Source organism: Allobosea sp. P2_A10, assembly GCF_056405115.1.
Window position 1 is genome coordinate 108,865 of the sequence record NZ_JBFUCS010000010.1, and the last position, 56,720, is coordinate 165,584.

The window sequence follows — 56,720 nt, forward strand, 5'->3', positions numbered from 1 at the left end:
GCATCGATGTCGAGGCCGGAATCGGTCTCGTCGAGGATGCACATCGAGGGCGAAAGCAGCGCCATCTGCAGGATCTCCATGCGCTTCTTCTCGCCACCGGAGAAGCCGACATTGAGCGGCCGGCGCAGCATGGCCTTGTCGATGCTGAGTGAATCCGCCGCCGCATTGACCTGCTTGATGAAGTCTGGCGTCAGCAGCTCCGCCTCGCCGCGCGCGCGGCGCTGGGCGTTCATCGCCGCCTTCAGGAAGGTCATGGTGGCGACGCCGGGGATCTCCAGCGGATACTGGAAGGCGAGGAAGATGCCGGCGGCGGCGCGCGCATCGGCCTCCATCTCCAGCACGTTCTCGCCGTTGAGCAGGATCTCGCCGTCAAGGACCTCGTAGTCCTGCTTGCCGGCGATGACATAGCTCAGCGTCGATTTGCCGGAGCCGTTGGGCCCCATGATGGCCGCCACTTCGCCGTCGTTCACGGTGAGATTGAGGCCGTTGAGGATCTGCTTGTCCTCGTCGGCGATCTTGACGACGAGATTACGAATTTCGAGCATTGGTCAGAGTTCCATTCTGCAGGAGATGGTCGGATCAAGTCCGACCATGACGCGCTTGATCCTGGCGTCATGCCCGGGCTTGACCCGGGCATCTCGGAAACGATCGGGCGTCAGCCCACGGAGCCTTCAAGGGAAATCGAAATCAGCTTCTGCGCCTCGACCGCGAACTCCATGGGCAGCTGCTGCAGCACCTCCTTGACGAAGCCGTTGACGATCAACGCCACGGCCTCCTCGGCCGAGAGCCCGCGCTGCTGGCAGTAGAACAGCTGGTCCTCGCCGATCTTGGACGTCGTCGCCTCGTGCTCGAAGATCGCAGTCGCGGTCTTGGCTTCGATATAGGGGATGGTGTGAGCGCCGCACTGGTCGCCGATCAGCAGCGAGTCGCAATTGGTGAAATTGCGCGCACCCGTCGCCTTGCGGTGGGCCGAGACCATGCCGCGATAGGTCGAGTCGGATTTGCCCGCAGCGATGCCCTTGGCGATGATTTTCGAGGTCGTGTTCTTGCCGAGATGGATCATCTTGGTGCCGGAATCGACCTGCTGCGCGCCGTTCGAGACCGCGATCGAGTAGAATTCGCCGCGCGAGCCGTCGCCGCGCAGAATGCAGGACGGGTATTTCCAGGTGATCGCCGAGCCGGTCTCGACCTGCGTCCACGAGATCTTGGAGTTCTTGCCGCGGCAATCGCCGCGCTTGGTGACGAAGTTGTAGATGCCGCCCCGGCCCTCGGCATCGCCGGGATACCAGTTCTGCACGGTCGAGTATTTGATCTCGGCGTCGTCGAGCGCGATCAGCTCGACCACCGCCGCATGGAGCTGGTTCTCGTCGCGCTTGGGCGCGGTGCAGCCTTCGAGATAGCTCACATAGGAGCCTTCTTCCGCGATGATCAGCGTCCGCTCGAACTGGCCGGTGTTCTGCTCGTTGATGCGGAAATAGGTCGACAGCTCCATCGGGCAGCGCGCGCCCTTGGGGATGTAGACAAACGAGCCGTCGGTAAAGACGGCGCAGTTCAGCGTCGCGAAGTAGTTGTCGGTCACTGGCACGACGGTGGCGAGGTATTTGCGCACCAGCTCGGGATGCTCGTGGATCGCATCCGAGATCGAGCAGAAGATCACGCCGGCCTGCGCCAGCTCCTTCTTGAAGGTCGTGACGACCGAGACCGAGTCGAACACCGCGTCGACCGCAACCCGGCGTTCGGGCGCGACGCCCGCCAGGATTTCCTGCTCCCGCAGCGGGATGCCGAGCTTCTTGTAGGTCTCCAGGATCGCCGGATCGACCTCGTCGAGCGACTGCGGCGAGGCCCCTTTGGGAGCAGCGTAATAATAGATGTCCTGATAGTCGATCGGCGGGTAGTTCACCCGCGACCACGCCGGCTCGGTCATGGTCTTCCAGCGCTTGAAGGCGTCGAGCCGCCATTCCAGCATCCAGGCCGGCTCGTTCTTGCGCGCCGAGATATAGCGCACCGTGTCCTCGGTCAGGCCCTTGGCGGGCTTCTCCATCTCGATCTCGGTGACGAAGCCATATTTATATTCCGTCACGTCGATCGACTTGACCTGATCGATGGTCTCCTGGACCGCTGCCATTGCCTGCTCTCCTGTCGCGGGTTCAAGGCCCGCCGGTTTGGTCTTCGTCTTGTCCGGGATCTCAGGCTGCCGCCTGAACCTCGCCGGGTCTGGTCGCGGCCAGTGCTTTCGCATAGGCCGCCAGGAACTGGTCGATCTCCGCCCCGGAAGTGGTCCAGCCGAGGCTCGCCCGCAAGGCCCCCGCGCTCATGGCAGGGTCGACGCCCATGGCTGTCAGCACATGCGAGCGCCTGACCTTGCCCGACGAACAGGCCGAGCCGGACGACAAGGCGATTCCGGCGAGATCGATCTTGATCAGCATCGTCTCCGCCTTTACGCCCGGCGTAGCGAAAGCGCTGGTGTTGGGCAGTCGCGCCGCGCCGGCCCCGAAGATCACGCTGTCGCGCGCAATTTCGCAAAGCCCCACTTCGAGCCGGTCGCGCAACCCGGCAAGCCGCACGGCCTCGCCGGCGAGCGCCGGCGCGGCCAGTGCCGCTGCGACGCCAAAACCGACGATGCCCGGCACGTTCTCGGTGCCAGCCCGCCAGCCGCGCTCCTGCCCGCCGCCACGCATCGGCTTGTCCGAAAGTTCCAGCGCGCCGGTGCGGAAGATGATCGCGCCGACGCCCTTTGGCCCGCCAAGCTTGTGAGCGGAAATGGTCAGAACATCGACACCCAACGCATTGATGTCGATTGCGATCTTGCCGGCCGCCTGAACCGCGTCGCTGTGGACGAGAGCTCCAAAGCGCTTCGCCAGCGCCGCGACCTCCGCAACCGGCTGGATCACGCCGGTCTCATTGTTGGCGAGATGCAGCGACACCAGCGCGCGCGCGCCGGGCCGTTCGACGCAGAGCCGCTCCAGCCGCGCTTCGAGCCAGCCGAGATCGGCAACCCCGAGCGCATCGACCGGAATAGCCTCGGCCGCACCGGCCGGGAAACGATGGCCGTCGATTACGCAAGGATGTTCGGTCGCGCCGTGCAGCAGCAGCGACGCAGGTGTCCTGATGCAATCCCGCCCGCCGCTGCAATCCATCAGCCCGGGCGACAGCACGGTCGCATTGGCTTCGGTGCCGCCGCTGGTGAAGACGACATTGGCGGCCGTCGCACCGACCAGCGCGGAGACATGCTCCCTCGCGCGCTCGATCGCCGCACGCGCCGCCCTGCCCTCGCCATGCACCGAAGACGGGTTGCCCGGCAGCGCCAGCGCACGCACCATCGCCTCGACAACCTCCGGACGCACCGGCGTGGTCGCATTGTGGTCGAGATAGGCGCGGGAGAACCCGGTCACGCTACTTCAGGCTCCATTGCTGCGGTCGACATCTGAGCGTCCGGCACGAAAGGCTTGAAATCGCACCCCTGCGCCGTGCTATAGCCGCCCGTCCAAGCCGCCATGGGCGGGGAAATTGCCGTCGCTCATTAGCGAGAGACGATCTCGTTCCCGGTCCGTTCACGGCTGTTAGAACTGTTCTAAGCGCTTGATGTAGGGCGCGAGCGGCGGGGCCGTCAAGGGCGACGGGGCGATTTGGCGGCGCTTGGGCGTCGCTTTCGCCCGGCGCGCGCGGCCGTAGCCCAACAAAAGGCGAAAAGACGATGCCCGAGGTGATTTTCAACGGACCGGCCGGCCGGATCGAGGGCCGCTATCAGCCCGCCAAGAAGCGCGGCGCACCGCTCGCCATCATCCTGCATCCGCACCCGCAATTCGGCGGGACGATGAACAACCAGATCGTCTACAACCTGTTCTACACCTTCGTGAACCGGGGTTTCTCGGCGCTGCGCTTCAATTTCCGTGGCGTCGGCCGCAGCCAGGGCCATTTCGACCACGGCGCGGGCGAGCTCTCGGACGCGGCGGCAGCCCTCGACTGGATGCAGGCGCTCAACCCCGAGGCCAAGAGCTGCTGGATCACCGGCGTCTCCTTCGGCGCCTGGATCGGCATGCAGCTTCTGATGCGCCGCCCCGAGATCGAGGGCTTCATGTCGATCGCGGCGATGGCCAATCGCTACGATTTCTCGTTCCTCGCGCCCTGCCCGTCTTCGGGTCTGTTCGTGCACGGTTCTGAAGACCGCGTCGCGCCGGTCAAGGAGGTCATGGCGGTGATCGAGAAGGTGAAGACCCAGAAGGGCATCCAGATCGAGCATACCGTCGTCGAGGGCGCCAACCACTTCTTCGACGGCAAAGTCGATGTGCTGATGGCGCAGGTCGGCGCCTATCTCGACCGCAATGTCGGCCCCGAGCTCACCAAGGTCGAGCAGGAGCAGGAATAGCCGCTCCTCCGCAGCCGACACCGTCATGCTCGCCCTCGTGGCGAGCATCCACGTCTTGAAGACTGCGCTCGCCGGACGAAGACGTGGATGGTCGGGACAGGCCCGACCATGGCGATAGGGCCACCAGACAACCCGATTCGATTGTTGAACCCATGACGACCTTCAAATCCGATCTTCTGCGCGTCCTGTCGGAGCGCGGCTATGTCCACCAGATCTCCGATCCCGAGGGGCTGGACGCGGCTGCCCTGAAGGGACCGATCAGCGCCTATATCGGCTTCGACGCCACCGCGACCTCGCTCCATGCCGGCTCGCTGATCCAGATCATGATGCTGCACTGGATGCAGGCGACCGGTCACAAGCCGATCGCGCTGATGGGCGGCGGCACCTCGATGGTCGGCGATCCCTCCTTCAAGGAGGAATCGCGCAAGCTGCTGACGATCGAGGATATCGACCACAATCTGCAGGGCATCAAACGCGTCTTCGCCAATTACCTCGACTTCGGCGGCGCAGCGTCGATGATGAACAATGCCGACTGGCTGCTCGGCCTGAACTACCTCGAATTCCTGCGCGATGTCGGCCGGCACTTCTCGGTCAACCGCATGCTGTCCTTCGACAGCGTCAAGACGCGGCTGGAGCGCGAGCAGTCGCTGTCCTTCCTCGAATTCAACTACATGATCCTGCAGGCCTACGACTTCGTCGAACTCAACAAGCGCACCGGCTGCATCCTGCAGATGGGCGGCTCCGACCAGTGGGGCAACATCGTCAACGGCATCGATCTCGGCCACCGTATGAGCAATGTGCAACTCTACGCGCTGACCTCGCCACTGCTGACGACGTCGTCAGGCGGCAAGATGGGCAAGACGGCGTCTGGCGCGGTCTGGCTCAACGCCGATCTGATGAGCGCGTACGAATTCTGGCAGTTCTGGCGCAACACCGAGGACGCCGATGTCGAGCGCTTCCTGAAGCTCTACACGACGATGCACCTGTCCGAGATCGCCAAGCTCTCCGCGCTGGGCGGGGCCGAGGTCAACGAGGCCAAAAAGCTGCTGGCGACCGAGGTCACCGCCCTGCTGCATGGCCGCGCTGCAGCGGAAGCCGCAGCCGAGACGGCGCGGAAAACCTTCGAGGATGGCGGGCTGGCGACGGACCTGCCGAGCATCGCCATCGACAAGGCGGAACTCGATGCCGGCCTTGGCGTGCTCACGGCATTCGTCAAGGCAGGACTCGTGCCCTCGACCGGCGAGGCCCGCCGGCAGGTCAAGGCTGGCGGCCTGCGCGTCAACGACATCGCCGTAACCGACGAGCGCGCGATGCTGTCGGCGGCCACCCTGACCTCCGATGGCGTGATCAAGCTGTCGTTCGGGAAGAAGAAGCACGTCCTGCTGCGGCCGGAATAGGCCCGCCGGCGCTCAGCGGCCGGGTGGCGGCGCAGGTTGCGCTGGCGATTGCCCCGGCTGGATTGGCTGCCGCTCCGGCGCGCCGCCGAGCGGATCGACGAACCTGCGCAGGATGCCCGGCGCCAGCGCCGAGAGCGGGTTGATCGACATGGTCGGGGCGCTGGCTGCGCCCGAAATCCGGAAATTCACGGCAAACAACCCGCCATACTGGCTGCCGCCGCCGAGCAGCGCGCCGACCACCGGCACCTGTGCAAACGCATTGTTGAAGGCGTAGCCCGGCACGAAGGTGCCGCCGATATCGACCCGGTCGCGCCCGTAATCGACATTGCCCTGCAAGGTAAAGCCGACCTGCTGGCCCCAGATCACCATGTCGGAGACGTCGAGCCTGCTGGCGGAGCGGGTGAACTCGGCCCGGAGCTTGGTGAAGCCGACTTCGCTGGCGTCGATTCGCGACGGCGTCGGGCCCGATCCGACTGTGCGATCACCCGAAGGGACCGAGGCCGATTGCTCGCCGATAACGCGCCGCAGCGCCGGCTCGTCGCGGACAAGGAAGTTGCGGAACAGAAGTTCGCCGCTTTGCCTGACGTCGCCTGGCCCCATGCTCAGGATCAGGTCGCCGCCATAGGCGCGACGGTAGAGGTCGACGAAACGCAGCAGCGCCCCGCCATTCTCGGACTGGACCACGATCGCGCCCGGCGCGTCGCCCTGCCGGCTCTGTTTTGCCGTTACGTCGGCCCGGCCGATGCGGCCCTGAAAGGACAGCGAACGCGTCTCGCCATTGCGCTTGGAAAGCTTCAGCACGCCGTTGCTGATCGCCTCGTTGTTGAAGCCGGTCAGGATCGGCACATCGAGATCGACATCGAGATCGCCGCCCTTGGCCGCCTTGTCACCGCGCTGGGCTGGCCCAGACGCATTCTGCAGATCGCGGATGAAGGGTCGGACATCGGCGACCGCGCCGCGGATCACGAGCTTGGTCAGGTTGCCGTCGCGCCTGGCTTCGACCTTCAAATTGTCGCCGGGCGAGAGCCTGAACTGCGATAGCGTCGCGGCCTCGAAGGCGTTCTGCCTGTTGAGCTCGACCTTCCCTCTCATCAGCGCCGGCGGTGCATCGAGCACGAAGTCTTCGAGGTCGGGGCCGTCGGGGTCGATGACGTAGGTAAAGCTCGCTTTGCCGGGCCGGCCGGCCAGCTTGCTCAGTCCGGGAATGGCGCCATCGAGCGCGGCCTTGCTGAGGTCCACTTCGACGCGCGGCGGCGTATCGACGCCCTTGCCCAGCGCCTTCACTACCTTGACCTGAACCGTGCCGTTGATGCCCGCTTCGGGGCCGAGCCCGCGCTTCTGGCGCGCGGCGTTGTCGAGCGCCATCGACACCGTCGCCTCGCCCTGCCCCTTGTTGTTCTGCCTGACTTCGATCTGGCCACGGTCGCCGCCAATCCGGCCTTCGCCCTTGGCGACCATGCCAGCGCGGTCGATATTCAATGTCAGATTGGCGCCGTCGAGCTTCTCGGTGCCCAGCAGCGTATCCGACGAGACGCCGGTCAGGTTTCCCGAACTCTGGACCACGACCTCGCCCGGCCGTGGATCGTCGACCAGCGCCAGGGTCACCACTGTTCGCAGGTCGCTCGCACCCCGGAGCGAAGCGGGGTCGATCGTACCAGCCGTGAAATCCTTCAATGCGGGAAAGGCCGTCAGCGCCGCCAGCGCCTCCATCGACCCGGTCGAGCGGAAGGCGGCGCGAGCCTGGGCGCGCGCCATCCAGGTCTCGGGAATCGTGAAGCTGCCTTCGCTCAAGGCCAGCTGGCGGCCATTGCCGAGGTCCGCTGCGGCCTTCGAGACTGTCAGCTGCACCGTCCGCCCGGTCGCCTTGCCGGAGATGCTGCCGTCGACCAGCGGCGGCAGGCCCGGCCCGGGCAGGAAACGCACCTGCGTGGCGTCGACGATGACGGACAGGGCACGATCGGGAATTCCGGCGCCCTGCAGCAGGCGGGCATGGTCCTCGGCCGGCAGATCGAGCTCGACCTCGAGATTTGCGATGCGGCCCGACGCGATCTGCCGCGACAACGTCGAATGCACCTCGGGCGAGGTCCAGGCCGGCCACAGCGCCAGCACGGCGCGAGCGTCGGAATCAGTCGCCTTGACGCTGATGCGCTGCGTCGGCGAGCTGCCGGTCTTCTGCACCACGCCCTTGATGATGGCGGCCACGGTCGGGCCGCGTACCGAGACGGCGTCAAAGCGCGCCTCGTTAGAGCGTGGATCGAGCAGCAGGTCGGCCTTCATGCTGTCGACCTTGATCGCGGGATCGGTATCGATGCCGGCCAATTGCCCGGCCGCGTCGAGCGTGAGCCGCCAGGCGCCCTGCTCCTCGCGCAACGTGCCCGAGCCTTTCAGCTGCGTCGCGCCGGCGCGCAATTCGCCCATGCGCATCTCCAATACGCTCAGATCGTCGGCACTGGCGATTTCGAGATGGGCGGCGTCGACATGAACCGGCGCAAGCGGGCTGTCGGGGAAGCGGATCGTGCCGGGCAGCACGTCGAACTGGGCCGAGACCGTCCTCTTGCCGTTGGTCGTCTGCACGAGCGAGGCCCTGCCCTTCATCGGCAGGCCCTCGACCGTGATCGCGCCAGTGCCGAGCGCGAGCGCCACGACCTCGGCAGGTTCAAAGCGCAGGATCTCGATATCGGCGCGCTGCGTCCCGTCGGCATCGTTCGACAGGTCGATCGCAAGCTCCTTCCAGCGCGAGCCCGTGCGGCCCTTCATGGTCAGCCGGGTCGTGCGCTCGCCGGCGCGCGTGAGCCTGATCTCGACATCCTCGAAGCCAGCCTTCTGCCGCCCGTCGGGGTCGACCAGCGACAGCCTCGCGCCGTTCATGCCGGCGGTTTCGAGCGCACCCAGCAGCCCGTCGCCCTGCCCAAGCGTCGTGATCGCGCCCATGATCCCGGTCAGGGCGTTCCACTGGGCAGCGTCGGGCAAGGTCGAGGCCGGCTGCGGTTCCGCCGGAGCCGAATCGGCGTTGACGATCAGCGCGCCATCCTTGTCGACGCCGAGGCGGACATTGACGCCGCGCAGATCAACCGAGACCAGCCTGATCTCGCCGCGCAGCAAGGCGAGCGGCTCATAGCCCAGAATGGCTTCCGGGGCCCGGATCGTCGCGCCGCTGCTATGGCGGAACGAGACCTGCCTGACGCGCAACTGCGAATGGCCATCGATGCGCCCAAGCTCCGCCGACGCCGCCTCTACGGTCCAGCCCTTGCCGAGCCGCTCCTCGATCGCAGCCGAAATCCGGTCCTCGAGCCCCGACAGCGGCACAAGCCCCGTCACCAGCAAGGTCACGGCCGCACCCGCAAGCGTCAGCACCGCCACCGTGATCGCGACGGCGATCGTGACAAGCCCGGCCTTGGCGCGCTTCTTCACGGCCGCGACGTCGCAGGCCTCCTGCGCACTCGCCGCCGCGACCGGCATCGGGCCAGACATCCGCGCGGCCTGGCTGTGGGCGTCCTGTTCCTGCAATGCCTGCGCGGTCCTGCGTTCTGGAAGCGTGTCTGATGGTCGGTCGGCAAGCTCGTCGAGACTTCTCGAACGCCCGACTTCGGACGAAGTTCGATATCCCGCCCGAATCGTCGCGCGCGGGCATCGACACACTAGCCGCTGCGCCCGCCCGCGCCATATTGGGGATGGCTGCTCATGGCGAGCGAAGGCGACGAAAGGAAGGCGAGATATGGCGCTAGAACAAGGCGACAAAGCCCCCGAATTCACGCTGGCGCGCGATGGCGGCGGCACAGTGTCGCTCAGCAGCCTGAAAGGCCGCAAGGTCGTTCTGTATGCCTACCCCAAGGACGACACGCCCGGCTGCACACAGGAGGCGATAGCCTTCAACGGCCTGCGCACGGAATTTGCCGCCGCCGGAGCTGAAATCGTCGGCATTTCGCCCGATCCGGTGAAAAGCCATGACAAGTTCAAGAAGAAGCACGGCCTCGATTTCGCGCTCGCCGCCGACGAAACCCTGACCGCGCTGCAGGCCTACGGCATCTGGGTCGAGAAGAGCATGTATGGCCGCACCTATATGGGCGTCGAGCGCACGACCTTCCTGATCGACAAGGACGGCGTCATCGCGAGAATCTGGCCGAAGGTGAAGGTCGCCGGTCATGCGCAGGAGGTTCTGGCGGCGGCGCAGGCGCTCTAGCTTCACCGCGTCGGCGGAAAGAAGAGGCGCGGTTTGCGAAAGATTAACCTTAACCAGCTCTAATCATGGGATCGGCAGCGTTCACATCCGGTCCCGCGTATGACTCACTCAGCCTCGCCCGCCCCCGTGCTTCCCGTCGCCGGCCTCGCCACGCACAGGACCTACACCGTCGGGCGCGCCACTGCCTTCGCCGGCCTTGCGTGGCTGACGCTGACGACGGCGTGCTGCGGAGCGGCCGGATGGTACATCTTCAGCAAGGACGATCTCGCAGCCAAGCTGATCGCTCGCGAAACGACGCGCCAATACGCCTATGAGGACCGGATCGCGGCCCTGCGGGCCGATATAGACCGCCTCGCCAGCCGCGCCCTGCTAGACCAGGACGGCGTCGAGGCCCGCGTCGACGAGCTTGCTACCCGGCAGGCCGAACTCGAGTCGCGGCAGGCGCTTGTGACCGCGCTTGCCGACACACTCCAGACCGGCGGCCTCGCCAGGGACGCGAAGGCGCAGCTGCGGCCGCGTCTGATCAAGCCAGACGAGCCGATCCGCGCCTCGGGCGTCACCAGCTTCGCCCCGATCATGCCGACCAAGCCAATGCCGGCGCCAGACGCGCCCGCCTTGCGCGGCGCGGAGCAGAACAAGGTCCAGCCATGGCAGTCGGGCGAGACTGAAGCACAGCCCAAGCCACCCGCCGAGCGCGTCTCGACGGCGTTGAACCGGCTGGACAAGGCGATGACCTCGACATCGGGTGCACAGCTCGCCGCCCTGCAGGACATGGACGAGAGCCTGGCCGAGACCCAGAAGCGCATTCGCGGCGCGCTCGCCGAAACCGGCCTCGACAGCGACAAACTGACCGTCGCCGGCCCGGCGCCTGCCGGCGTCGGCGGCCCCTTCGTGCCGTTCAAGATCGATCCGACGACGGGCCCGTTCGAGGCGAAGCTTCACGCCCTGCAGCCCAGGATTGCCGCGGTCTTCCGCCTGCGCGGCCTGGTCGAGCAATTGCCGCTGGCGCGCCCGATGGCGGGCGAGGCTGATTTCACCTCGAACTACGGCTACCGCGTCGACCCCTTCACGCGCAGCCCGGCCATGCACACCGGCGTCGATTTCCGGGCTGAATCGGGCTCGCAGATTCGCGCCACCGCGCCTGGAAAAGTCATCAGCGCCGAATATTCAGGCGGCTACGGCAACATGGTCGAGATCGAGCACAGCAACGGCATCACCACGCGCTACGCCCATATGTCGGCGATCCTGGCGACCGTCGGCCAGATCGTTACGACCGGCACCGTCGTCGGGCGTGTCGGCACCACCGGCCGCTCCACCGGCCCGCATCTGCATTATGAAACCCGCGTCAACGAAGAGCCGATGGACCCGACGCGGTTCCTCAAGGCCGGCATGAAGCTGGCGGCCAAGAGCTGAGACTTCAGCCGGACTTGGCTTTCCAAACTCGCTCTGGTCAGCCGGCTGGCGCGGCGTTCGAGAACCGGAGCGGAGCGGACTTAAGTCCGTGAGCACCGGAAGCGCGGAACGTCGCGTCAGACGGCCGCCGGAGCGGGTTTGGCCGTCAGTCGATGTCCTCGACCTCGACTTCCGTGCCATAGACCCGCTGCGCCAGCGACGCCTCCATGAACGGATCGAGCGCGCCATCCAGCACCTCCGAGGGCGCCGTCGAGCTCACCCCGGTGCGCAGGTCCTTCACCAGCTGATAGGGCTGCAGCACATAGGAGCGGATCTGGTGGCCCCAGCCGATATCGGTCTTGGAGGCCTGCTCGGCGTTGGCCTTGTCCTCGCGCTTCTTCAGCTCGACCTCGTAGAGCCTCGCACGCAGCATGTCCCAGGCCTTGGCCTTGTTCTTGTGCTGCGAGCGCTCCTGCTGGCACGACACCGCGATCCCTGACGGGATATGGGTGATGCGGACCGCCGAATCGGTCGTGTTGATGTGCTGGCCGCCGGCACCCTGCGCGCGATAGGTGTCGATCCGGCAATCGGATTCGTTGATGTCGATGACGATGCGGTCGTCGACCACGGGATAGACCCAGACCGAGGCGAACGAGGTCTGCCGCCGGGCATTCGAGTCAAACGGCGAGATGCGCACCAGCCGGTGCACTCCGCTTTCGGTCTTCAGCCAGCCATAGGCGTTGTGGCCCTTGAACTGCAGCGTCGCCGACTTGATCCCGGCGGTGTCGCCATCCTGGTATTCCAGCGTCTCGACCTTGAGCTTGCGGCGCTCGCCCCAGCGCCGGTACATGCGCAAGAGCATCTCGGCCCAGTCCTGGCTCTCGGTGCCGCCGGCGCCGGGATGGATTTCGAGATAGGTGTCGAGCATGTCGGCTTCACCCGACAAAAGCGTCTCGACCTGTCGGCGCGCTGCTTCGACCTCGACGGCCTTGATGCCGGCTTCGCCCTCGGCGATCGAGGATGCATCGTCCTCCATCTCGCCGAGCTCGATGAAAGTCAGAGCATCGTCGAGATCGCGCTCGAGCTTGCCGATGCCCTCGATCTGCTCCTCGAGCCCGGTGCGCTCGCGCATCAGCTTCTGCGCGGCCTCGGCATCGTTCCAGAAATCGGGACCTTCGGAGAGTGCGTTCAGTTCGGCGAGACGGCGCTGTGCGACATCCCAGTCAAAGATGCCTCCTCAGCAGTCCGATCGACTGCTTGGCGTTGTCGAGCTGGGTCTGGATTTCTGGACGCATGCGAAAGGCCTCGGACGTGTGATCGTGTGCGGAGATAGGAGGATTGCAGTGCGCTGTAAATGAGGCGCTGGAAGACCCCCCTCTCCTGTCAGGAGAGGGGCAGGGTTAGGTGATGGACGTAGGACCAGTCAAATGCAGGGAGCGTCTGCCAGGGCGCACTCAATGCGGAGAAGGGCCGCCCCCTCACCCTGCCCTCTCCCTCCGGGAGAGGGTTCCCCGTCCGCGCTTCCCGCCTATTGCGGAAGTCGTCAATACAGCCCGCCGGTCCCCGATCCCACAGACCGGCCCGCGCCGCCGCCGGGCGCGACGCTGAGCGGTGTGATGCCGTCGCCGGCGGCGCCGATCACGGAGTAGCTGTCGGGCGGGGCCGTCCCGGGCTTGAAGGCTTCGAGAATGCCGCCTTCGCCACCCGAGCGCATGCCGCTCTTGGGGTCGACGCGGATCAGCTTGATGCCGGCCGGCACACGGAACGGCGTCGCCGGCTTGTCCTTCAGCGCCGCCATCATGAAGTCGCGGAAGATCGGCGCGGCGTACTGGCCGGCGGTCGCCGAGGTGCCCAGCGACTTCGGCTTGTCGAAGCCCATATAGACGCCCACCGCGAGGTCGGGCGAGAAGCCGACGAACCAGACGTCCTTGGCATCGTTGGTCGTGCCGGTCTTGCCGCCGAGCGGCTTGCCCACGGCTTTGACCACGGTCGCCGTGCCGGCGTTGACGACGCCTTCAAGGATCGAGACCATCTGATAGGCGGTCAGCGGGTCGAGCACCTGGTCGCGGTTGTCGACGAGGCGCGGCTCGCGCTGGTTGGCCCATTTGTCGGCGTCGCAGCCTTCGCAGACGCGCTGGTCGTGCCGGAAGATCGTCGCGCCGAAGCGATCCTGGATGCGGTCGATCAGCGTCGGACGAATCTTCTTGCCGCCATTGACCAGCATGGCGTAGCCGGCCGTCATGCGCATCACCGTGGTCTCGCCGGCGCCCAGCGCCATCGAGAGCACCGGCAGCAGATCGTCATAGACGCCAAAGCGCCGGGCATATTCCGCGATCAGCGGCATGCCGACATCCTTGGCGAGCCGAACCGTCATCAGGTTCTTCGAGAACTGGATTCCGTAGCGCAGGGTGCGCGGCCCGGTCGACTTGCCGTCGTAGTTTTCCGGCCGCCACATCCCGAGCCCACCGCCCTGGTCGATCTCGATGGGAGCGTCGAGCACGATCGAGGACGGTGTGTAGCCGTTGTCGAGCGCGGTCGCGTAGACGAAAGGCTTGAACGACGAACCCGGCTGCCGCTGCGCCTGCGTCGCCCGGTTGAACTCCGACTGATCATGCGAGAAGCCGCCGACCATGGCCAGCACGCGGCCCGAGAACGGGTCCATCACGGTGATCGCACCATTGACCTCGGGCAGCTGGCGCAGACGGACCTGGCCGGGCTTGCCGTCGATCGGCTCGACATAGACCACATCGCCGGTCGAAACGGCCTGCGAGACGCGCGAACGCCGCGTCCATTTGATGCCCTCGCCGCCCAGCGTCACGGTCTCGCGGTCGCTCTTGAGCGCGCCGGACGTCTCCAGCAGCGGATGCAGGCCAAGCCTGGCGCTGTCGCCGACGACGTCGAGCACCACGGCCAGCCGCCACGGCGCGACATCGCCCAGAACCTTCAGTTCGCCGATCGCCAGTCCCCAGTCGCGCGCGCCGAGATCGACCTTCTGGATCGCGCCACGCCAGCCGCGCGCCTCGTCGAAGCGCACCAGGCCATCGACCAGGGCCTTGCGGGCCATCAGCTGCATCTTCGGATCGACGGTGGAGCGAACCGAAAGGCCGCCCTCGAGCAGCTTCTTCTCGCCGTAGCGATCCTGCAGTTCGCGGCGGATTTCCTCGGCGAAATAGCCGGCTGCGATATTGTTGGGCGAAACGGTGCGCGGATTGACGCCGAGCGGCTGTTTCTTGGCGGCGTCGCCCGCCTCGCGCTTGGCAAAGCCGTTTTCGACCATGCGGTCGATGACGTAGTTGCGGCGTTCGATGGCGCGCTCGCGGTTGCGGAAGGGATGCAGGTCGGTCGGCGCCTTCGGCAGCGCGGCGAGATAGGCCGCTTCCTGCAGGTTGAGCTCATGCACCGACTTCCCGAAATAATTCAGCGCGGCGGCGGCGACGCCATAGCTGCCCTGCCCTGGCGCCGGCGCGCCGAGATAGATCTCGTTCAGATAGAGTTCGAGAATCTTGTCCTTCGAATAGGTCGCCTCGATCCGCAGCGCGACCAGCGCCTCGCGAATCTTGCGCTCGATGTTCTGCTCGGATCCGACGAGGAAGTTCTTGGCGACCTGCTGCGTAATGGTCGAGGCGCCCTGCGGGCGGCGGCCGGCGGCGCGGTTGCGGAAGTTCGAGATCGCGGCGCGCACCAGACCCTCGGGATCGACGCCGACATGCTTGTAGAAATTCTTGTCCTCGGCCGAGAGATAGGCGTCGATGACAAGTTTGGGAACGGCCTGGATCGGCAGGTAGAGCCGGCGCTCGCGCGCGAATTCGGCGATCAGCGAGCCATCGCCGGCGTGGACGCGCGTCATCACCGGAGGCTCGTAGTTCCGCAGCTGCGCGGAATCGGGCAGGTCCTTCGAGAAATGCCAGACGAAGCCGGCGGCGGCGACGGCGCCGATCACGAAGACGATCGCGCCGGCCGCAAACAGCCACCCGAAGATTCGCAGAACAAACCGCATCGCAGGCCCTGGCCCTCGTTGTCACAAGCCGGCGCGCCCGCAACGCAGGCGCTCGCAAATCAGTCCTATAGCACGACGGAGATGGCGGAAGCGTGGCCTTGGGACCACATTTCGCATCAACCGCCGTTCCGTTTCAGCGCCGGTTCTCGGCGGCTTTGCCGGCAGGAGCGCGCCCCTGCTCGAAATAGCCGTCGACGGCGGCGTGGACGGCGCCGACCGCCTGCATCCGCCAATCCGTGGAATTGAGCAGTTCGGCGTCCTTTGGGCTCGACATGTAGCCGAGCTCGATCAGCACCGAGGGCACATCAGGCGCACTCAGCACGCGAAATCCCGCCGAGCGCAGCGGCACCTTGTGCATTTTTACCGAACCGCCGAGCTTCTCGACGAGATTGCGCGCAAATACCGACGAAAAGGTCCGCGTCTCGCGCTTGGCGAGATCCATCAGGATGCCCGCGACATCCTGCGTATCCTCGCTGGAATCGAGGCCCGCAACCGCGTCGGCCTGGTTTTCCTTGGCGGCGAGCCTGGCCGATTCGGCATCGGTCGCACGTTCCGAGCCGGTATAGATCGTCGCCCCGCGAACTTCCTGCGCCTGCTTCAGCGAATCGGCGTGGATCGAGACGAACAGATCGGCGCCCGCTGCGCGCGCGATCTTGACCCTCTCTCCGAGCGCCACGAATCGGTCGTCGTCGCGCGTCATCACGATGCGATAGCGCCCGGAAGCCTCGAGACTGTCCTTGAGCGCGACGCCAAAGGCCAGCACGACGGCCTTCTCCTCGATCGAGGCCACGACCGCGCCGGGGTCGATGCCGCCATGGCCGGGGTCGATGACGACGAGCTGGCGTTGATCGCCGGCGGGCTTGGCCGGTTCGACGAGTTGCGGCGCGGTATCCCGTCGCCTGGCAGCTGATTCGCTCGCGGCTGCCTGGAAGTCGGCGCGCGAGGCGCGTTTCAGTTCGATCACCAGTTCGCCGAAGCCGCCACGCCGCTCGCGCACTTCCGCCCGGGCAACCGTCGCAGGCTGCGACAATTCGATGATGATGCGCGAGCGGTCCGGCGTGAACAGGCCGTAGCGGAAGGCGCTGACAAAGCCCGCTCCGGCGCGACCGGCGCCAGGCTGGACCTGGAAATTGACCGAAGGCAGATCGACGATGATCCGGTCCGGCGCGGCAGTCACCGAGGTTTCGACAGCGACGGGCCGCGACAGCGTCATGGTCAGGCGGACGGTCTCTCCGGACTGCTCAAGCTTGGCGTCGGTCGCGACCGGGAAATCATTGGTCGAGCGGGGATTGGCGCGCGCGGGCAAAAAGCCGCCGAGCGAAAGCCAGGCGCAGACGAGCCCGCAGACGAGCGCTCTGGCCTTCGGCGCCGTCACGCCGGACATTCGAGTGCGGAAGCGGTGCAACGGGCAATCGTCCCTGTCTGCGTCACCAACGCTTAACCATAAGGGCGCGACGCCTTAACAGGGCGTTACCACGGCCGCCCTGATGCGTGAACCGCCCTCGCCCATCGCGGCTGCGAGATAACGTGATCATGTGACTTGCAAATCACGCTCACCTGTCTGTAATGGGGTTGGTTGCTTTGCGAAGCCGCCCATGGTGCGCATCCGGGTCCGAGGACCCGTCGGCGTCCGGGGTCAGGCGAAGCGGCCGACCCTCCCGGGTTCGGCCGCAAGCATGGCAACCGCCAACGGATCGTCCGCAGACGGCCGGCGTCAGGTACGCAAGTTCGACGCATGGCCAGTCCCGCGAGCGTGCAAACGCGGCGTGCTTCCTTTCTTCGGGCGGGCGCGTCGCAGGTCAGGACAGATGTCGGGGCATACGACACCGCAGACATTATCGGTGACTCGTCCATACCTGCGGGACCGCGCCGGGGCTTTTGCCCGGCCGGATTTCCCGAGCCGCAATCCTGTCTCGATCGCCCCCCTCCCGTCAGACGCCGGCTCGCGCCGGCTTTTGCTCCTCCCAGACACCGGCTCGCGCCGGCTTTTACTCCTGCAACATGCCGGCTCGCGCCGGCTTTCGCGCGGCGCCCCTGCCCGCGGCAGCGGACATCCGTCCGCAGCCCGGCGGGTGACGGCCGTCGCGCCTATGGAAAATCCCTATGGCCAACAAGATGCTCATCGACGCCACCCACCCGGAAGAAACCCGGGTCGTGGTGGTCCGCGGATCCCGCGTCGAGGAATTTGATTTCGAATCCGCCAGCAGGAAGCCCCTGCGCGGCAACATCTATCTCGCAAAGGTGACGCGCGTGGAGCCCTCGCTCCAGGCCGCCTTCGTCGAATATGGCGGCAACCGCCACGGATTTCTGGCCTTCTCCGAAATCCACCCCGATTATTACCAGATTCCCGTCGCCGACCGGCAGGCGCTGATCGCCGAGGAGGCGCGCGCCGACCGCGAGGACGAGCACGCCGAGGAAAAGCGCGAGAAGCGCGGCGACCGTGATCGTGGCCGGCGCGACCGGGGCCGGCGCGGCGACCGCGCCAAGAAGGCCTCCAACGACGAGACCATCAGCGCCGAGGTCGATACGGACGGCCAGGTCGATACGGACGGCCAAGTCGATACCGACGGCCAAGTCGATACCGACGGCAAGGAAGCCGCCATGGTCAGCGAGGGCGGACCCGCCTTCGGCCAGGAATTCGCGCCCGATATCGCCGAATCGACAACGCAGGATGCGGTCGAGAACGCAGCGCCCCTGACCTTCGAGACCACGCCCGTCGAGGCGGCCGGATCGGACGCCGAGGCGTCGGAGGCGCGCAAGCCGTCCGAGGACGACGAGGACGGCGCCCACGACGATGGCGAGCACGAGGAAGCACCCGAGCAGCTCGGCGGCGGCGACGCCCTCGACGACATCGTCGAGCGTCCGCAGCGCCATTCGCGCCGCCAGTACAAGATCCAGGAGGTGATCAAGCGCCGCCAGATCATCCTGGTGCAGGTCGTCAAGGAAGAGCGCGGCAACAAGGGCGCGGCGCTCACCACCTATCTCTCGCTCGCCGGCCGCTATTCGGTGCTGATGCCCAACACCGGCAAGGGCGGCGGCATCTCGCGCAAGATCACCAACACCGAGGACCGCAAGCGCCTCAAGGAAGTCGCCTCCGAGCTGGAGGTGCCCGATGGCATGGGCATCATCCTGCGCACGGCCGGCGCCTCGCGCACCAAGGTCGAGATCAAGCGCGACTACGAATATCTGATGCGGATGTGGGAGAGCGTGCGCGAGTTGACGCTGGCCTCGGTCGCGCCCGCGCTGGTCTATGAGGAGGGCAACCTCGTCAAGCGCTCGATCCGCGACCTCTACAACAAGGACATCGACGAGGTTCACGTCGCCGGCGACGAGGCCTATCGCGAGGCCAAGGACTTCATGCGCATGCTCATGCCGAGCCATGCCAAGAGCGTGAAGGTCTATCGCGAGCAGACCCCGCTCTTTGCCGCCTTCGGCGTCGAGAGCCAGCTCGACGCGATGTTCTCCAACACCGTCACGCTGAAGTCGGGCGGCTACATCGTCATCAACCAGACCGAGGCGCTGGTCGCCATCGACATCAACTCGGGGCGTTCGACCCGCGAGCACAACATTGAGGACACCGCCCTCAAGACCAATCTCGAAGCGGCGGAGGAAATCTCCCGCCAGTTGCGCCTGCGCGACCTTGCCGGCCTCATCGTGATCGATTTCATCGACATGGAGGAGAACCGCAACAACCGCGCCGTCGAGAAGAAGCTGAAGGATTGCCTCAAGGACGACCGCGCCCGCATCCAGGTCGGCCGCATCTCCGCTTTCGGCCTGCTCGAGATGTCGCGCCAGCGCATCCGCACCGGCGTGCTCGAAAGCTCCTCCATCCCCTGCCCGCATTGCGCCGGCGCCGGCATGATGCGCTCGGCTGCATCCGTATCGCTGCAGATCCTGCGCGCGCTCGAAGAGAACCTGATCAAGGGCGCCAGCCATAACCTCAACGTCCGGACCCGTCCGGAGGTCGCGCTCTATGTGCTGAACCAGAAGCGCGCCCATCTCAGCGAGCTGGAAACCCGCTTCGCGATCGCGATCAGCATCTCGGTCGACGCCACCTTGCTCGGCACCCGCTACTTCGAGGTCGAGCGCGGCGAGTTTGTCGGCAATGAGGGCCGCGTCATCCCGACCGCCTTCAAGGCCGAGACCATCCCCGCCGATCTCGACGACGAGGCGCTCGACGCCGCGGCCGAGGCCGAGGCGCTCGACGCCGAGGGTGGCACGACGGAAACCGACGCTGCGGCCGCCAATGACGACAAGCCCGAGCAGGGCGAAGGCGGCGAGGCGCGCGGTGAAGGTGGCCGCAAGCGTCGCCGGCGCAGGCGGCGTCGGCGTGGCGGCGAGCGTGACGCCAATGGCGTGCGTCTCGACGGCGGCACGGATGCCGAGGGCGACGAGGATGGCGAGGGCGACGAGGACGGCGACGACAACGCCAGCGAGGTCAACGAGACGGCCACTGCTGCTCCTGTTGCAGAAGCGCCGGTCGTGACGGAAGCCGCCGAGACGGACGGCAAACCCCGTCGCGGACGTCGTGGCGGACGTGGGCGATCGAAGATCGACGCAGCCGAGGCCGACGCAGCGGCGGAAGCGACCCCGGCGGCCGAGACCGTCGAGGCCGCAGCCGAGCCTGCCGCGGAGGACGCTCCGGCCGAGGCCGAAAAGCCCAAGCGCCGCTCGCGCGCCAAGAAGGTGGCCATCACCGAGGATGGCGCGGCCGAGGCTATCGCCGAGCCGGCAGCGGCTGCGCCCGAGACCAAGTCCGCAGCGAAGACCAAGTCTACCCCGGCAACGAAGGCCGCCCCGGCGGCAAAGTCGATGCCGGAGCCGGCTCCCGAGCCGGAGCCTGCTCCCGCCCCGCGCGCGGTCGAGGAGCCGGTCGCGGTCGTGCTGACCCCGCCCGACCCGGACCGCCCCAAGCGCGGCGGCTGGTGGAACAAGCTGGCCGGACGAGGCTGATAATCAGGCCGCTGCGAGAGATCGCAGCGGCCTTTTTCTTGATCCAGGGGACTTGCGATGCCGCCGCCCCGCAACCGCGAAAGGCAGGTTCTGATCGCGCTCGCTGTTGCCGGGCTGCTCGGTCTTGCCTGGCTCGGCTGGCTGGCGCTGGGCGGTCTCGGCGTCGCACTTCTTGGTCTGTCGGTCCTGTTCGTCGCGCTCAGGGTGGAGCTGCAACGCGACAGCCCTGTCAGCACGCAGTCGAGACCCGAATCCTACGCCAACCATTTTCGCAGCGAAGCCGAACAGCCGCAGGCCGACCGCGCCGACCGCCGCGCCAAAATCGCGTCAGTGGCCTCGACAGCGCGGCTCTTCGTGATCGCTGGGGCGCTGCTCACGACGGCCGGGTTCGCACTGCTCTTCTCTGGCGTCGCGCAGCAACGTTTTCCGACGGTGTTCTGGGCTCTGAGCGATGCGTCGATCAATCTCTTCCAGAAAGGCAAGCCTTGGTAGAGACAAGTCGCCGCCGGAATCGCATTGATTTCCGTATTGGAAATGATACGGTATATAATACGATTATCCGGTGGAGACGATGATAATGACGGGGCTCCAACGTGTCGAAGCCGACTATGCGGTCAGTGTCTCGGAGTTGAAGAAGAGTCCTTCGGCCGTGATCGAAGGCTCCAAGGGCGGCGCCGTCGCCGTCCTGAACCATAACCGCGTCATGGCCTATATGGTGCCTGCCGACACCTATGAGGCGATGCTCGAACGGCTCGACGACATGGCGCTGATCGAGACCATCAAGGCGCGCGCTGGCGAGGTCGGCGTGCCGGTCACGCTAGATGAGCTATAGCCTCGCCTACCTGCCCTCCGCGCGGAAGGAATGGGACAAGCTCGGCGAGACGGTCCGCAGGCAGTTCAAGAAGAAACTGGCGGAGCGGTTGGCTCATCCATGCGTAGCGGGCGACGCGCTGCATGGCATGCCGAACCATTTCAAGATCAAGCTGAGGCAGGCAGGCTACCGGCTGGTCTATCGCGTCGAGGATGAGGTCCTGACCGTGCTTGTCGTCGCCGTCGGCAAGCGTGAGCATTCCGACGTTTACGAAGCAGCAAAACGCCGTTAGGCCCTCTCACCCCGCCGCCGGCGCAAGCGGGCTCGGCGGCGGCACGGACGAGATCGCGGCGGCGGCTTGGGTCGGGTTGCCGTCGCCGCCACGCACCGTGACGGCATTGGACGCGAACGGCACGCCCGCCTGGTTGAGCGCGCGATAGACCCGCTTCAGCGCCTCGCGTTGCAGCGCCGAAGCGTGGTTGGGCTTGGCGGTGAATTTCAGCCGGATCACCACGGCGCTGTCGAGGATGTCGGCGACGCCCTGCATCTTGAGCTGCGTGATGAAATGCGGCCCGAATTCCGGGTCTTCCAGCATGGCGAGGCCGGTCTTCTTGATGGTCTTGCGCGCGATCTCGATATCGGCCGAATGGTCGAGCCTGACATTGAATTTCAGCGTCGCCCAGTCGCGGCTGGCGTTGGTCAGCGACGGGATCTGGCCGAACGGAACCGTGTGGATCTGGCCGCTCTGGTGGCGCAGCTGCATCGAACGCAGCGAGATCTTCTCGACGGTGCCCTTCAGCCGCCCGGTATCGACGTATTCGCCCACGCGGAACGCATCCTCGACCATGAAGAAAAAGCCCGACACGATGTCGCGGACCAGCGCCTGCGAGCCAAACGAGATCGCAAGGCCAAGAATGCCGAAACCCGCCAGCAGCGGCCCGATGTCGACGCCAAGCTTGGACAGCACCACGAGCCCGGTCAGGCCAACGACCGTAGCCAGGACGACGCCCCGGATCACAGGCAGCACGGTCGCCAGCCGGGAGGGCGCATGCTCCTCCTCGACGACGTCCTCATCCGCCGGCAGGGTCGAGCGCGGACGTGGCGAATAGGCGTCGAAGAAGCCGCGGAGGAAGACGAGCGTGACCCAGCCGCCGAAGACCAGCACCGCCACCGCCTGCAACTGTCGCCGGAAGGCGACGTAGTCGACCGACGCCGTGTCGATGAAGAAACCGGCCCAAAGCTGCGTCAGCCAGTAGACCGACGCGATCCAGATCACCCCGCCGGACGCCGCCTGCACCGCCTTGCCGATCGCTCCCGCCAACGGCGACGGCGCCGCCTGCGAGGCGCTGCGCGCGCGCCAGCATCCGATCAGGCTGGAGACGCCGACAGCGCAGACCGGCGCGAGCACGACGATGAACTGCGTCAGCCCGGCCGCTGCGCCCCAGCGCGCACCGTCGCTCATCATCGCCGCCGCACGCCCGATCATCCAGATCGCGATGGCGCTGGCGATATAGAGCCAGGGCGCCAGACGCGCGAGCAGACGCAAGCCAACCGCCGGCTCCGCCGAATGCCGCAGCACGAGCGCGCGCAAATCCTGGCGCGCATCCCAGAACCACCAGACCTTGAACAGCGTGATGGCGAGGCCGTTGACCGCGAATAACCCCGCCACCGACGCCTTGTCGCTCGCCACCTGCAGGCCAAGCGTGGTCATGGCGAGAATCAACGGGCCGCAGACGGCATAGACGACCAGAAGCCCGAAATGTCGCTCGGCCCGGGGAAGCGGCAGCAAGCGACGCTCGCTTGCGCGCGGCGACAGCAGAAAGCGCCCGACCACCAGATAGGTCGCTGTGATCGCCAGCGCCTGCGCCAGCGTATCGGTCGTAACGGCCGCAAGATCGGCCTGCGGCAGCAGCGTGACCTTGCCGATGCGCAGCGCCGCGAAGAACAGGATCGCGCTCGTCAAATCCTGAAGCAGGCCAAACCCCGAGGCGACAACGCGAGGCGTGAACTCCGGCCCCTTCGGCGCGAGTCGCCGCGCAAACCACTTGGCGCTGGCCATCCGCCACGCCGCCGCGATGCCCGTTGCGAGTGCGACGATCAGCAGGAGCCTGCCTCCGGCCGGCAGGCCGCCGATGCCGTTGCGATTGGCAGCCCACGCCCGTCTCCAGTCGGCCGGAAGCGTGGCGACAGCGGGAATCGCAGCGTTGCCATAGTCAAATCCAGCGACGAAATTGTCCCAGAAGGTCTCGAGCCGCGACTCGTCGGCCGCCGGCGGCAGACTCGCGCCCGGCGAAGCGGCAGCCGCTGCGCCGTCCCGGACGGCAAGTCGGATATCGACCCTGCGCCCGGCAGCCGACAGTGCGTCGACCATTTTCCGGATGGTTTCGGGCGCCTCGTCGCCTCGCAGCGTCAGGTTTACGGGCGCGTCGGCCTGCGCGAGCGCCGGTCTCGTCAGGCAGGGCCCGACGAGAGCAAATCCGACGAGCAGGAGGCCAGACCAGCCGACACATCGCAACCTCGCGATCAAACCGCCCCGCCGAGATTGTTCGCGCATAACCCGCTCCGCCGATCGTCGAGAGGGACCATGAGAGCGCCGCTGCCCCCTTGCAAGCGCTGCCGTCTCAGCGCCGCTTCAGCCAGCCGCCGAGCCGCGCCACGGCGTCCTCGCATTCGGCCAGCGATCCGGCGAAGGAAAGTCTGGCCGTCCGCGCGCCGCGTCCCTCGTCGAAATCCAGCCCGGGCGTGATCGCGACACCGGCCTGTTCGAGAGCATCCCGGCAGAACGCCATGGAATCGTTGGAATATCGGCCGATGTCGAGATAGATGTAAAACGCTCCGTCGACAGGCAGGAAGTCGCCGAGGCCGATCTCCGGCAGCGCTTTCAGCAGATAGGCGCGGTTTTCCGCATAGCCCGCCCTGATCGCCTCGCATTCCTCGGTTGCCTCGAACGCAGCCTCGCCCGCGACCTGGCTGAGATAGGGCACCGAGATCGAGAAATTCTGCTGCAGCCGCTCGATTGTGCGCACGAGACGCTCGGGCGCCACGAGCCAGCCGACGCGCCAGCCGGTCATGCAGTAATATTTCGAGAACGAGTTGACGATGATCGCATCGGGATCGGCGGCGAGCGCGGTCGTCGCCGGCGTCTCATAGGTCAGCCCGTGATAGATCTCGTCGGAGATGTACCAGAGGCCGAGCCTGCGGCATTCGGCGGCGACGGCAGAAATGGCGTCGGGCGTCATCACCACCCCGGTCGGGTTGGCCGGGCTCATCGTCAGCACGCCGGCGAGCGGCGCCTGCGCATGCGCTCTGGCGATCAGCTCCGGCGTCAGGGCAAAGCGGGTTTCGGGGCCGACCTCGATCGCGACCGGCACGAGCCCGAGCGCGATCAGGATGTTGCGATAGGCCGGATAGCCCGGCGCGGTTATCGCGACGCGCGCGCCCGGCTCGAAACAGGCCAGGAACGCCAGGATGAAGCCGCCGGAAGAGCCCGTCGTGACGATCACGCGCTGCGCCGGAACGCTGATGCCGTAGCGCTCCCGGTAATGCCGGGAGATGCGCGCCCGCAGCGAATCGGTGCCCAGCGCCTGCGTGTATCCGATGCGGCCATGCTCCAGCGCCTTGCCGGCCGCGGCCCGGATCGAGGCCGGCGTCGGGGCCGAGGGCTGGCCCACCTCCATATGGACGACAGAGCCGCCGTTTCGCTCGATCGCGGCCGCCTGATTCATCACATCCATGACGATGAAGGGCGAGACCGCCTCGGCGCGGGCGGCAAGCGCGGGCATCGGCGCGCGCATGGATTCTGGCTTGCTCATGCGCGCTGCCGTAACCGAGCGCACCGCCTCCCGCAACCGCTGGCAGAGCTGTGATTTGACGCGACTGCCGCAACGGCGGAGAAGCTGAGGAAACCCCGATGCGCCGCGCCATCGCGCCGGCGGCCTCGAAAGGATGACGACATGACCCTTGCGACCCTGTTCGGACTGGCCCGCGCCGGCCTGAAGCGTTCCGGCCTTGCGCTCGGCCTCGGCATCGCGCTGCTTGCGGCGCCCGCCTTCGCCCAGAGCCAGCCGATGACGCCGGAACTGCGCGCCGCCATGGTCGAGCTGATCCGCGAGACGCTTTTGAAGAACCCCGAGATCATCCAGGAAGCGATGGTCGAGCTCGAACGTCGCAACACGGTCGCGCAGGCCGAGGCGCAGCGCAGCGCCGTGACCGCCGAGAAGGCGCGCCTGATCGACCCCGCGACGTCCGTGATCGTCGGCAACCCGCAGGGCGACGTCACCCTCGTCGAGTTCATGGATTACAATTGCGGCTTCTGCAAAAGAGCGCTGGACGATGTCCGCGCGCTCGCCAAGGAAGACCCCAAGCTCAAGGTCGTGATCAAGGACTTCCCGATCCTGGGACCTGATTCCGTCGAGGCCAGCCGCGTCGCCATCGCGGTCAAGAACCAGCTCCAGGGCGTCAAGTATTTCGATTTCCACAACAAGCTGATGGCGACCAAGGGCCGCGTCAACGGCGCCAAGGCGCTCGAGATCGCCAAGGAATCCGGCGCGGATGTCGAGCGCGTCAAGAAGGAGATGGACGGACCGGCTACGCGCGCCGTGATCGAGGACACGGTCGCTCTCGGCGATCGTCTCGGCCTGACCGGCACGCCGGCCTTCATCGTCGGCGACGAGGTCGTCTTCGGCGCGGTCGGCCCGGGGCCCCTGAAGGTCAAGATCGAAGCGATCCGCAAATGCGGCAAGACGAGCTGCAGCGGCTGATCGGCGCCGCCTGACCGCAACAGACCGGCAGGCTTCCCCTGCCGGTCCGCAACCGCTAAGAGGACCACCTCTGCCGCCCTTGCGCGGCGCAGGAATCAGCGCGCGCCATGGTCGCCGTCCATGTCCTCAACGGACCCAATCTCAATCTGCTCGGCACCCGCGAACCGGCGACCTATGGCGCCGTAACGCTGGCTGGCGTCGAGGAGCGGCTGAAGCTCAAGGCCGCGGCGGCGAATGTCGACCTGACCTTCCGCCAGACCAATTACGAAGGCGAACTCGTCACCTTCATCCAGCAGGCGGGACTGGCCGGCGCGGGCATCATCATCAATGCCGGGGCCTACACCCACACTTCGGTCGCGCTGCGCGACGCGATCAAGGGCACCGAGGCTTTGGCTATCGAGGTCCATGTCTCCAACGTCCACGCCCGTGAGGAATTCCGGCATCATTCCTATATGGCGCCGGTCTGCGTCGGCGTGATCTGCGGCTTCGGCGTCGCCAGCTACGATCTTGCTTTCGACGCGATCGTGCCGCTTCTGCAGAAGCGCATCGCGAAACCGGCCGGCTGAGCAGCCAGTATCCCTCACAACGGGCGCAACCAGCGCTCCTCCGACACGACGATGAAGACGGTGAAATCGCCATGGCGACCAAAAGCCCGATCGACCCCGAACTGGTGCGCGAACTGGCGCAGCTGCTGAACGACACCGACCTCACCGAGATCGAGGTCGAAAAGGGCGATCTGCGCGTCCGCGTCGCCCGCACCATCAGCACGACCGTGCATGTGCCGGCCGCCGCGCCTGTCGCGATGCCTGCCGCGCCCGTGACGGCGGCTCCCGTCGAGGGCAAGGCCGCCGCCGCCCATCCCGGCGCCGTGACCTCCCCCATGGTCGGCACCGCCTATCGCCGGGCCTCGCCGGAAGCCAAGCCGTTCATCGAGATAGGCTCGATCGTGAAAGCGGGCGAGCGCGTGCTGCTGGTCGAGGCGATGAAGACCTTCAACGACATCGTCGCCCCGCGCGCCGGCAAGATCGTCGCCATCATGGTCGAGGATGGGCAACCGGTCGAATACGGCGAGCCGCTGCTGGTGATCGAGTGAGCGCCCGGAGCGAGGCTGGCTTCAAGATGTTCGACAAGATCCTGATCGCCAACCGGGGCGAGATCGCGCTGCGGGTGCTGCGCGCCGCCAAGGAACTCGGCATCGCGACCGTCGCGGTCCATTCCACGGCCGACGCCAACGCCATGCATGTGCGCCTCGCCGATGAGAGCGTCTGCATCGGTCCGCCCTCGGCCCGCGAGAGCTATCTCAACATCCCCGCACTGATTGCGGCCTGCGAGATCACCGGCGCAGACGCCGTGCATCCCGGCTACGGCTTCCTCTCCGAGAACGCCCGCTTCGCCGAGATCCTCGACCGGCACAACATCGCCTTCATCGGCCCCAAGGCCGAGCATATCCGCTCGATGGGCGACAAGATCGAAGCCAAGCGCACCGCCAAGCGCCTCGGCATCCCCTGCGTGCCGGGGTCGGAAGGTGGCGTCACCGACGATGACGAGGCCTTGCGGATCGCGGCCGAGATCGGCTTTCCCGTGATCATCAAGGCGGCATCCGGCGGCGGCGGCAAAGGCATGAAGGTGGTGCGCAACCCCGACGACATGTCCGTCGCGCTGTCCACGGCCCGCACCGAAGCCAAGGCCAATTTCGGCGACGACGCCGTCTATATCGAGAAATATCTCGAGAAGCCGCGCCATATCGAGATCCAGGTGCTCGGCGACGGCAAGGGCCACGCCATTCATCTGGGCGAGCGAGATTGCTCGCTGCAGCGCCGCCACCAGAAGGTCTGGGAGGAAGGCCCCTCGCCGGCCCTCAACGCCGGCGAGCGCGACAAGATCGGCAAAATCTGCGCCGACGCCATGGCCAAGCTCGGCTATCTCGGCGCCGGGACGATCGAGTTCCTCTACGAGGACGGCGAGTTCTATTTCATCGAGATGAACACCCGTATCCAGGTCGAGCATCCGGTGACCGAGATGATCACCGGCATCGACCTCGTCAACGAGCAGATCAGGATCGCGGCTGGCGCGCCGCTCTCGATCACGCAAAAGGACGTGGTGATCGAGGGCCACGCCATCGAATGCCGCGTCAACGCCGAGCATCCCGCGACCTTCCGGCCCTCGCCCGGCAGGATCGCCTCGTTCCATACGCCGGGCGGCCTGGGCGTGCGCGTCGATTCGGCGGCCTATCAGGGCTACGTCATCCCGCCGCATTACGATTCGCTCGTCGGCAAGCTGATCGTGCATGGCCGCAACCGGGCCGAATGCCTGATGCGCCTGCGCCGTTCGCTCGACGAGTTCGTCGTCGACGGCGTCGACACCACCCTGCCGCTGTTTCGCACGCTGGTGCGCAACCCCGACATCCTCAACGGCGACTACAACATCCACTGGCTCGAGAAATTCCTCGCCGCCGGCGGCATGGGCGAGCCGGGCGAGGCGTAGTTCGCCATTCTCCCAAGAGCCCTCATCCTGAGGAGCCGCGTAAGCGGCGTCTCGAAGGATGGTCCAGATGTCTCCGGAGCCTCCTGGAACATCCTTCGAGACGCAGCCTTCGGCCGCTCCTCAGGATGAGGGCTGAGGGTGGGAAAGCCGATTTGACTCACCCGCCGTCCCGCGCTCCCCTGCTTTCATGAAAGCCCGTTCCGTGCCTGTCCGCTCGCCGGTGATCACGCCCGATGTGATGCTGCGCGCCTATGCGGCGGGCATTTTCCCGATGGCCGAGAGCGCCGACGATCCGGGCCTGTTCTGGGTCGAACCCGAGTTGCGCGGCGTCATCCCGCTCGACGGTTTCCATCTCGCGTCGCGGCTGGCGCGCACGGTGCGCAGCGACCGCTTCGAGATCAGGGTCGACAGCGAGTTCGACCACGTCATCGCCGCCTGCGCCGAGGCCAAACCCGACCGGCCCGAAACCTGGATCAACAGCCGCATCCGCGAGATCTTTCGCGAGCTCTTCCGGCTCGGTCATGTCCACACCGTCGAGTGCTGGCGCGACCATCGCCTCGTCGGCGGGCTCTATGGCCTGGCTCTGGGGGGCGCCTTCTTCGGTGAATCCATGTTCCACCGCGAGACCGACGCCTCGAAGGTCGCGCTGGTCCATCTCGTCGCCAGGCTCCGGCGCGGCGGCTATGCCTTGCTCGATGCGCAGTTCCAGACCGCCCATCTCGCCCAGTTCGGCACGCGCGAAGTGCCGCGAGCCGCCTATCAGGGCCTTCTCGAAAGCGCGATCGCGACACCGGGGCACTGGTGGGCCTGGCCAAGGGCCGAGACTGTCACCGGCGCGCAGGCGCTCGCCGAACTGGCCCCCGCCTGACGCTCAGCGGTTGCCGCCGCCCGACGAATCGCGCGGCGCGGCCGGGTTGGTCGGGAAGAAGCGCTGGGTCGGCGCCTGGCGCGGCGCGACAGGCACACCCTGCGGCGGCTGCACGTCGATGCGACCGCCTGCCGGGGGCTGGCCGCCCGGCTGCGTGACGTCGCGCGTCGGCGTCGTGCGCGGCCGGCGCGGTTCGTCGGGCACCGGGGCTTCCGGCTCCTTGGGATCGACCACGAGCTCGGTGCCGCCTTTGCAGTCGGTCAGCCAGACATCGTAGATCGCATGTTCGACGCCATGCAGCCCGGGGCTCGCCGCATACATCCAGCCGGTGAAGATGCGCCGGTACTCGTTGTTGAAGGTCACCTCGTCGACCTCGGTGAAGGAGGTCGTCTGCGGCGCTTCGGTCGGCGGCCGCGACCAGCAGACGCGCGGCGTCAGTTGCAGCGCGCCAAACTGCACGGTCTCGTCGACCGCCACCTCGAAGGAAATGATTCGGCCGGTGATCTTGTCGAGACCGGCGAAGACGGCTGTGGGATTGCGGATGCGGTCGGCATGGGCCGTGCCGGTCAGAGCAAGCGACAGCAGCGTGGCGGAAACCAGCCCGGCGACAGGCGGAAGGCGGCGAAGCGTCGGCATGCGGACAGCGAATCTCTCAAAGGGCGCGACAGATGCCGCGACGCCCGCGCAGTAACACGGCAAAGGCAGCGGAAAAAGGGCGCTTGCGACATGGTCCCGAAGCTTATGGCAGACCCACCCCGCTCAGGCCGATCAGGGCTCCGACCGCCAGCACGACAAGCGGATGCAGCCGCGTCGTCGTCATCACGACGGCGCTCGCGGCTGCTATCGCCAGCAGCACCCATTCATGCGTCGTCGCGCGGGTGATCACGACGGCGCTGGCCGCCACCAGCCCTGCCGTGATCGGCACGAGTCCCGCCTGAACGACGCGCCGCCACGGCCGGTCGCGGAAGCGCTCCCAGAGATGCATGACGATGCCGAGCAGCACCGACGAGATGCCGAAATTCGCCACGGAAGCCACGATCAGCCCAATCAGGCCGGCGACCTGCCAGCCGACCAGCGGCACGATCATCATGTTGGGGCCTGGCGCCGCCTGCGCGAGCGCAAACAGCGCGCCGAACTCCTGCGCGTTCATCCAGTGATGGACATCCACGACCTGACGCTGAAGTTCGGGCAGCATGCTGTAGCCGCCGCCGAAGGCGAGCACCGAAAGCTGGGCGAACAGCACGAAGAGCACGAGCGGCGTCGCGGTCATCGCTCGAACCTCCAGCTTGCCAGAATGCCGAGCGGCGCCATGACCAGCATGGTCGGCACCAGCGGCAGCCGCAGCACTGCGACGGCAAGCACGACGAGCAGCGCGACGACGAGCCCGACCGGCCGGAGTCTCAGCGGCAGCGCGATCTTGATCGCAGTCGAGATCAGGAGGCCGGCAGCGGCGGCGGCGAGCCCCGCGAAGACATGGCGCAGATGTGGATCGGCGGCATAGCGCGAATAGACGACGCCGAGGCTGACAACGATCAGGGTCGGCGCCGCCAGCAGCCCGAGCAGGCCAGCGATTGCGCCTCGCACGCCGCGGAACTTCAGCCCGACCGCAACAGACATGTTGACCGCATTGCCGCCAGGCATGAACTGGCAGACGCCGAGCAGTTCGGTGAACGATTCGGGCGAAAGCCAGCGCCGCTGCTCAACCAGCATGCGGCGCAGCATCGGCAGCACTCCCCCGAAGCCGGTCAATCCCAGCATCAGGAAGGCGAGGAAAATCTGCAGCGTGGCAGGCCTTGTCTGCTCGGGGCCCGGATCGGTCAGGTCGGCCGTATCACCAGGACCCCGGCCGACGCCTTCGGGCATGGGAGCGTCTGGCGCGGCCACCGGGCGGGCGCGGCCTCAGCGCCCGGGCGTCCAGGCCTCGTAGTCGCCGGTCGCGGCCGGGCGCTCACCGTCCGACAGGGTCGAGCCCTTGGGACGATAGGCCAGCGCCGTGCCCGTCCAGTTCTGCTGGTGCGGCTGCTGCCACTCGCGCGGCTCGTAAGTCTCCTCGGACGGCGCGACATCGACGGTGTGATGCAGCCAGCCGTTCCAGCCCGGCGGAACATTCGAGGCCTCGGCCTCGCCATTGTAGACGACCCAGCGCCGCTGGATGCCGAGCGCCTTGTCCTTCACGCCGCCCCTGGTGCGGTAATAGACGTTGCCGAATTCATCGGCGCCGACCCGCTCGCCGAAGCGCCAGGTGTGGAAGCGCGTGCCGATGGTCTGGCCGTTCCACCAGGTGAAGATCTGGAGCAGCAAGGGCTTCATTGAAGTTGCGCCTGTCGCGGTCGTTTGCCTGCGCGACTTATGAAGAGACGGCGACGACCTGTCCAGTGCGCGGGCGGACATGGCGGCCCAATCGCGGCTGCCTCCCGGTCAGGCCGGCCGCATCAGGCGCATTTCGTCAACGTCAGCATACCTGTCAGCGCTTTCACCATCTCGCGGTCGGGCAAACGCGGCGACCCCGTCGCCCGGTCCAGTTCCATGATGCTGGCGGGGTAAAGCCTGTCCTTGTTGCGCCTGAGCGTCAGGCTGAGCTTGAGGCCCGACCAGTCGCTCAGCTCCGCCGCCACGTCGCCGGCTTCCGGCACGAAGCGCGAGGCGATGCCGGCCATCTTTGCGAAATTCCGGGTCGTGATGCGCAGATCGGTATCCCCGCCACGGCGCTCGGCCCGATCGATGGTCGCGACCGCAAATCCGCCAATTCCGCTCTCCACGACGATCTCCGTCTTGTCGATGCGCACGCCGCCCTCGCCGCAGGCCGCCCTGGCCTCGCCAGACCGCTCGCGACCATGCGCCGCCCAGCGGCCGGCGAGTTCGGGCGTCAGGGGATCGGGCGTACAGCCGGCGATCAGGAACGGCACGGCCAGGGCAAGCAAGGCGAGACGGCGCATTGGAGATCCCATCGTGTTCGGGAGATCATAGGATGCGATACGCGCCCTTAAGGCGCGGTTCGCCTGGCTGCTGGCATTGCGGCAATCGCGGAAATCTTTTCGCCACGATTCGGCCTCGATTCGAGGCCCCTGCGAAAAGCCGTCATTTCCGGCGAAGCTCAGGCGGATTCAACCACTTGCCCGCAGCGCCGCAGACGCCGGTTGCGCTGGCTGCCCCTGAGGTCGCGCCAGTGACCATTGGTTAACCACCAGCGCATGCATTTGAGGGGTTTTTTCTGCCGTCCACTGTGGCAGTCTTGCCGCGTGGATGGGATTCGTCCCGCGATTCCCAAGGCTTAGCGAATGCCTTGAAACTTATCCCCACAACTCACACATACCCACCAGATGTCGTGTCCACAGGCTTCGCCTCACACTAATCCTTGACGCGCGGACCCATTCGGGACTAAATTTTGACGGTCGCGTGACGGCCGGCGGAGACGCCTTCGACACCCGCAAAAGAGTTTCCAGAGGGGTCGAGGTGGTCACGACGCGGCAAGCCGGCAACGGCTGCGGCGGGCGATCGCTTGCGGACCGTTCTGGCCGCAACCGGGCGAGACGGCGGGAAACACCGCCGCTGCGTCCAAGGGGCATCAAACCGAGTTGGGCTGACATCAGGAGCCGGTGAGCAACCGGCCGCGCGAGGCTTTTTCGCTCGCGGCAGATCTTAAGGGACGACAGATCATGCGCATCGAGCGCCGCTACACCTCAGCCGGCCAGTCGCCTTACGCGACGATTCCCTTCCGCTCCGCCGTCAGCGAGATCCGCAATCCCGACGGCTCGATCGTATTCCGGCTCGAGGGCATCGAGGTGCCCGACGCCTGGTCGCAGGTCGCCAGCGACGTGCTCGCGCAAAAATATTTCCGCAAGGCGGGCGTACCGGCCGCGCTGAAGAAGGTCGAGGAGAACGACGTTCCCTCCTTCCTCTGGCGCTGCGTGCCTGACGAGGCGGCGTTGTCGGCTCGGCCGGAGAAGGAGCGCTACGGCTCCGAAATCTCGTCCAAGCAGGTCTTCGACCGGCTGGCCGGCTGCTGGACCTATTGGGGCTGGAAGGGCGGCTATTTCTCCTCGGAGGAAGACGCGCAGGCCTTCCATGACGAGCTGCGTTTCATGCTCGCCCGCCAGATGGTCGCGCCGAACTCGCCGCAATGGTTCAACACCGGCCTGCACTGGGCCTATGGCATCGACGGCCCGAGCCAGGGCCATTTCTACGTCGACTTCAAGACCGGCAAGCTGGTGAAGTCGAAGTCGAGCTATGAGCATCCCCAGCCCCATGCCTGCTTCATCCAGGGCGTGCAGGACGACCTCGTCAACGAGGGCGGCATCATGGACCTCTGGGTCCGCGAAGCCCGCCTGTTCAAATACGGCTCGGGCACCGGCTCGAACTTCTCGATGCTGCGCGGCGAGGGCGAAAAGCTCGCCGGCGGCGGCCGCTCCTCTGGCCTGATGTCCTTCCTCAAGATCGGCGACCGGGCAGCAGGCGCGATCAAGTCGGGCGGCACCACGCGCCGCGCCGCCAAGATGGTCGTGGTCGATGTCGACCACCCCGACATCGAGACCTATATCGACTGGAAGGTGCGCGAGGAGCAGAAGGTCGCAGCTCTCGTCACCGGGTCGAAGGTCGTCCAGAAGCACATGAAGGCCGTGATGAAGGCCTGCGTGAACTGCGAGGCCGATGGCGACGCCTGCTTCGACCCCGAGAAGAACCCCGCTTTGAAGCGCGAGGTAAAGCTCGCCCGCAAGGCGATGGTGCCCGACAACTACATCAAGCGCGTGATGCAGTTCGCCCGTCAGGGCTACACCGAGATCAAGTTCGACACCTACGACACCGACTGGGATTCGGAGGCCTATCTCACCGTCTCCGGCCAGAACTCGAACAACTCGGTCTCGCTGACCGACGATTTTCTGCGCGCGGTCGAGACCGATGGCGACTGGAACCTGACCGGCCGCACCACCGGCAAGGTGATGAAGACGCTGAAGGCCCGCGACCTCTGGGAGAAGATCGGCTACGCCGCCTGGGCCTCGGCCGATCCCGGCCTGCACTTCAACACCACGATGAACGACTGGCACACCTGCAAGGCGTCTGGCCGCATCCGCGCGTCCAACCCCTGCTCGGAGTACATGTTCCTCGACGACACCGCCTGCAACCTGGCCTCGGCCAACCTGCTGCAGTTCTACGACCGCGGGGCCAAGGCCTTCGACGTCGCGGCTTATGAGCATCTCTGCCGGCTCTGGACCGTCGTGCTCGAAATCTCGGTGACGATGGCGCAGTTCCCCTCCAAGGAAATCGCCGAGCTCTCCTATGAGTACCGCACGCTTGGCCTCGGCTACGCCAATATCGGCGGCCTGCTGATGACCATGGGCCTCGGCTATGATTCAGACGAGGGCCGTGCGCTGGCCGGCGCGCTGACCGCCGTGATGACCGGCGTCAGCTACGCCACCTCCGCCGAGATGGCGGGCGAACTCGGCCCCTTCCCCGGCTACAAGAAGAACGCGGCCCACATGCTGCGCGTCATCCGCAACCACCGCGTCGCGGCCCATGGCATGGCCGCGGGCTATGAGGGGCTCGAAGTCACACCCGTCCCGCTCGACCATGGCACGCTCGCCCGCCTCGGCGGCTCCAGCGCCCTGCTCTCGGAGCGCGCCCGCATCGCCTGGGACAATGCGCTCGCGCTCGGCGAGAAGCACGGCTACCGCAACGCCCAGTCGACCGTGATCGCGCCGACCGGCACGATCGGCCTCGTCATGGATTGCGACACCACCGGCATCGAGCCCGATTTCGCGCTGGTCAAGTTCAAGAAGCTCGCCGGCGGCGGCTACTTCAAGATCATCAACGGCGCGGCGCCCGACGCGTTGCGGGCGCTCGGCTATCGCGAAAGCGAGATCGCCGAGATCGAGGCCTATGCCGTCGGCCACGGCTCGATGGCGCAGGCGCCGGGCGTCAACCACGGCTCGCTTCGCGCCAAGGGTTTTCCGCAGGACAGGATCGACGCCGTCGAGAAGGACCTGAAAGCCGCCTTCGACATCAAGTTCGTCTTCAACAAATGGACGCTGGGCGAGGATTTCCTGGTCAACGTGCTCAAAGTTCCGGCTGAAAAACTGGCCGAGCCGACCTTCGAGCTCCTGCCCTTCCTCGGCTTCAGCAAGGCCGAGATCGAGGCCGCCAATGTCCATGTCTGCGGGGCGATGACGCTGGAAGGCGCGCCGCACCTCAAGCTTGAGCATTACAACGTCTTCGACTGCGCCAACCCCTGCGGGCGCATCGGCAAGCGTTATCTCTCGGTCGAGAGCCATATCCGCATGATGGCGGCCGCCCAGCCCTTCATCTCGGGCGCGATCTCGAAGACCATCAACATGCCCAACGACGCCACCGTCGAGGACTGCAAGAGCGCCTATATGCTCTCGTGGAAGCTCGCGCTGAAGGCCAACGCGCTCTACCGCGACGGCTCGAAGCTCTCCCAGCCGCTGAACTCGGCCCTGATCGCCGACGAGGATGACGAGGAGGATGCGGTCGAGGCGCATTATCAGCAGCCGATGGCGGCCCGCACCACGCAGCTGACCGAGAAGATCGTCGAGCGCATCGTCGAGAAGGTCATCCGCGAGCGTGAGAAGATGCCGAGCCGCCGCACCGGCTACATCCAGAAGGCGGTCGTCGGCGGCCACAAGGTCTATGTCCACACCGGCGAATATGCCGATGGCCGCCTCGGCGAGATCTTCATCGACATGCACAAGGAGGGCGCAGCCTTCCGGGCGATGATGAACAACTTCGCCATCGCGGTCAGCTTGGGCCTGCAATATGGCGTGCCGCTGGAGGAATATGTCGAGGCCTTCACCTTCACGCGCTTCGAGCCCTCGGGCTTCGTGCAGGGCAACCAGTCGATCAAGAACGCGACCTCGATCCTCGACTACGTCTTCCGCGAACTGGCGATCTCCTATCTCGGCCGCCACGACCTCGCCCATGTCGATCCCAGCGAAATCGGCCATGACGTGATGGGCGGCGGCGTCGATCAGGGCAAGGCTCCGGAGGTCGTCGCCCCCGTGACCTCGAGCCCGCTGGCCTCGACCGGCTTCCGCCGCGGCAAGCCGATGAACTTCCATGCCATCCAGGGCGGCGGCACGCCGGCAAACCTCGACACGGTCGCGCGCGGCGGCTCCAACGTCATGGCGCTGGCGACCATCGGCGCAACCGCGCTGAAGGAAGAGCCGGAGGCTAATGGCGAGGCCGAGATGGCCAAGCTCGGCTTCTCCGCCCCGGCCGCCCAGCCGACGGCGTCAGAGCGCCGGGCCGAGGCGATCATGAAGGGGTACGTGGGCGATTCCTGCGGCGAGTGCGGGAATTTCACGCTGGTGCGGAATGGGACGTGCCTGAAGTGCAACACGTGTGGGAGCACGACGGGGTGTTCGTGAGCCGTAGCAATCAGTGATTGCTGACGAGAATGGCGCTGGAAGAACCCCTCTCCTGTAAGGAGAGGGGCAGGGGTGAGGTGATGGCCGCTGGACCAGCGAAACGCCAGGCGAGCCGCAGCGAACCCGAGCTAAATGCGAGCAATGGCCAACACCTCACCCTGCCCTCTCCTTACAGGAGAGGGTTCTCCGTCGTGTTTCCCGCGCGAAACTTATCCCCGCCCTCCACACGCCAGCCTACTCTGCCATGACCTCATCCCCGAGGGGCAGCCATCCGGAGGCACGCCGATGGTCGGGATGGGGGCGGCGCCTGCGGCTGGCTTTGCACGCCAGACTCGGGAGGCTTCGGGGCACCGCCCTGGGGGTACTACGGCCCCTGTGCGAGGAGCTCGCTGGAACGGTCGGCGGCAGGAAAGCCATTGCCCAACGCCTGGAAGACGCGACAACCCGCTGAGGGGAACTGGCGTCCGACAGGTTCGCGGCAGCGGCAGGCAATCGACCCGATAAGCGCGGCCCGGAGCCAAAAATCGCCGACGGGCGGAGCGCCACGGGGCGTGCGGGCAGTGGCTCAATCTGCCCGCGCCGCAGCCTGGCTCAATGGTTGCGGCACGATACCAACACGCGCCTCGCGGCGCTCCGCTGCCCCTCGTCTAACAACCGACGCAGACATGCGGGCGGGAGCGAATACGCGCGTCATTCTCGGGCGGAGCGGCAGCGCAGACCCGAGAATCCCGTGCCGGATGAGGCGCAATGAAGCGGGACGGAGCGCGGCACGAGATGCCCGGGTCAAGCCCGGGCATGACGGCGGCGAGACGGTATCCCCTACCGCCGCCTCCCCCGCGCCCCCTTCACCACCGGAGTCTTCGCCTGGTTCTCCGCATCGAGCTTGCGCCAGCGCGCCAGCCGCTCGGGATCGACCCTGCCATCCTTGACCGCCTCCTGAACGGCGCAGCCGGGTTCGTGCTCATGGGTGCAGTCGCGGAAACGGCAGAGATGCGTCAGCTCGCTGATCTCGGCGAACAGCATCTCGAGGCCGACGGCCGCGTCGCTGACATGGAGCGTGCGCATGCCAGGCGTGTCGATGACCCAGCCGCCGCCTGCAATCGCGTGCAGCGAGCGCGAGGTCGTGGTGTGGCGGCCCTTGGCGTCGCTGGCGCGGATGTCGCCGGTCTGCTGCTCGTCACCGGCGTCGTGACCGGCGAGCGCATTGACCAGCGTCGACTTGCCGACGCCCGACGAGCCGACCAGCGCGACGGTGTCGCCCTCCTTGCACCAGGGCGCGAGCACCGTTGCCGCATCGGGGCTGAGCGGGTTGACGCTCGCGACGATCAGCCCGCGCTGCAAAGCCGATGCCTGTTCGCGATAGCGCTCCGCGTCGTCGACGAGATCGGCCTTGGTCAGCAGGATCACCGGCTGCGCCCCGCTCTCATTGGCGAGCGCCAGATAGCGCTCCAGCCGCGCCACGTTGAAATCGGCATTGCAGGAGGTGACGATGAACAGCGTGTCGATATTGGCGCCGGCGAACTGGGGCGTCTTGCCGCCCTCGGTGCGCCGCGCCAGCACCGTGCGGCGCTCCAGCAGGCGCCGCAGCAGATGCCTGCCGGGCTCGACCAGCACCCAGTCGCCGACCGTGTAGTCGCCGGTGTTGGCGTGGACCGGCAGCTCCAGGCGGATCGGCCCCTCCGGCACGATCGCGCTCATCCGGGCGCGATGGACGGTCGCGATCCGGGCCGGCACGAGGCCGGCATCGTCGGTCCCGCATTGCCGCGCGAAGAAGTCGGACCAGCCCAGAGCCGTCAGCGAAGGCGTGGCGGCGCTCATCTGGGGGGCTGCTGATGTTCGAATCGTCCTGCCCCCTCGCGGTCGCGCTCATACCGTCTCGTGAGCGGAAACGGCGGCAGCCAGGATTCGCGGCGGATGGTCCAGAGCTCGTAGGTCGGCACGAACTGGTCGGGGGCGTCGAGCGATCCCAGATGGACTTCGATTTCGTCGCCGCTGCGTCCGAAAACCGGCGAGCCGCAGCGCGGGCAGAAAAACCGCCCCTCATAGTCGCGGGTTTCGCCCTGGATCGTCACGGCCTCCTGCGGAAAAATCGCCGAGGCGTGAAACAGCGCGCCGTGAGCCTTGCGGCAGTCGAGGCAATGACAAACGCCGACCCGGTACGGCCGTCCCGACGCGACGATTCTGACATTGCCGCAGCGGCAGCCGCCAGTGAAACGGTCCATGCTGCGTCCCCTCTGACATCGCGCGGTCGCAACGGTTACAACGAACCCTGTCTTGCGTCCACGAACGAAGCGTCAGCCTTTTTGCCGGTGGGATGCCCTTCAAAACGCCACACAAACCCTGCTATCCCCGCACGTCCGCAACCGGAGTTTCGCCATGCCTGCACCCGTCACCATCGGCATCATCGGCGCGGGCATCATGGGCGAGCGCCTGCTGCGGGCGATCCTCGACCAGCCGGCGGAGACGATGCGCGTTGCCGGAATCTGGGATCCGTCGACCGAGGCCATGCTGCGCATCGCGGCCGCCCTCCCCGCCGTGCCGCGCCAGCCCGACGCGCTGGCGCTGATCGCCGCCAGCGACTGCGTCTACATCGCCTCGCCTCCGGCCTCCCATCTCGGCCATGCCCGCGCCGCGCTCAGCAGCGGAAAGTCGGTCTTCTGCGAAAAGCCGCTGGCGRTCGATGTCACGGACGCCCGCGCCTTCGTCGCGCAGGCCGGCGACCGGGGCGCGGTCAATTTTCCCTTCGCCTCCTCCTTTGCCGTCGCGGCCCTGCGCGACTGGATCGCGCAGGGCGAGATCGGCGCGGTCTCGAAGGTTGCGATCGAGGTCGGCTTCGCGGTCTGGCCGCGCCCCTGGCAGGCTGACGCTGCTGGCTGGCTCGACCGCGCGGCGCAGGGCGGCTTTACCCGCGAAGTCGTCTCGCATTTCCTGTTCCTGACCCGCCGCATCGTCGGCCCGCTGCACGGCCTCAAGGCGAAAGCCTCCTTCCCCGACCCCGAAAAATCCGAGCGCGCGATCGCAGCCGAACTGTTCGCGGGCGAGACCCCGGTCGCGCTCACGGGAGGAGTCGGCACGACCCTGAAGGACGACCACAACATCTGGACGCTGGAGGGCGACAGTGGCGCGGTCAGACTGCGCGACTGGTCGATCGCCGAGCGCCGCCTGCCCGACGGAACCTGGCAACCAGCGAAAGGTGCGTTGCCCAACGAGCAGGCCCGCCCGCTCGCGCTGAAACGCCAGCTCGAAGGCGTCGTCAGCCTGACGCGAGGCGAGCCGCACCATCTGGCGACGCTGGCGGAGGCGCTGGAGGTGCAGGAGATCGTCGAGGCTATTCTGACGGGTTGATTGAGCGCGGAACCATTCTCCCGCCCGCGCGTTTGGACTTGGGGCGCTTGCGGAGACTCCCGCCATGATCATCGCCGGTCTCGTTTCGCTCGCTTTCGCGGGCAATGTCGCTATCCCCGTCGCCGCCTCTCCGCCACGCTTTGATATCGAGCAGACCTGCCGCAACGCAGGCGAACCTTACACCGGTGTCGGCCGGCCCAATCAGGCCTGCCGCGACGATGAGAGCAAGGCGGCCTCCGACCTCCGGCAGAACTGGACGAAATTCAACATTCGCCAGCGCGATGTCTGCGTCGAGGGCGCAAGGCTCGGCGGCCCGCCGAGCTATGTTCAGGTCCTGACCTGTCTGGAAATGGCCGCGCATCGCTGACGCGCGGCGATTTCCGCAGGGATCCGCGCTTGTCATACATGGTGCCGACCAGCTTTTTCGTGCATTTTCCGGTAACTTGCCGTTACTGGCGACCTGCGCGAGGCTTCCGTGAGCGCGACGAAAAGGGGCGGCGACATGACCAGATCGGCATTCTGCATCGGCGCGCTCGCGCTGATCGCCTGCGCATTGCCCGCGCCGGCTCGCGCCGATACCTGCGAAGATCTCTGGTTTTCGCGCAACGAGGTCTACAAGGCGCAGGGCTACTGCTTCAAGACGACCCGCGCGATCCGGGCCTTCGGCAATGCCGGCTGCGCCTATGACGCGCTGGAGGAGGTTCCGCTCAGCAACGCCCAGCGCCGGATGGTCGCCGACCTCGCCCGCGAGGAGCGCGCGCGCGGCTGCCCGCGCTGACGCCCAGGCTCTGCTGATGCCCAGGCTCTGCTGACGCCCAAGCTTTGCTGTGGAAGGCGGTGGCCGCGCGCCCGACGATGCGCGCGCCCATGCTAGAAGCGCCGGTCCGATGGTTAAGGGAAGTGGCGTGATCGCGGCATGACGACGGCTATCGACATGGGGTTGAGCCGGAGCGGCGAACCGGCCTGGCTCGATCTCGCCGAGTTGCTGGCGACACGATTGCTGGTGCAGGGCAATTCCGGCTCGGGCAAGTCGCATCTGCTGCGTCGGCTGCTGGAGCAGAGCGCGCCTCTGGTGCAGCAGGCGGTAATCGACCCGGAAGGCGATTTCGTTTCGCTCGCCGACCAGTTCGGCCATGTCGTGGTCGATGCGCAATGCGGCGAGGCCGAGCTCCAGCGGGTCGCGCTCAGGGTGCGCCAGCATCGCGTCTCGGTGGTGCTCAATCTCGAGAACCTCGAAGCCGACGAGCAGTTGCGCGCCACCGCTGCGTTCCTCGGCGGTCTCTTCGATGTCGATCGCAGCCTGTGGTTCCCGATGCTGATCGTCGTCGACGAGGCCCAGCTCTTCGCGCCCGTGATGGCGGGCGAGGCTTCCGACGAAGCGCGCAGGCTGTCGCTGGGCGCGATGACCAATCTGATGTGCCGGGGCCGCAAGCGCGGGCTGGCCGGCGTGATCGCGACGCAGCGGCTGGCCAAGCTTGCCAAGAACGTCGCGGCCGAGGCCTCGAATTTTCTGATGGGCCGCACCTTCCTCGACATCGATATGGCCCGTGCCGCCGATCTGCTCGGCATGGACCGCAAGCAGGCCGAGATGTTCCGCGATCTCGAACGCGGCCAGTTCGTGGCGCTGGGCCCGGCTTTGTCGAAGCGCCCGCTGCCGTTGCGAATCGGGCCCGCGACCTCGGTCGATCGCGGCGGCGCGCCGGGCCTCCTGCCACTGCCCGAGCAGGGGCAGGAGGAAGCAGGCAAGCTGATCTTCACCGCCGGTTCGGACGAGCCTTCGCCAGCGAGCCGACTGCCGCGCCCTGCCCCGCGTCCGCGCCCCGCCAATGACGTGTTGCAGCAGCTCGAGAGCTATCGCCCGGTCGCAGCCGCCGAGCCGGAGCCCGAGATCGCGATCGCGCCGGCCGAGCGCGAGGCTATCATGACGGAGATCCTGCGCGAGTTGATGTCCGATCCCGAGGCGCGCTCGCGGCAGGTCGCCGTGCTCTATCAGGATTTCACCGTGCGCTGCCGCATGCGCGCGCTTGGCCGGACCCATCTCAGTCTCGAGGAGTTTCGCCGGCGTCTGGCGGTCGCGCGCGCCGGCGCAAGCGGCGAGACGGTCGATTCGGACGCCTGGCAGGCGGCGATCGCAGCCTCCCTTGCCTTGCCGGAGGATTTGCAGGGGCTGTTCCTGTTCATCGCCCGCGCCGGGATCGAACGCATGCCAGCCCCCAGCGACGCCGAACTCGCCAGCGTCTATGGCAGCCATTCGCCGAGCCGGGCGCGCCGCCTGCTCGGCTATATCGAGGAGCGCGGGCTCCTCGTCGCCCATGTCGATTTTCGCGGCCAGCGCACGCTCGCGCTGCCGACGCTCGGGCTGGAGACCGCGCCCGGCCTCGCCCAGCCGCGAACCGCAGGGCTACCGCGCCGCCTCAGAGGGTGAAACTCGTTCAGTGGCCCTTGCCGGTGGGCATCGTCATCCGGTCGACCCAGGCGATGCCGATCGCCGACAGGATGAAGACCGTATGGATCACGGTCTGCAGGATGACGCCTGTCGAGGTGTAGTTCGTCGCAGTGGCGCTGCCGATATTGCCTGCCTCGATGAAGGTCCGCAGCAGGTGGATCGACGAAATGCCGATGATCGCCATGGCGAGCTTGATCTTGAGCACGCTGGCGTTGACGTGGCTGAGCCACTCCGGCTGGTCGGGATGTCCCTCCAGCCGCAGCCGTGAGACGAAGGTCTCGTAGCCGCCGACGATGACCATGATCAACAGGTTCGAGATCATCACCACGTCGATCAGGCCCAGCACGACCAGCATGATCTGCTGCTCGCCGAAGGACGAGGCGTGGGTCACGAGATGCCAGAGTTCCTTGAGGAACAGGAAGACGTAGACGCACTGCGCCACGATCAGCCCGAGATAGAGCGGCAACTGCAGCCAGCGCGAACTGAAGATGATTGTCGGCAACAGACCGATAGCCCTGGCGACGGTGGGAACTGGCGGGGTTTCACCAGGATGCGACATGGGACTAGTCTCTCGAATGGATGCTGCAGTGCAAAAAACCTTGCCGCTAGATGGGGCCAGAGCAGCGCGCCTGCAAGCAGGTCTTGCCATGCAGCGGCAAAAGCCTCCGAAAGCAGTGCGGCCGTCGAAAATTTGACCATCTTTGCGATCAGCGCTTCCATGACGCCACGTCAGCGACTAAGTTCGGTGACAATCGGAGGAACATGTCGAGTTCCTCTCGCGTTGGAGAGGAAAGGAGTTTTCTCATGATCAAGACTTTGGCTATCGCCGCCGTGCTCGCCGGAAGCGCCCTCGTGGCGGCTCCCGCTTCGGCTGCGCCGATCAGCGCGACCTCGTCCGCCGCCTTGGCGCTGGCCGATAGCGGCAAGGATCTGGTCGAGACCGTGCAGTATCGCCGCTACGGCCCCGGCTACCGTGGCGCATATCGCGGCGGCTACCGTGGCGGTGCTCGTTACGGCTACAGGGGCGGTTACCGCGGCGGTCGCGGCGCGGCGGTCGGCGCAGGCATCGCTGCCGGCGCGATCGGCGCTCTGGCGGCGGGCGCTTTGCTCGCACCCGGCCCGGTCTACGCCGCGCCAGCTCCCGTCTACGGCGCGCCCGTCTATGGTGGCTATGCGCCTTCGGACGGCGACGCCGTGGCTTATTGCTCGCGCCGCTTCCGCAGCTATGACCCGGAGACCGGGACCTATATCGCCGCCGGCGGCGTGGTCCGTGCCTGCCCCTGAGCCGGCGACAGCTGACACCGTCTGACCGACGAATCCGGCAACCTCCCTGCAGTGATGCGGGGAGGTTTTTTGTGGTCTTGTGCTTCTTGTTTTTGTGCCTTTTGCCGTCGCGGTCGCGCTAGGCTGGCAAACAGCCCGGCGGACAGTGAGCGCACCGATGATCGCAAGCCTGACCCTTCTTCTCGCCTGCCAGCTCGCCGGCGAAGCCATGGCGCGGCTGCTCGTCTTGCCGGTGCCGGGCCCGGTACTCGGCCTGGCGCTGCTCTTCCTCGGCCTGCAGCTTCGGCGCTATCGCCGGCCCGAAGGCACGCCGGTCGATGAACTGCCGCTCGGCGCGGTCGCGGGCGTGCTGCTCGCCCATCTCTCGCTGCTGTTTGTGCCTGCCGGCGCCGGCATCGTGCGCCATGCCGGCACGATGCTCGCTCATGGCCCGAGCCTGATCGCGGCGCTCGTCGGCTCTACGGCGCTGACGCTGCTGGTCACCGCCTTCGTCTTCGTCAAGGTCGCGAACCTCGTCGGCAGCCGTCCGGAAACCGACTCATGACGCCGCTCGACCTCGCCCGCGTCGAGACGCTCTGGGTCTATCTCGCGGCCGATCCGCTGCTCTGGCTCACCGTGACGCTGGTCGCCTATGTCGCGGCCGATCGGATTTCGGCCGCCTGCGGACGCCACCCCCTCGCCAATCCGGTCCTGATGGCGGTTGCGCTGATCGCCGCGATCCTGACCGCGACGCGCACGCCGTTCGAGACTTATTTTCAGGGCGCGCAGTTCGTGCATTTCCTGCTCGGGCCGGCGACGGTCGCGCTCGCCGTGCCGCTGCATCGGCACTGGCCGGTGGTGCGCAAGGCGGCACTGCCAATTCTGGCCGCGCTGTTCGCCGGAGCCGTCACGGCCGTCGTCAGCGCGGTCGGCATCGCCGCCGCCTTCGGTGCGCCATACCCGGTGCTGGCGGCGCTCGCGCCCAAATCCGTCACGGCCGCGATCGCGATGGGGATTTCGCGCGAGATCGGCGGCGAGCCCTCGCTGACCGCGACGCTGGTGATCGCGACCGGCATCTTCGGCGCGGTCATGGTGACGCCGCTGATGATTTTATGCCGCTTCACCGACTGGCGGGCGCGCGGCTTTGCGGCGGGCCTCGCCTCGCATGGCATCGGCACCGCCCGGGCCTTTCAGGTCAACCCGGTCGCCGGCACCTTCGCCGGCATCGCCATGGGAATGAACGGACTTGTCACGGCGGCGCTGGTGCCGCTTATCCTGCGTCTCTTTCGAGTCGGGAGCTGAAGCGTTGCGCATCGCCACCTGGAACGTGAATTCGGTCCGCCAGCGGCTTGGCCATCTGCTCGACTTTCTCAGGCAGGAAGAGCCCGACGCGCTCTGCCTGCAGGAGATCAAATGCGTCGATGCCGATTTTCCGCGCGCCGAGATCGAGGAGGCCGGCTGGCAGGTCGAGACCCATGGCCAGAAAACCTTCAACGGTGTCGCCATCATCTCGCGCATCAAGCTCGAGGATGTCCGGCGCGGCTTACCCGGTGACGAGACCGACGAGCAGGCGCGCTATCTCGAAGGCGTTCTGCCGCTTGGATCGGGCGTGGTGCGCATCGCCTCGATCTATCTGCCCAACGGCAACCCGCCCAACACCGAGAAATATCCCTACAAGCTCGGCTGGATGCAGCGTTTGACCGACCATGCGCGCGGTCTTCTCGCAATGGAGGAGCCGCTGGTGCTGGCGGGCGACTACAATGTGATCCCCGAACCGCGCGACGCGCGCGAACCGGCCGTCTGGGTCAATGACGCGCTCTTCCTGCCGCCGACCCGCACCGCCTTTCGCGGCCTGCTCGCTCTGGGCCTGACCGAAGCGCTACGAGCGACGAGCGAGGCCAGCGGGCTCTACACCTTCTGGGACTATCAGGCCGGCGCCTGGCAGCGCAATAACGGCATCCGCATCGACCATCTGCTGCTGTCGCCGCAGGCGGCAGACCGGCTGTCGGGCGTCCAGATCGTCAAGCATGTCCGCGGCTGGGAGAAGCCGTCGGACCATGTGCCGGTGATGGTGGAGCTGGCGGCCTGAGCCGCGTTCTTCACTGCTCCCGCAAGGGGAGAAGGGAAGCGCTCAGTCCGCGCTGCCGCGCTTCACGCCGCCCTTGATGAACACGCGAAACGGCGTCGTTCCGGTCGCCGAACCATCGGCCGAGCGCCATTTCCCGGCTGTGCAGAGCACACCGCCCTGCGTCTCGACCGCGTCGAAGACGATCGAGTTGCGATAGACTGTGCCATTGGGCTCGATCGCGCGGAAATTCGTGGTGCACGTCCCGTTCGCGACGACGGGGTCGTAATCATGAATCATGATGCCGCCGCCGCCCGTGCTCGGGAACGGATCCTTGAGCGGAGCCCAGGCCTCGAAATTCTCCTGAGCGATAGCCCCTGACAGGCCAAGTACGGCGAAACTGGCGATCAGGCTGAAGGACGTGGCTTTGCGCATGGCGCAGGCTCCCTGTGGGTCTGCACCAGCTACGCTGGCCCGATGATAGCGGATGCAGACCGCAGGCTTCAGCGCTGCGCCGTGGTGCGCCCGCCGACCTGCTGGCGCTCGACCATGGCGAGCGCGGCGCTCCGGTCTGCCGCCGATGCTGCGGCAAAAGCTGCGTCATAGCGCTCGATGATCCAGCCCTCGCGCGCGGCGTCGGCGCCGTCGCGCGCCAGCGAGAGCCACATCAGGCCGATGACGGGGCTGCGCGGCACGCCGTCGCCGCCGCGCACCAGCATGTCGCCGAACACGGCCCGCGCGGGCGCATGGCCCTTTTCGGCGGCAAGCTTCATCCAGCGCGCCGCCTGGCGGGCGTCGCGGTTGGTGCCCTGCCCGCTCATATAGAGCCGCGCGAGATTGTACTGCCCGTCCGGGTCGCCGAAATACGAGGCGGCGTAGTGGAACATGTCGAAGGCCCGGTCGGCATTCGCCTTCACATAGGTGCCCTTGATGCCATCGAGAAAATAGCCGCCCAGCGCGACGAAGGCGCCGCTGACGATCCGCCCGTCGGCGGTGGCGGGAGTGGCGTCGGCGTTCTCGTCCGCGATCTTCGAGAAATACTCGAAGGCCTTGAGATCATTGGCCGGCACGCCGTCACCGCCGGCATACATCCGGCCGAGCTTGAACTGGGCGGTGAGATGTCCCTGCGAAGCCGCATATTCGAGCGCGCGCACAGCGCCGGCCTGGTCGCCGGCGGTGGTGTCGCGCATCCAGGCGCGGATCGCATCGCGCGCGCTGCTGAAGGGGACGAGCGGCAGCGCGGTATGCGCGGCCGGCGCATTGGGAGCCGGCGCGATGGCGCGGACACCGGGCGCGACCGGAGCAGGCGACGGCGCGACATCGGGCTCGGGCAGTATTATGCCCGGAATCGGGCGTGGCGGAACGGGTCCGCGACCGGCAACAGCATCCTGCGCCCAGGCAGCCTGTTGGCCGCCCAGGATCAGGAAAAATGCTGCAATGGTCGCGTCAGATATCCGCATAACAATGGATCTCGGCAGCCCCTCCGGGATGGGTCACGGCCCCACCCTTCGCAGAGCCGACCGTCTGGGCGTATTTCCACAGCGCACCCGAGGTGTAGTCGGTCTTGCGCGGCACCCAGTCCTTACGACGCGACTCAAGTTCGGCATCAGAAAGGCGGCAAGCGAGCTTTCCTGTGATGGCGTCGAGCTCGATGATGTCGCCGTCGCGGATCAGCGCGATCGGGCCGCCGACCGCAGCCTCCGGACCGACATGGCCGACACAGAAACCGCGCGTCGCACCCGAGAAGCGGCCATCGGTAATCAGCGCGACCTTGTCGCCCATGCCCTGGCCGTAAAGCGCCGCGGTGGTCGACAGCATCTCGCGCATGCCGGGGCCGCCCTTGGGACCCTCATAGCGGATGACCAGCACGTCGCCGACCTTGTATTCGCGGTTGGTGACGCAGGCGAACGCGTCCTCCTCGCGGTCGAAGCAGCGCGCGGGACCCGAAAACACCAGCTGCTCGGTGGTCATGCCGGCGATCTTCACGATCGCGCCCTCGGGCGCGAGATTGCCCTGCAGGCCGACGACGCCGCCATTGGGCGAGAGCGGCTTGTCGGCCGGACGGATCACGTCCTGGTCGCTGTTCCACTTCACCGAGGCCATGTTCTCGGCGATGGTCCGGCCGGTCACGGTCATGCAGTCGCCGTGGAGATAGCCATGATCGAGCAGCGTCTTCATCAGCAGCGGGATGCCGCCGACCTCGAACATGTCCTTGGCGACGTATTTTCCGCCGGGCTTGAGGTCGGCGATGTAGGGCGTCTTCTTGAAGATCTCGGCGACGGCGAAGAGATCGAAATCGATGCCGCACTCATGCGCGATCGCCGGCAGGTGCAGCGCGCCATTGGTCGAGCCGCCAGACGCCGCCACGACCGTCGCCGCGTTTTCCAGCGCCTTGAGCGTGACGATGTCGCGCGGCCGGATGTTACGGGCGATCAGCTCCATCACCATCTCGCCGGCGGTGTAGCAGAAGGTATCGCGCATATCGTAGGGCGCCGGTGCGCCGCAGGAATAGGGCAGCGCCAGGCCGATCGCCTCGGCGACGGTCGCCATGGTGTTGGCGGTGAACTGCGCGCCGCACGAGCCCGAGGACGGGCAGGCCGCCTCTTCCAGCTCCTGCAGATCCTCGTCCGACATCGCGCCGACCGAGTGCTTGCCGACGGCCTCGAACACATCCTGGACCGTGACCGGCTTGCCCTTGAAGGTGCCCGGCATGATCGAGCCGCCATAGATGAAGATCGAGGGCACGTTGAGGCGCACCATCGCCATCATCATCCCCGGCAGCGACTTGTCGCATCCGGCAAGGCCGACGAGCGCGTCATAGCAATGGCCGCGCATGGTCAGTTCGACCGAGTCGGCGATGCATTCGCGCGAGGCGAGCGAGGACTTCATGCCCTGATGGCCCATGGCGATGCCGTCGGTGACCGAGATCGTGCAGAACTCGCGCGGCGTGCCGTTGGCCGAGGCGACGCCCTTCTTGACGGCCTGGGCCTGGCGCATCAGCGAAATGTTGCAGGGTGCGGCCTCGTTCCAGCATGAGGCGACGCCGACGAAGGGCTGCGCGATCTGGCGGGCCGTCATGCCCATGGCGTAATAATACGACCGATGCGGCGCGCGGGCCGGACCTACGCTGACATGCCGGCTGGGCAGCCTCGATTTGTCGAACACACGCGCATCCATGGTCTTTTTCCCCGTTCCACCCTGCGCTCTGACCGCGAGGCAGATGTGCCACGCAGCCCAAGCCGGGCGCAACGCTCCCTCCGTCGTCAACCTTAAGGGAGGAACGCACCCCAAAGCCTGACAGACAGACTTTAATTCTTCTATATCTCAGTGGTTTATCGCGCCTCTCTGCTGGGCGCGCTTTGTGGCGGCTTCGCGGCAATCGCGCAGGCGCGGCGCAGCGTCCGCGCGATGCGGAACCAGTGTTGCGGCGATGTCACAAATCCCGGCGCAGTCTCGACGGCCCGGAACCTTTTCGGCCGCCACAGGATCGCGCCTGCGAAATAAGCCGATCGCTCACAGCACCATCGGCAGCACGAAGAAGCCGCCGAAGACCACGACGAGCAGCCCGATCGCGACCATCGGCAGATGCTTCTCGATGAAGATGCGGATGTCGTCGCCATAGAAGCGCAGCGCCAGCGCGATCATCATGAAGAAGGTGACGCGCGAGACCACCATGCCGATCGTGAACTTCCAGATGTCAAAGTGCAGGAACCCCGACATGATCGTGACGATCTTGAACGGGATCGGCGTCAGCCCCTTGGTGACCAGCACCCAGAACCAGTAGTCCTGCGAGGTCGAGATCAGCTGCGCCGCTTTCTCCTGCAGGCCGTAGATGCCGATCAGCCAGGAGCCGACGGAATCATAGAGCAGCGCGCCGATGGCGTAACCGAGATAACCGCCCATGACCGCGCCGAGCGAGCACACCCCGGCATAAAACCAGGCGCGGTCCGGCCTCGCGATGCACATCGGCAGCAGCAGCGGAATCGGCGGCAGCGGGCTGACCGAGCTTTCGACGAAGGTCAGCGCGAACAGCAGGTAAGGCGCGCCGGGATGGGAGGCGTAGGATACGCACCAGTCATAGGCTCGTTTGAGCATGGCGTTCGGGTAACCGGTCCTGGGTCGATGATGGCCACGGAACGCATGGCGGATTTGCGTCCGGCGCATCTAAGCGCGTCTGCAAGAGATTGCCAGAGATGTCTTGCGTCAACGTCAACATGGCGACGGATTCGTGTCCGTTGCGAGACGTGCTCACGCCGGTTTCAGCCCCGGCTGCCCGGCCTCGACCACGAAGCTCGCTTTGGTCGCCACCGCCGCTCCGGCCTGCGTGACCTTGTCGAGCAGGCGGTAATCGGCCTGCCAGAGCCGATGCGAAACGCTGTGGCGCATATAGCCGCGCTGGTTGTTGAAATAGCCGATATGCGGGTTTTTCGCGAGGCCGACCCGGCCGGCCCTGGTCATTGCCGCCCCGTCGCCGCCCGACGAGATCGAGGTCGCGACGAACTCGACGCCGAGCGTCTTCGATTTGGGATCGTCGAAATCCGCCTTCAGCGCGCCCGCCCAGTTCTGGTGGATGTCGCCGGTGAGCACGACCGGATTGGCCAGCCGGGCGCCCTCGATCGCTGCAAACAGCCGCTGGCGCGCCGCCACCGCGCCGTCCCATTTGTCCATGTTGTAGCTCGCTGGACCGGCCTCGGGCTCGGCATTGCGCCGCATCAGCATGACCTGCTGGGCGAGCACATTCCAGCGCGCCCTGCTGGTGCGAAACCCGTCCGCAAGCCAGCGCTCCTGCGTCGCCCCCAGCATGGTGCGTTCGGGCGCGAGCGCCTCGGTGCAGCCCGTCTGCCAGCCATCGCCGCAAGGCTGGTCGCTGCGATACTGGCGGGTGTCGAGCACGTCGATCTGCGCGAGGTCGCCATAGTGGAAGCGGCGATAGGCCAGGATTTCCGGCCCGCGCGGTATCGCCGCCCGGCGCAGCGGCATGTGCTCGTACCAGGCTTGAAAGGCGGCGGCCCGGCGCAGCGCGAAGATTTCGGGTGGCACGCCCGCGACGGCCGAAACATAGCCCGCCCAGTCGTTCTCGACCTCATGATCGTCGAAGGAGACCAGCCAGGGCGCCGAGGCATGGGCCGCCTGCAGATCGGGATCCAATTTGTAGATCGCGTAGCGGCGGCGATAGTCGGCGAGCGCGAAGATCTCGTCGGGCTCGCCCGGCATCACCCGCGCCACCGGCCGGGTCCGTTCGCCGGGACGCACCGTGCGGTACTCGTAGATGTAATCGCCATAGTGGAACACGAAATCGAAGCGTTCCTCGGCGACATGGCGGAAGGCCGTGAAGAAGCCGTCCTCATAGCGCTGGCAGCCGAGCACGCCGAAATTCATGCGTTCGACGGGCGCGCCGGCCGCTGGAAAGCTCCGGCCGCGTCCAACCGGGCTGCGCACGCCGCCGCAGGTAAAGCGGTAGAAATAGGCGCGGTTCGGCTCCAGCCCGCCGATCTCGACATGCACGGCATGGCCGAGTTCGGGACGCGCGAGCCCGGTGCCACGCTGCACCACCTGCCCGAACGCCTCATCAGTGGCGACCTCCCAGGCGACCTCGACGGCCCGCATCGGCATGCCGCCATGTTCGTCGAGCGGTTGCGGCGCGAGCTTCGTCCAGATCACGAAGCCATCGGACGAAGGATCGCCCGATGCGACCCCCAGCGAGAACGGATCGGCCTTGAAGACCGGATTGGCCCAGAGGCGCTGCGCCTGCGCCTGCCCGCTCGCCAGCATCAGGCCTGACGCCGCAAGCCCTGTCAGCAGCAGACGGCGCGAGGGTGTGCCGGCCTGCGTAACGAAATCGTCGGGATCGAAGCGACCGAAGGCGTTGCGGGCGAACATGGCGAAGGCTCCGGCTGGATTCCTATCAGGCTTTCCGCAATGCCAAAGCTTGGGTCTCAAAGCCTCTGGTTTGAATGAAAAACGCCGTCATTCCGGGCGCAGCGAAGCGGAGACCCGGAATCCATCGCAGAGCGCAACGCTTGACGATGGATTCCGGATCAGCGCCGCTTCGCGGCTTGTCCGGAATGACGAGGAGGGTTCGAGACGCGTTTTCAAGCAATTGATAATAGACCTCTTTGATGGCGCAATCTCACGACAGCCGCGCCAGCGCCTCGGCGATCTTGAGCTTGCGCGCTTGCGCCGCGGACTTGCGCTCGTGGTTCTCCTCGACGATCTCTTCGGGCGCGCGCGCCATGAAGTCGGGGTTGCCGAGCTTCTTGTCGACGATCGCGATGTCCTGGTCGAGTTTGGCCATCTCCTTGGCCAGCCGCGTGCGCTCGACATCGAGGTCGATGATGCCGGCCAGCGGCAAAGCCGCGACCTCGCCACGCACGATGATCTGGGCCGCCTGCGCGGGCGCGGCATCGGCAAAGGCGATTTCGGACACCCGCGCCAGCCGCTCGATCATCGGCGCCCAGGCTTCGATGGCGGCCCGTGTCGCAGCCGACGCCTTGACCAGCACCAAAGGCGACTGCGTGCCGGCAGGCACGTTGACCTCGGAACGCACCGAACGGATGTCCGAAATCAGGTCGACGACGAAACCGATCTCGGCTTCGGCCGCCTCGTCCTTCAGCGCCGCCAGATCGGGCCAGCGCGTCAGGCAGACCAGAGCATCCTCGCCATGGGCCACGGCGCGGGGAGCGCCCTCGCCTGCCTTCTGCGCCCAGAGCTCTTCGGTCAGGAACGGCATGAACGGATGCAGCAGCTGGCAGATCAGGTCGATGACATGCGCGATCGTCGCCTGCGTTTCGGCCTTTTGCGCGGCATCGACGCCCTCGCCCTGCAGCACCGGCTTGGCAAGCTCGAGATACCAGTCGCAGAACTGGTTCCAGACAAAGCGATAGGCGCCGCCCGCCGCCTCGTTGAACTTGAAGCTCGGGATGCCCGCCGCGATCTCGTCGGCAGCGCGCGCCGCCTCGCTCAGGATCCAGCGGTTGAGCGGTTGCTTGACGTTTGCCGGATCGAAGCCCGCTACGCGCGCACAGCCGTTCAGCTCGGCGAAACGCGCCGCGTTCCAGATTTTCGTCGCAAAATTGCGGTTGCTCTCGACGCGCGCGGGCGACAGCTTGATGTCGCGCCCCTGCGCCGCCATCGCAGCCAGCGTGAAGCGCAGCGCGTCGGCCCCGTACTGGTCGATGAGGACCAGCGGGTCGATGACGTTGCCCTTCGACTTCGACATCTTCGCGCCCTTCTCGTCGCGAACGATGGCGTGGATGTAGACGTCCCTGAACGGCACCTCGTCCATGAAGTTGAGGCCCATCATCATCATCCGGGCGACCCAGAAGAAGATGATGTCGAAGGCGGTGACCAACGTCGCAGTCGGATAGTAGCGCTTGAGTTCCGCCGTCTCGTCGGGCCAGCCCAAGGTCGAGAACGGCCACAACGCTGAAGAAAACCAGGTATCGAGCACGTCCTCGTCGCGGGTCAGCGCAACCGTGCCGCCATAGTGGCTAAGCGCCAGCGCCTGGGCTGCGGCCTCCGATTCCGCGACGAAAACCTCGCCGTCCGGCCCGTACCAGACCGGAATCTGGTGGCCCCACCAGAGCTGGCGCGAGACGCACCAGGGTTCGATATTCTCCAGCCAGTCGAAATAGACCTTGTTCCAGCTTTCGGGCGTGATCTTGGTGCGGCCGTCCTTGACGGCGGCCAGCGCGCGCTCAGCCAGCGGCTTGACGTCGACATACCACTGGTCGGTGAGCCAGGGCTCGATCACGACGTCAGAACGGTCGCCATGGGGCACGGTGTGGCCATGCGGCTCGACCTTGGCGAGATATCCGCGCTCGACCATCATCGCCACAACCGCTTTGCGCGCCGCAAAACGGTCTAGCCCGTGCAACGCCATTGTCTGCGCCTCGGGCGACGCACCTTCGAGGAAGTCGTCATTGCCCTGAATCAAAATGCGAGCTTCGCCGTCCAGCATATTGACGACGCGCAACTTCTGCCGCTTGCCGACCTCGAAATCGTTGAAATCATGCGCCGGCGTGATCTTGACCGCGCCGGTGCCCTTTTCCGGGTCGGCGTAGTCGTCGCCGAAGATCGGGATGACGCGCCCGACCAGAGGCAGCACGACGTTCCGGCCGATCAGGTGACCGAGCCTTTCGTTTTGCGGATGGACCGCGATGCCCGTGTCGCCGAGCATCGTTTCGGGCCGCGTCGTCGCAACCGTGATGAAGGTCGCAGCGTCGTCGGCGTCGTAGGTCACGCCTTCGAGCGGATAGTTGAAGTAATAGAGATGCCCGCCCGGCGCACGGTTCAAAACCTTCTCCAGCTTGGCGGCGTCAAAGGCCTCCTCGCCGCCGCGCTGCCATTTGAACGAGCCGGTGGTCTCGACCTGCACGACCTCGAGGTCGGAGATCGCGGTCTGGAACTTCGGATCCCAGTTGACCAGCCGCTTGGCGCGGTAGATCAGCCCCTGCTTGTGCAGCGACACGAACACCTTGAGGACGGCGGCGCTCAGGCCCTCGTCCATGGTGAAGCGCTCGCGCGACCAGTCGCAGGAGGCGCCCAGCCGCTTCAACTGGTTGACGATCGTCCCGCCGGACTCCTCCTTCCAGGCCCAGACCTCCTTGAGGAAGTCCTCGCGCGTCATGTCGCGGCGCGCGATGTTGCGTTCGGCCGAAAGCTTGCGCTCGACCACCATCTGCGTCGCGATGCCGGCATGGTCGGTGCCGGGCTGCCAGAGCACATCCTTGCCGCGCATGCGCTCGAACCGGCACAGCGCGTCCTGCAGCGTGTTGTTGAGCGCGTGGCCCATGTGAAGCGAGCCGGTGACGTTGGGCGGCGGGATCACGATGCAATAAGGCTCAGCGCCGGGAGACGCGCCGCGCCCGGCCTTGAAGGCCTCGGCCTTTTCCCACGCCGCGCTGACGCGCGCCTCGACGGTCGCCGGCTCGAATGTCTTGTCCATCATCGCTTCGCTCGAACGCAAAACGGCCGGGGAACCTGCCCCGGCCGTGAAAAATCAAAGGCCAATCGGTCTGCCGACTTAAGAGCCCATGCAGACCCCGCCCGTCAACGCCTACGACGGCTATCCGCCTCGTCAGGCCGCCGCGTTCGACTGCAGGAACCACAGCGCCTTGTCGAGCATGCGCGAGTACGCCGTCAGCAGATCCGCCGTACCGGCGTCGCCGGCTTCGTCGGTGGCATCGATCGCCTCGCGCACCAGATTGGCAGTGGCGGCGTAACGCGCGATCAGCGCGGCGAGATGGTCCTGCACCGTGATGATGTCGGTCGGATAGGTTTTCAGGCTGGTCGTCGCCGCCGTCGTCTGCGTCGTGCCTAACGCGATGCCGCCGAGCTGCGCGATGCGCTCGGCGACCGTATCGACATGCTCGTCGAGTTCCTTGCGGAAGCCGTCCAGCATCAGGTGGATGCCGATGAAGCCCGGACCTTTGAGGTTCCAATGGGCCTGCTTGGTGATCAGCGCGAGGTCGATGCCGTCGGCAAGACGTGCGTTCAGGACCGAGATCACCTCGGTCTTGGTGTTGGAGGCAAGGTCGACTCTCGACGAGGTGACGATTTTGGAGGTCGAGGCCTTCTTCGGAGCGGTCTTGGAGACCGATTTGGCTGCTTTCTTCATGGCGTGTCCTCAAGAGCTGGTGGCGGCTGCAATTCTCCGGCGTGACGCCGTTCCAGAGATACGCGCGAGCGCGGCACGCGTTCCCCGGACAACGCCGGAAGCGGCCTCCCGGCGGAACCCTTGCCCGCTCCGGTGGTTGAGGCAGCAACAGCCAGGGAGATTTCCGATGACCCATCACACCGATCAGGACCGCGCCTGGAAGCTCATGGACGAGATCGGCTTCGCGATGCTGGTGACCCATGACGGCCAGGGCGACGAGTTGCGCGCCCGACCGATGCACGCTCATCCCCAGCGCGAACAGGAGGCGATCTTCTTCCTGACCGATCGCCGTCACCACAAGGACGACGAGATCACGATCAACGACAATGTTTGCGTCACCTTCGCCGACAATAGCGGCATGCGTTACGTCTCGGTAACCGGCACCGCGAACGTGCTGGACGACCGCGGCAAGGTCGACGAACTCTGGGACCCAAGCAACAAGGCGTTCTGGGACGGCAAGGACGACCCCAATATCCGTGTCCTGCGCGTCAAGCCGAGCATGGCCGAATTCTGGGACAGCCCCGGCAAGATCGTCACCACGGTGAAGATGGCGGCGGCCGCGCTGACCGGAGCCAAGCCCGATCTCGGCGAAAACCGCAAAGTCGCCCTCTAGGCCACATCAGACAGGACAAAAACCGATGAATCTTCTCGTTCACGCGCTCGGCGCATGGTTTGCCACCGAGGCGGCGTCAGGTCGCTATTCCCGCCCGGTCGCGGTCGGCATCGCGATGCTGGTCTCGCGACTGGGCGCGCCGACGGCCGTTCTGGCCCTCGCCGGCCTCGCCTACAAGAAATTGCGGGATGAAGGCGCTTTCGAGCGGGCGCAGCCTGCGCCTGCCGCAAGGCGTCGCCCAGCGCGCGGCTGACAGGCTCAACTCGGGCTCGCGCCTTGACCGGCGCGGGCCCGTCGTCCCTGATCTCAGCTGCGGCCGCCGCGAGCGACGCGCTCGATCTCGGCACGGACAAGACGCTCGACCATGGTCGGCAGGTTATCGTCGAGCCAGCTCTTCAGCATTGGCTTGAGCATATCCTTGACCAGATCCTCCAGCGTGCGGGCATTGTTGCTCAGCACGGTGTGGGCCAGTTGCCCGAAGGCGCTGGTGACCGAAGAACTGGCCTGATCGGACAGCAACTGCGCCATGTCGAAGGCGGGTGCGCTCGCCATCTGCGGCACGGGCTGAGGCATCGGCGGCGGAATATAGGCCTGGACCGGCGGCTCGGGTTCGACGACAGGAATCGCGGCAGGCGGCTCTGGCATCGCGGACGGTTCGACATGATCCAGAAAATCGATGTCGCCGTCATCGGGTAGCGGTGCGACCTCTATCCCCGGCTCGGGCGCTGCGAGGAGACTGGCCT

Annotated in this window: 49 protein-coding genes (2 of these 49 only partly in view); 24 read left to right on the forward strand and 25 right to left on the reverse strand. The window is 66.5% G+C overall.

Features of this window, described 5'->3' with window-relative positions; genetic code table 11:
* The 3 genes from sufC to AC1DZY_RS15790 form a co-directional block, all read right to left on the reverse strand.
* Positions 1–545: the 5' portion of a Fe-S cluster assembly ATPase SufC gene (sufC, locus tag AC1DZY_RS15780; protein ID WP_476821074.1), read on the reverse strand. Its footprint begins 208 nt before the window's first position; 545 of the gene's 753 nt are visible here — the first part of the coding sequence; it begins with the start codon at positions 543–545; the stop codon falls past the left edge of the window.
* A gap of 110 nt (positions 546–655) precedes the next feature.
* Complete coding sequence (sufB, locus tag AC1DZY_RS15785) at positions 656–2,125, reverse strand: Fe-S cluster assembly protein SufB (protein ID WP_476821075.1); 1,470 nt, start codon at positions 2,123–2,125, stop codon at positions 656–658.
* A gap of 61 nt (positions 2,126–2,186) precedes the next feature.
* The gene (locus AC1DZY_RS15790; protein ID WP_476821076.1) at positions 2,187–3,392 is read right to left on the reverse strand and encodes a cysteine desulfurase family protein; all 1,206 of its coding nucleotides are present in this window, start codon (positions 3,390–3,392) and stop codon (positions 2,187–2,189) included.
* Between the two features lie 302 nt (positions 3,393–3,694).
* On the opposite strand from AC1DZY_RS15790, the gene AC1DZY_RS15795 reads away from it, so the two are divergent.
* Both AC1DZY_RS15795 and tyrS read left to right on the forward strand, forming a co-directional pair.
* Positions 3,695–4,366, forward strand: a complete 672-nt coding sequence (locus AC1DZY_RS15795) for an alpha/beta hydrolase (protein ID WP_476821077.1) — start codon at positions 3,695–3,697, stop codon at positions 4,364–4,366.
* A gap of 152 nt (positions 4,367–4,518) precedes the next feature.
* Positions 4,519–5,763, forward strand: coding sequence for a tyrosine--tRNA ligase (gene tyrS / locus AC1DZY_RS15800; protein WP_476821078.1), 1,245 nt, complete (start codon positions 4,519–4,521; stop codon positions 5,761–5,763).
* 12 nt (positions 5,764–5,775) lie between these two features.
* Here tyrS and AC1DZY_RS15805 read toward each other — a convergent pair whose 3' ends face one another.
* Positions 5,776–9,234, reverse strand: a complete 3,459-nt coding sequence (locus AC1DZY_RS15805; RefSeq protein WP_476821079.1) for a hypothetical protein — start codon at positions 9,232–9,234, stop codon at positions 5,776–5,778.
* A 244-nt stretch (positions 9,235–9,478) separates the two neighbouring features.
* On the opposite strand from AC1DZY_RS15805, the gene AC1DZY_RS15810 reads away from it, so the two are divergent.
* Both AC1DZY_RS15810 and AC1DZY_RS15815 read left to right on the forward strand, forming a co-directional pair.
* A complete protein-coding gene (locus AC1DZY_RS15810) occupies positions 9,479–9,943 on the forward strand; it encodes a peroxiredoxin (protein ID WP_476821080.1) in 465 nt (154 codons plus the stop codon).
* 126 nt (positions 9,944–10,069) lie between these two features.
* The gene (locus AC1DZY_RS15815; RefSeq protein ID WP_476821081.1) at positions 10,070–11,356 is read left to right on the forward strand and encodes a M23 family metallopeptidase; all 1,287 of its coding nucleotides are present in this window, start codon (positions 10,070–10,072) and stop codon (positions 11,354–11,356) included.
* Positions 11,357–11,501: 145 nt separating this feature from the next.
* Here AC1DZY_RS15815 and prfB read toward each other — a convergent pair.
* The 3 genes from prfB to AC1DZY_RS15830 all read right to left on the reverse strand — a co-directional run bounded on the left by prfB (position 11,502) and on the right by AC1DZY_RS15830 (position 16,707).
* Positions 11,502–12,630, reverse strand: a protein-coding gene (prfB, locus tag AC1DZY_RS15820; RefSeq protein WP_476821082.1) for a peptide chain release factor 2 whose coding sequence is annotated in 2 segments (ribosomal slippage) — positions 11,502–12,560 and positions 12,562–12,630 — 1,128 coding nt in all. Because the reading frame shifts where the segments join, the coding sequence is not laid out codon by codon here.
* A 248-nt stretch (positions 12,631–12,878) separates the two neighbouring features.
* The gene (locus tag AC1DZY_RS15825) at positions 12,879–15,332 is read right to left on the reverse strand and encodes a penicillin-binding protein 1A (protein WP_476821083.1); all 2,454 of its coding nucleotides are present in this window, start codon (positions 15,330–15,332) and stop codon (positions 12,879–12,881) included.
* Positions 15,333–15,465: 133 nt separating this feature from the next.
* Entirely contained in the window at positions 15,466–16,707 is a 1,242-nt protein-coding gene (locus AC1DZY_RS15830) for an N-acetylmuramoyl-L-alanine amidase (RefSeq protein WP_476821084.1), read from the reverse strand.
* 728 nt (positions 16,708–17,435) lie between these two features.
* Between AC1DZY_RS15830 and AC1DZY_RS15835 the strand changes: the two genes are divergently transcribed.
* The 4 genes from AC1DZY_RS15835 (at position 17,436) to AC1DZY_RS15850 (ending at position 21,388) form a co-directional block, all read left to right on the forward strand.
* Positions 17,436–20,285, forward strand: a complete 2,850-nt coding sequence (locus AC1DZY_RS15835; protein WP_476821085.1) for an Rne/Rng family ribonuclease — start codon at positions 17,436–17,438, stop codon at positions 20,283–20,285.
* Between the two features lie 57 nt (positions 20,286–20,342).
* Positions 20,343–20,777, forward strand: coding sequence for a hypothetical protein (locus AC1DZY_RS15840; RefSeq protein ID WP_476821086.1), 435 nt, complete (start codon positions 20,343–20,345; stop codon positions 20,775–20,777).
* Positions 20,778–20,862: 85 nt separating this feature from the next.
* Positions 20,863–21,117: a type II toxin-antitoxin system Phd/YefM family antitoxin gene (locus AC1DZY_RS15845; RefSeq protein WP_476821087.1), complete on the forward strand. Its 255-nt coding sequence runs from the start codon at positions 20,863–20,865 to the stop codon at positions 21,115–21,117.
* Positions 21,107–21,388, forward strand: coding sequence for a type II toxin-antitoxin system RelE family toxin (locus tag AC1DZY_RS15850; protein ID WP_476821088.1), 282 nt, complete (start codon positions 21,107–21,109; stop codon positions 21,386–21,388). The genes AC1DZY_RS15845 and AC1DZY_RS15850 overlap by 11 nt, the downstream gene beginning before the upstream one ends.
* A 6-nt stretch (positions 21,389–21,394) precedes the next feature.
* On the opposite strand, the gene AC1DZY_RS15855 is transcribed toward AC1DZY_RS15850, so the two are convergent.
* Positions 21,395–23,650 carry a mechanosensitive ion channel family protein gene (locus tag AC1DZY_RS15855; RefSeq protein WP_476821089.1) on the reverse strand — a complete coding sequence of 752 codons (2,256 nt, stop codon included), beginning with the start codon at positions 23,648–23,650 and terminating at the stop codon, positions 21,395–21,397.
* A gap of 67 nt (positions 23,651–23,717) precedes the next feature.
* Complete coding sequence (locus AC1DZY_RS15860) at positions 23,718–24,908, reverse strand: pyridoxal phosphate-dependent aminotransferase (protein WP_476821090.1); 1,191 nt, start codon at positions 24,906–24,908, stop codon at positions 23,718–23,720.
* Between the two features lie 141 nt (positions 24,909–25,049).
* Here AC1DZY_RS15860 and AC1DZY_RS15865 point away from each other — a divergent pair, with 141 nt between their 5' ends.
* From AC1DZY_RS15865 to aat, 5 genes are all read left to right on the forward strand, one after another.
* Positions 25,050–25,856 (forward strand): DsbA family protein, encoded by an 807-nt coding sequence (locus AC1DZY_RS15865; protein WP_476821091.1) that lies wholly within the window; start codon positions 25,050–25,052, stop codon positions 25,854–25,856.
* A 107-nt stretch (positions 25,857–25,963) separates the two neighbouring features.
* A complete protein-coding gene (gene aroQ, locus AC1DZY_RS15870; RefSeq protein ID WP_476821092.1) occupies positions 25,964–26,422 on the forward strand; it encodes a type II 3-dehydroquinate dehydratase in 459 nt (152 codons plus the stop codon).
* 71 nt (positions 26,423–26,493) lie between these two features.
* Positions 26,494–26,949, forward strand: coding sequence for an acetyl-CoA carboxylase biotin carboxyl carrier protein (gene accB, locus AC1DZY_RS15875; protein ID WP_476821093.1), 456 nt, complete (start codon positions 26,494–26,496; stop codon positions 26,947–26,949).
* 26 nt (positions 26,950–26,975) lie between these two features.
* Positions 26,976–28,340: an acetyl-CoA carboxylase biotin carboxylase subunit gene (gene accC / locus AC1DZY_RS15880; protein WP_476821094.1), complete on the forward strand. Its 1,365-nt coding sequence runs from the start codon at positions 26,976–26,978 to the stop codon at positions 28,338–28,340.
* 238 nt (positions 28,341–28,578) lie between these two features.
* Positions 28,579–29,208 carry a leucyl/phenylalanyl-tRNA--protein transferase gene (gene aat, locus AC1DZY_RS15885; RefSeq protein ID WP_476821153.1) on the forward strand — a complete coding sequence of 210 codons (630 nt, stop codon included), beginning with the start codon at positions 28,579–28,581 and terminating at the stop codon, positions 29,206–29,208.
* Positions 29,209–29,211: 3 nt separating this feature from the next.
* Here aat and AC1DZY_RS15890 read toward each other — a convergent pair whose 3' ends face one another.
* The 5 genes from AC1DZY_RS15890 to AC1DZY_RS15910 form a co-directional block, all read right to left on the reverse strand.
* Complete coding sequence (locus tag AC1DZY_RS15890; protein WP_476821095.1) at positions 29,212–29,844, reverse strand: DUF2155 domain-containing protein; 633 nt, start codon at positions 29,842–29,844, stop codon at positions 29,212–29,214.
* Positions 29,845–29,947: 103 nt separating this feature from the next.
* On the reverse strand, positions 29,948–30,478 hold the full coding sequence (locus tag AC1DZY_RS15895) for a chromate transporter (protein WP_476821096.1): 531 nt from the start codon (positions 30,476–30,478) through the stop codon (positions 29,948–29,950).
* On the reverse strand, positions 30,475–31,071 hold the full coding sequence (locus tag AC1DZY_RS15900; RefSeq protein ID WP_476821097.1) for a chromate transporter: 597 nt from the start codon (positions 31,069–31,071) through the stop codon (positions 30,475–30,477). Before AC1DZY_RS15900 ends, AC1DZY_RS15895 begins: the two co-directional genes overlap by 4 nt.
* A gap of 36 nt (positions 31,072–31,107) precedes the next feature.
* Positions 31,108–31,518, reverse strand: a complete 411-nt coding sequence (locus AC1DZY_RS15905) for an NADH:ubiquinone oxidoreductase subunit NDUFA12 (protein ID WP_476821098.1) — start codon at positions 31,516–31,518, stop codon at positions 31,108–31,110.
* Between the two features lie 122 nt (positions 31,519–31,640).
* Entirely contained in the window at positions 31,641–32,144 is a 504-nt protein-coding gene (locus tag AC1DZY_RS15910; RefSeq protein WP_476821099.1) for a hypothetical protein, read from the reverse strand.
* A gap of 720 nt (positions 32,145–32,864) precedes the next feature.
* Between AC1DZY_RS15910 and AC1DZY_RS15915 the strand changes: the two genes are divergently transcribed.
* On the forward strand, positions 32,865–36,587 hold the full coding sequence (locus tag AC1DZY_RS15915) for a vitamin B12-dependent ribonucleotide reductase (RefSeq protein ID WP_476821100.1): 3,723 nt from the start codon (positions 32,865–32,867) through the stop codon (positions 36,585–36,587).
* Between the two features lie 819 nt (positions 36,588–37,406).
* Here AC1DZY_RS15915 and rsgA read toward each other — a convergent pair.
* Both rsgA and AC1DZY_RS15925 read right to left on the reverse strand, forming a co-directional pair.
* Positions 37,407–38,405, reverse strand: a complete 999-nt coding sequence (gene rsgA / locus AC1DZY_RS15920; RefSeq protein WP_476821101.1) for a ribosome small subunit-dependent GTPase A — start codon at positions 38,403–38,405, stop codon at positions 37,407–37,409.
* Positions 38,402–38,809, reverse strand: a complete 408-nt coding sequence (locus AC1DZY_RS15925) for a GFA family protein (RefSeq protein WP_476821102.1) — start codon at positions 38,807–38,809, stop codon at positions 38,402–38,404. The genes rsgA and AC1DZY_RS15925 overlap by 4 nt, the downstream gene beginning before the upstream one ends.
* A gap of 154 nt (positions 38,810–38,963) precedes the next feature.
* On the opposite strand from AC1DZY_RS15925, the gene AC1DZY_RS15930 reads away from it, so the two are divergent.
* The 4 genes from AC1DZY_RS15930 to AC1DZY_RS15945 all read left to right on the forward strand — a co-directional run bounded on the left by AC1DZY_RS15930 (position 38,964) and on the right by AC1DZY_RS15945 (position 42,357).
* Complete coding sequence (locus tag AC1DZY_RS15930; RefSeq protein WP_476821103.1) at positions 38,964–39,932, forward strand: Gfo/Idh/MocA family protein; 969 nt, start codon at positions 38,964–38,966, stop codon at positions 39,930–39,932.
* Positions 39,933–39,996: 64 nt separating this feature from the next.
* The gene (locus AC1DZY_RS15935; RefSeq protein WP_476821104.1) at positions 39,997–40,299 is read left to right on the forward strand and encodes a hypothetical protein; all 303 of its coding nucleotides are present in this window, start codon (positions 39,997–39,999) and stop codon (positions 40,297–40,299) included.
* Between the two features lie 135 nt (positions 40,300–40,434).
* Complete coding sequence (locus tag AC1DZY_RS15940; protein WP_476821105.1) at positions 40,435–40,710, forward strand: YARHG domain-containing protein; 276 nt, start codon at positions 40,435–40,437, stop codon at positions 40,708–40,710.
* A 138-nt stretch (positions 40,711–40,848) separates the two neighbouring features.
* Positions 40,849–42,357 (forward strand): helicase HerA domain-containing protein, encoded by a 1,509-nt coding sequence (locus tag AC1DZY_RS15945; protein ID WP_476821106.1) that lies wholly within the window; start codon positions 40,849–40,851, stop codon positions 42,355–42,357.
* 7 nt (positions 42,358–42,364) lie between these two features.
* Here AC1DZY_RS15945 and AC1DZY_RS15950 read toward each other — a convergent pair whose 3' ends face one another.
* Positions 42,365–42,937 (reverse strand): TIGR00645 family protein, encoded by a 573-nt coding sequence (locus AC1DZY_RS15950; RefSeq protein WP_476821107.1) that lies wholly within the window; start codon positions 42,935–42,937, stop codon positions 42,365–42,367.
* 245 nt (positions 42,938–43,182) lie between these two features.
* Between AC1DZY_RS15950 and AC1DZY_RS15955 the strand changes: the two genes are divergently transcribed.
* The 4 genes from AC1DZY_RS15955 to xth all read left to right on the forward strand — a co-directional run bounded on the left by AC1DZY_RS15955 (position 43,183) and on the right by xth (position 45,730).
* Entirely contained in the window at positions 43,183–43,662 is a 480-nt protein-coding gene (locus AC1DZY_RS15955) for a BA14K family protein (RefSeq protein WP_476821108.1), read from the forward strand.
* A 157-nt stretch (positions 43,663–43,819) separates the two neighbouring features.
* Positions 43,820–44,206, forward strand: a complete 387-nt coding sequence (locus AC1DZY_RS15960; protein ID WP_476821109.1) for a CidA/LrgA family protein — start codon at positions 43,820–43,822, stop codon at positions 44,204–44,206.
* Positions 44,203–44,943 (forward strand): LrgB family protein, encoded by a 741-nt coding sequence (locus AC1DZY_RS15965; protein ID WP_476821110.1) that lies wholly within the window; start codon positions 44,203–44,205, stop codon positions 44,941–44,943. The genes AC1DZY_RS15960 and AC1DZY_RS15965 overlap by 4 nt, the downstream gene beginning before the upstream one ends.
* Before the next feature lie 4 nt (positions 44,944–44,947).
* Positions 44,948–45,730, forward strand: coding sequence for an exodeoxyribonuclease III (gene xth, locus AC1DZY_RS15970; RefSeq protein ID WP_476821111.1), 783 nt, complete (start codon positions 44,948–44,950; stop codon positions 45,728–45,730).
* Positions 45,731–45,772: 42 nt separating this feature from the next.
* On the opposite strand, the gene AC1DZY_RS15975 is transcribed toward xth, so the two are convergent.
* From AC1DZY_RS15975 to dps, 7 genes are all read right to left on the reverse strand, one after another.
* Positions 45,773–46,141, reverse strand: coding sequence for a hypothetical protein (locus AC1DZY_RS15975; RefSeq protein WP_476821112.1), 369 nt, complete (start codon positions 46,139–46,141; stop codon positions 45,773–45,775).
* A 68-nt stretch (positions 46,142–46,209) separates the two neighbouring features.
* Positions 46,210–47,166: a tetratricopeptide repeat protein gene (locus AC1DZY_RS15980; RefSeq protein ID WP_476821113.1), complete on the reverse strand. Its 957-nt coding sequence runs from the start codon at positions 47,164–47,166 to the stop codon at positions 46,210–46,212.
* A complete protein-coding gene (gene ilvD / locus AC1DZY_RS15985) occupies positions 47,153–48,883 on the reverse strand; it encodes a dihydroxy-acid dehydratase (RefSeq protein WP_476821114.1) in 1,731 nt (576 codons plus the stop codon). Before ilvD ends, AC1DZY_RS15980 begins: the two co-directional genes overlap by 14 nt.
* A 336-nt stretch (positions 48,884–49,219) precedes the next feature.
* A complete protein-coding gene (locus AC1DZY_RS15990) occupies positions 49,220–49,801 on the reverse strand; it encodes a YqaA family protein (RefSeq protein ID WP_476821115.1) in 582 nt (193 codons plus the stop codon).
* 153 nt (positions 49,802–49,954) lie between these two features.
* Complete coding sequence (locus tag AC1DZY_RS15995; protein ID WP_476821116.1) at positions 49,955–51,586, reverse strand: alkaline phosphatase D family protein; 1,632 nt, start codon at positions 51,584–51,586, stop codon at positions 49,955–49,957.
* 250 nt (positions 51,587–51,836) lie between these two features.
* On the reverse strand, positions 51,837–54,656 hold the full coding sequence (locus tag AC1DZY_RS16000; protein WP_476821117.1) for a valine--tRNA ligase: 2,820 nt from the start codon (positions 54,654–54,656) through the stop codon (positions 51,837–51,839).
* A gap of 129 nt (positions 54,657–54,785) precedes the next feature.
* On the reverse strand, positions 54,786–55,325 hold the full coding sequence (gene dps / locus AC1DZY_RS16005) for a DNA starvation/stationary phase protection protein Dps (protein WP_476821118.1): 540 nt from the start codon (positions 55,323–55,325) through the stop codon (positions 54,786–54,788).
* 166 nt (positions 55,326–55,491) lie between these two features.
* On the opposite strand from dps, the gene AC1DZY_RS16010 reads away from it, so the two are divergent.
* Entirely contained in the window at positions 55,492–55,977 is a 486-nt protein-coding gene (locus tag AC1DZY_RS16010; RefSeq protein ID WP_476821119.1) for a pyridoxamine 5'-phosphate oxidase family protein, read from the forward strand.
* 25 nt (positions 55,978–56,002) lie between these two features.
* Entirely contained in the window at positions 56,003–56,230 is a 228-nt protein-coding gene (locus tag AC1DZY_RS16015; protein ID WP_476821120.1) for a hypothetical protein, read from the forward strand.
* A gap of 53 nt (positions 56,231–56,283) precedes the next feature.
* Here the strand turns inward: AC1DZY_RS16015 and AC1DZY_RS16020 are convergent, their stop codons facing one another.
* Positions 56,284–56,720, reverse strand: the 3' portion of a protein-coding gene (locus AC1DZY_RS16020) for a PopZ family protein (RefSeq protein WP_476821121.1). Its footprint extends 217 nt past the window's final position; the window shows 437 of its 654 coding nt (coding positions 218–654); the start codon falls outside the window, past its right edge — the gene reads right to left on this strand; the stop codon is at positions 56,284–56,286.

Coding starts and splice junctions, on each gene's coding strand:
- sufB (WP_476821075.1), bottom strand. CDS start 2,125: ATGGCAGCGGTCCAGGAGACCATCGATCAGGTCAAGTCGATCGACGTG.
- AC1DZY_RS15795 (WP_476821077.1), top strand. CDS start 3,695: ATGCCCGAGGTGATTTTCAACGGACCGGCCGGCCGGATCGAGGGCCGC.
- tyrS (WP_476821078.1), top strand. CDS start 4,519: ATGACGACCTTCAAATCCGATCTTCTGCGCGTCCTGTCGGAGCGCGGC.
- AC1DZY_RS15805 (WP_476821079.1), bottom strand. CDS start 9,234: ATGTCTGGCCCGATGCCGGTCGCGGCGGCGAGTGCGCAGGAGGCCTGC.
- AC1DZY_RS15810 (WP_476821080.1), top strand. CDS start 9,479: ATGGCGCTAGAACAAGGCGACAAAGCCCCCGAATTCACGCTGGCGCGC.
- AC1DZY_RS15825 (WP_476821083.1), bottom strand. CDS start 15,332: ATGCGGTTTGTTCTGCGAATCTTCGGGTGGCTGTTTGCGGCCGGCGCG.
- AC1DZY_RS15835 (WP_476821085.1), top strand. CDS start 17,436: ATGGCCAACAAGATGCTCATCGACGCCACCCACCCGGAAGAAACCCGG.
- AC1DZY_RS15840 (WP_476821086.1), top strand. CDS start 20,343: ATGCCGCCGCCCCGCAACCGCGAAAGGCAGGTTCTGATCGCGCTCGCT.
- AC1DZY_RS15845 (WP_476821087.1), top strand. CDS start 20,863: ATGACGGGGCTCCAACGTGTCGAAGCCGACTATGCGGTCAGTGTCTCG.
- AC1DZY_RS15850 (WP_476821088.1), top strand. CDS start 21,107: ATGAGCTATAGCCTCGCCTACCTGCCCTCCGCGCGGAAGGAATGGGAC.
- AC1DZY_RS15855 (WP_476821089.1), bottom strand. CDS start 23,650: ATGCGCGAACAATCTCGGCGGGGCGGTTTGATCGCGAGGTTGCGATGT.
- AC1DZY_RS15860 (WP_476821090.1), bottom strand. CDS start 24,908: ATGAGCAAGCCAGAATCCATGCGCGCGCCGATGCCCGCGCTTGCCGCC.
- AC1DZY_RS15865 (WP_476821091.1), top strand. CDS start 25,050: ATGACCCTTGCGACCCTGTTCGGACTGGCCCGCGCCGGCCTGAAGCGT.
- aroQ (WP_476821092.1), top strand. CDS start 25,964: ATGGTCGCCGTCCATGTCCTCAACGGACCCAATCTCAATCTGCTCGGC.
- accB (WP_476821093.1), top strand. CDS start 26,494: ATGGCGACCAAAAGCCCGATCGACCCCGAACTGGTGCGCGAACTGGCG.
- accC (WP_476821094.1), top strand. CDS start 26,976: ATGTTCGACAAGATCCTGATCGCCAACCGGGGCGAGATCGCGCTGCGG.
- aat (WP_476821153.1), top strand. CDS start 28,579: ATGCTGCGCGCCTATGCGGCGGGCATTTTCCCGATGGCCGAGAGCGCC.
- AC1DZY_RS15890 (WP_476821095.1), bottom strand. CDS start 29,844: ATGCCGACGCTTCGCCGCCTTCCGCCTGTCGCCGGGCTGGTTTCCGCC.
- AC1DZY_RS15895 (WP_476821096.1), bottom strand. CDS start 30,478: ATGACCGCGACGCCGCTCGTGCTCTTCGTGCTGTTCGCCCAGCTTTCG.
- AC1DZY_RS15900 (WP_476821097.1), bottom strand. CDS start 31,071: ATGCCCGAAGGCGTCGGCCGGGGTCCTGGTGATACGGCCGACCTGACC.
- AC1DZY_RS15905 (WP_476821098.1), bottom strand. CDS start 31,518: ATGAAGCCCTTGCTGCTCCAGATCTTCACCTGGTGGAACGGCCAGACC.
- AC1DZY_RS15910 (WP_476821099.1), bottom strand. CDS start 32,144: ATGCGCCGTCTCGCCTTGCTTGCCCTGGCCGTGCCGTTCCTGATCGCC.
- AC1DZY_RS15915 (WP_476821100.1), top strand. CDS start 32,865: ATGCGCATCGAGCGCCGCTACACCTCAGCCGGCCAGTCGCCTTACGCG.
- rsgA (WP_476821101.1), bottom strand. CDS start 38,405: ATGAGCGCCGCCACGCCTTCGCTGACGGCTCTGGGCTGGTCCGACTTC.
- AC1DZY_RS15925 (WP_476821102.1), bottom strand. CDS start 38,809: ATGGACCGTTTCACTGGCGGCTGCCGCTGCGGCAATGTCAGAATCGTC.
- AC1DZY_RS15935 (WP_476821104.1), top strand. CDS start 39,997: ATGATCATCGCCGGTCTCGTTTCGCTCGCTTTCGCGGGCAATGTCGCT.
- AC1DZY_RS15940 (WP_476821105.1), top strand. CDS start 40,435: ATGACCAGATCGGCATTCTGCATCGGCGCGCTCGCGCTGATCGCCTGC.
- AC1DZY_RS15945 (WP_476821106.1), top strand. CDS start 40,849: ATGACGACGGCTATCGACATGGGGTTGAGCCGGAGCGGCGAACCGGCC.
- AC1DZY_RS15950 (WP_476821107.1), bottom strand. CDS start 42,937: ATGTCGCATCCTGGTGAAACCCCGCCAGTTCCCACCGTCGCCAGGGCT.
- AC1DZY_RS15955 (WP_476821108.1), top strand. CDS start 43,183: ATGATCAAGACTTTGGCTATCGCCGCCGTGCTCGCCGGAAGCGCCCTC.
- AC1DZY_RS15960 (WP_476821109.1), top strand. CDS start 43,820: ATGATCGCAAGCCTGACCCTTCTTCTCGCCTGCCAGCTCGCCGGCGAA.
- AC1DZY_RS15965 (WP_476821110.1), top strand. CDS start 44,203: ATGACGCCGCTCGACCTCGCCCGCGTCGAGACGCTCTGGGTCTATCTC.
- AC1DZY_RS15975 (WP_476821112.1), bottom strand. CDS start 46,141: ATGCGCAAAGCCACGTCCTTCAGCCTGATCGCCAGTTTCGCCGTACTT.
- AC1DZY_RS15980 (WP_476821113.1), bottom strand. CDS start 47,166: ATGCGGATATCTGACGCGACCATTGCAGCATTTTTCCTGATCCTGGGC.
- ilvD (WP_476821114.1), bottom strand. CDS start 48,883: ATGGATGCGCGTGTGTTCGACAAATCGAGGCTGCCCAGCCGGCATGTC.
- AC1DZY_RS15990 (WP_476821115.1), bottom strand. CDS start 49,801: ATGCTCAAACGAGCCTATGACTGGTGCGTATCCTACGCCTCCCATCCC.
- AC1DZY_RS15995 (WP_476821116.1), bottom strand. CDS start 51,586: ATGTTCGCCCGCAACGCCTTCGGTCGCTTCGATCCCGACGATTTCGTT.
- AC1DZY_RS16000 (WP_476821117.1), bottom strand. CDS start 54,656: ATGATGGACAAGACATTCGAGCCGGCGACCGTCGAGGCGCGCGTCAGC.
- dps (WP_476821118.1), bottom strand. CDS start 55,325: ATGAAGAAAGCAGCCAAATCGGTCTCCAAGACCGCTCCGAAGAAGGCC.
- AC1DZY_RS16010 (WP_476821119.1), top strand. CDS start 55,492: ATGACCCATCACACCGATCAGGACCGCGCCTGGAAGCTCATGGACGAG.
- AC1DZY_RS16015 (WP_476821120.1), top strand. CDS start 56,003: ATGAATCTTCTCGTTCACGCGCTCGGCGCATGGTTTGCCACCGAGGCG.